The organism is Telluria antibiotica, assembly GCF_011682055.1.
GTDB lineage: Bacteria > Pseudomonadota > Gammaproteobacteria > Burkholderiales > Burkholderiaceae_D > Telluria > Telluria antibiotica.
In genome coordinates this window covers 1-57,101 of record NZ_JAAQOM010000029.1, presented here as the reverse complement: position 1 = coordinate 57,101, position 57,101 = coordinate 1, and the positions used below count along the sequence as shown (strand labels likewise).

Annotated in this window: 42 protein-coding genes; 20 read left to right on the top strand and 22 right to left on the bottom strand. The window is 66.0% G+C overall.

Annotated features, from left to right (window positions below; translation table 11 throughout):
- Positions 1 to 331 precede the first annotated feature (331 nt).
- Positions 332 to 2,587: an arginine/lysine/ornithine decarboxylase gene (locus tag HAV22_RS30025; RefSeq protein ID WP_166865269.1), complete on the top strand. Its 2,256-nt coding sequence runs from the start codon at positions 332 to 334 to the stop codon at positions 2,585 to 2,587.
- A 165-nt stretch (positions 2,588 to 2,752) separates the two neighbouring features.
- On the opposite strand, the gene dcd is transcribed toward HAV22_RS30025, so the two are convergent.
- The 3 genes from dcd to HAV22_RS30010 form a co-directional block, all read right to left on the bottom strand.
- A complete protein-coding gene (dcd, locus tag HAV22_RS30020; RefSeq protein ID WP_166865267.1) occupies positions 2,753 to 3,319 on the bottom strand; it encodes a dCTP deaminase in 567 nt (188 codons plus the stop codon).
- 45 nt (positions 3,320 to 3,364) lie between these two features.
- Complete coding sequence (locus HAV22_RS30015; protein ID WP_166865264.1) at positions 3,365 to 4,201, bottom strand: alpha/beta fold hydrolase; 837 nt, start codon at positions 4,199 to 4,201, stop codon at positions 3,365 to 3,367.
- A 103-nt stretch (positions 4,202 to 4,304) separates the two neighbouring features.
- Complete coding sequence (locus HAV22_RS30010) at positions 4,305 to 4,859, bottom strand: Spy/CpxP family protein refolding chaperone (RefSeq protein ID WP_166865261.1); 555 nt, start codon at positions 4,857 to 4,859, stop codon at positions 4,305 to 4,307.
- Positions 4,860 to 4,995: 136 nt separating this feature from the next.
- Here HAV22_RS30010 and HAV22_RS30005 point away from each other — a divergent pair, with 136 nt between their 5' ends.
- Together HAV22_RS30005 and HAV22_RS30000 are read left to right on the top strand one after the other, a co-directional pair.
- Positions 4,996 to 5,682 carry a response regulator transcription factor gene (locus tag HAV22_RS30005; protein ID WP_166865258.1) on the top strand — a complete coding sequence of 229 codons (687 nt, stop codon included), beginning with the start codon at positions 4,996 to 4,998 and terminating at the stop codon, positions 5,680 to 5,682.
- Positions 5,683 to 5,684: 2 nt separating this feature from the next.
- Positions 5,685 to 7,115 carry a sensor histidine kinase gene (locus HAV22_RS30000; RefSeq protein ID WP_166865257.1) on the top strand — a complete coding sequence of 477 codons (1,431 nt, stop codon included), beginning with the start codon at positions 5,685 to 5,687 and terminating at the stop codon, positions 7,113 to 7,115.
- Positions 7,116 to 7,121: 6 nt separating this feature from the next.
- On the opposite strand, the gene HAV22_RS29995 is transcribed toward HAV22_RS30000, so the two are convergent.
- The 8 genes from HAV22_RS29995 to HAV22_RS29960 form a co-directional block, all read right to left on the bottom strand.
- The gene (locus HAV22_RS29995) at positions 7,122 to 9,500 is read right to left on the bottom strand and encodes a DNA internalization-related competence protein ComEC/Rec2 (RefSeq protein WP_166865278.1); all 2,379 of its coding nucleotides are present in this window, start codon (positions 9,498 to 9,500) and stop codon (positions 7,122 to 7,124) included.
- A gap of 67 nt (positions 9,501 to 9,567) precedes the next feature.
- Complete coding sequence (locus HAV22_RS29990; protein ID WP_166865254.1) at positions 9,568 to 10,227, bottom strand: T6SS immunity protein Tli4 family protein; 660 nt, start codon at positions 10,225 to 10,227, stop codon at positions 9,568 to 9,570.
- A 234-nt stretch (positions 10,228 to 10,461) separates the two neighbouring features.
- Positions 10,462 to 12,063, bottom strand: coding sequence for a T6SS immunity protein Tli4 family protein (locus HAV22_RS29985; protein WP_166865252.1), 1,602 nt, complete (start codon positions 12,061 to 12,063; stop codon positions 10,462 to 10,464).
- A 119-nt stretch (positions 12,064 to 12,182) separates the two neighbouring features.
- Complete coding sequence (locus HAV22_RS29980) at positions 12,183 to 13,850, bottom strand: esterase/lipase family protein (protein ID WP_166865250.1); 1,668 nt, start codon at positions 13,848 to 13,850, stop codon at positions 12,183 to 12,185.
- A gap of 28 nt (positions 13,851 to 13,878) precedes the next feature.
- On the bottom strand, positions 13,879 to 16,680 hold the full coding sequence (locus HAV22_RS29975) for a type VI secretion system Vgr family protein (protein WP_166865248.1): 2,802 nt from the start codon (positions 16,678 to 16,680) through the stop codon (positions 13,879 to 13,881).
- Between the two features lie 259 nt (positions 16,681 to 16,939).
- Complete coding sequence (locus HAV22_RS29970; protein ID WP_166865246.1) at positions 16,940 to 17,740, bottom strand: TatD family hydrolase; 801 nt, start codon at positions 17,738 to 17,740, stop codon at positions 16,940 to 16,942.
- Positions 17,741 to 17,751: 11 nt separating this feature from the next.
- Positions 17,752 to 18,453 carry a lipoprotein-releasing ABC transporter ATP-binding protein LolD gene (gene lolD / locus HAV22_RS29965; protein ID WP_166865244.1) on the bottom strand — a complete coding sequence of 234 codons (702 nt, stop codon included), beginning with the start codon at positions 18,451 to 18,453 and terminating at the stop codon, positions 17,752 to 17,754.
- Positions 18,446 to 19,711 (bottom strand): lipoprotein-releasing ABC transporter permease subunit, encoded by a 1,266-nt coding sequence (locus HAV22_RS29960; RefSeq protein WP_166865242.1) that lies wholly within the window; start codon positions 19,709 to 19,711, stop codon positions 18,446 to 18,448. Before HAV22_RS29960 ends, lolD begins: the two co-directional genes overlap by 8 nt.
- A gap of 165 nt (positions 19,712 to 19,876) precedes the next feature.
- Between HAV22_RS29960 and HAV22_RS29955 the strand changes: the two genes are divergently transcribed.
- On the top strand, positions 19,877 to 20,941 hold the full coding sequence (locus tag HAV22_RS29955; RefSeq protein ID WP_166865240.1) for a hypothetical protein: 1,065 nt from the start codon (positions 19,877 to 19,879) through the stop codon (positions 20,939 to 20,941).
- 44 nt (positions 20,942 to 20,985) lie between these two features.
- A complete protein-coding gene (recJ, locus tag HAV22_RS29950; RefSeq protein ID WP_166865275.1) occupies positions 20,986 to 22,635 on the top strand; it encodes a single-stranded-DNA-specific exonuclease RecJ in 1,650 nt (549 codons plus the stop codon).
- Positions 22,636 to 22,739: 104 nt separating this feature from the next.
- Here recJ and HAV22_RS29945 read toward each other — a convergent pair whose 3' ends face one another.
- Positions 22,740 to 23,180, bottom strand: a complete 441-nt coding sequence (locus tag HAV22_RS29945; protein WP_229421504.1) for a YybH family protein — start codon at positions 23,178 to 23,180, stop codon at positions 22,740 to 22,742.
- Positions 23,181 to 23,341: 161 nt separating this feature from the next.
- On the opposite strand from HAV22_RS29945, the gene HAV22_RS29940 reads away from it, so the two are divergent.
- The 4 genes from HAV22_RS29940 (at position 23,342) to HAV22_RS29925 (ending at position 25,688) form a co-directional block, all read left to right on the top strand.
- Complete coding sequence (locus tag HAV22_RS29940; RefSeq protein WP_166865237.1) at positions 23,342 to 23,779, top strand: MbcA/ParS/Xre antitoxin family protein; 438 nt, start codon at positions 23,342 to 23,344, stop codon at positions 23,777 to 23,779.
- On the top strand, positions 23,780 to 24,466 hold the full coding sequence (locus HAV22_RS29935) for an RES family NAD+ phosphorylase (RefSeq protein WP_166865234.1): 687 nt from the start codon (positions 23,780 to 23,782) through the stop codon (positions 24,464 to 24,466).
- A 10-nt stretch (positions 24,467 to 24,476) separates the two neighbouring features.
- Entirely contained in the window at positions 24,477 to 24,797 is a 321-nt protein-coding gene (locus HAV22_RS29930; RefSeq protein WP_166865232.1) for a DUF2288 domain-containing protein, read from the top strand.
- Between the two features lie 147 nt (positions 24,798 to 24,944).
- Positions 24,945 to 25,688: a GAF domain-containing protein gene (locus HAV22_RS29925; protein WP_166865229.1), complete on the top strand. Its 744-nt coding sequence runs from the start codon at positions 24,945 to 24,947 to the stop codon at positions 25,686 to 25,688.
- Between the two features lie 6 nt (positions 25,689 to 25,694).
- Here the strand turns inward: HAV22_RS29925 and HAV22_RS29920 are convergent, their stop codons facing one another.
- Positions 25,695 to 27,707: a bifunctional 2',3'-cyclic-nucleotide 2'-phosphodiesterase/3'-nucleotidase gene (locus HAV22_RS29920; protein WP_371869780.1), complete on the bottom strand. Its 2,013-nt coding sequence runs from the start codon at positions 27,705 to 27,707 to the stop codon at positions 25,695 to 25,697.
- Positions 27,708 to 27,859: 152 nt separating this feature from the next.
- Between HAV22_RS29920 and prfB the strand changes: the two genes are divergently transcribed.
- The 3 genes from prfB (at position 27,860) to lysS (ending at position 31,219) form a co-directional block, all read left to right on the top strand.
- A protein-coding gene (gene prfB, locus HAV22_RS29915) for a peptide chain release factor 2 (RefSeq protein WP_166865226.1) occupies positions 27,860 to 28,964 on the top strand; the annotation gives its coding sequence in 2 pieces (ribosomal slippage) (positions 27,860 to 27,940 and positions 27,942 to 28,964; 1,104 coding nt in all).
- A 3-nt stretch (positions 28,965 to 28,967) separates the two neighbouring features.
- The gene (locus tag HAV22_RS29910) at positions 28,968 to 29,645 is read left to right on the top strand and encodes an HAD family hydrolase (protein ID WP_166865224.1); all 678 of its coding nucleotides are present in this window, start codon (positions 28,968 to 28,970) and stop codon (positions 29,643 to 29,645) included.
- 23 nt (positions 29,646 to 29,668) lie between these two features.
- On the top strand, positions 29,669 to 31,219 hold the full coding sequence (gene lysS, locus HAV22_RS29905) for a lysine--tRNA ligase (protein ID WP_166865221.1): 1,551 nt from the start codon (positions 29,669 to 29,671) through the stop codon (positions 31,217 to 31,219).
- A gap of 220 nt (positions 31,220 to 31,439) precedes the next feature.
- On the opposite strand, the gene ppnN is transcribed toward lysS, so the two are convergent.
- Positions 31,440 to 32,810 carry a nucleotide 5'-monophosphate nucleosidase PpnN gene (gene ppnN / locus HAV22_RS29900; protein ID WP_166865219.1) on the bottom strand — a complete coding sequence of 457 codons (1,371 nt, stop codon included), beginning with the start codon at positions 32,808 to 32,810 and terminating at the stop codon, positions 31,440 to 31,442.
- Positions 32,811 to 33,046: 236 nt separating this feature from the next.
- On the opposite strand from ppnN, the gene HAV22_RS29895 reads away from it, so the two are divergent.
- Complete coding sequence (locus tag HAV22_RS29895) at positions 33,047 to 34,549, top strand: peptide MFS transporter (RefSeq protein ID WP_166865216.1); 1,503 nt, start codon at positions 33,047 to 33,049, stop codon at positions 34,547 to 34,549.
- 78 nt (positions 34,550 to 34,627) lie between these two features.
- Here the strand turns inward: HAV22_RS29895 and HAV22_RS29890 are convergent, their stop codons facing one another.
- Positions 34,628 to 35,557, bottom strand: a complete 930-nt coding sequence (locus HAV22_RS29890; RefSeq protein WP_166865213.1) for an NAD-dependent epimerase/dehydratase family protein — start codon at positions 35,555 to 35,557, stop codon at positions 34,628 to 34,630.
- 169 nt (positions 35,558 to 35,726) lie between these two features.
- Between HAV22_RS29890 and HAV22_RS29885 the strand changes: the two genes are divergently transcribed.
- Complete coding sequence (locus HAV22_RS29885; protein ID WP_166865210.1) at positions 35,727 to 36,623, top strand: LysR substrate-binding domain-containing protein; 897 nt, start codon at positions 35,727 to 35,729, stop codon at positions 36,621 to 36,623.
- 70 nt (positions 36,624 to 36,693) lie between these two features.
- Here HAV22_RS29885 and HAV22_RS29880 read toward each other — a convergent pair whose 3' ends face one another.
- On the bottom strand, positions 36,694 to 38,961 hold the full coding sequence (locus HAV22_RS29880; RefSeq protein ID WP_166865207.1) for an OPT family oligopeptide transporter: 2,268 nt from the start codon (positions 38,959 to 38,961) through the stop codon (positions 36,694 to 36,696).
- 180 nt (positions 38,962 to 39,141) lie between these two features.
- Here HAV22_RS29880 and HAV22_RS29875 point away from each other — a divergent pair, with 180 nt between their 5' ends.
- The 4 genes from HAV22_RS29875 (at position 39,142) to serB (ending at position 46,446) form a co-directional block, all read left to right on the top strand.
- Entirely contained in the window at positions 39,142 to 41,538 is a 2,397-nt protein-coding gene (locus tag HAV22_RS29875) for a penicillin-binding protein 1A (protein ID WP_166865205.1), read from the top strand.
- A 182-nt stretch (positions 41,539 to 41,720) separates the two neighbouring features.
- Positions 41,721 to 42,023 carry a hypothetical protein gene (locus HAV22_RS29870; RefSeq protein WP_166865202.1) on the top strand — a complete coding sequence of 101 codons (303 nt, stop codon included), beginning with the start codon at positions 41,721 to 41,723 and terminating at the stop codon, positions 42,021 to 42,023.
- A gap of 112 nt (positions 42,024 to 42,135) precedes the next feature.
- On the top strand, positions 42,136 to 45,585 hold the full coding sequence (gene mfd / locus HAV22_RS29865) for a transcription-repair coupling factor (RefSeq protein WP_166865200.1): 3,450 nt from the start codon (positions 42,136 to 42,138) through the stop codon (positions 45,583 to 45,585).
- Between the two features lie 12 nt (positions 45,586 to 45,597).
- The gene (gene serB / locus HAV22_RS29860; RefSeq protein WP_166865197.1) at positions 45,598 to 46,446 is read left to right on the top strand and encodes a phosphoserine phosphatase SerB; all 849 of its coding nucleotides are present in this window, start codon (positions 45,598 to 45,600) and stop codon (positions 46,444 to 46,446) included.
- A 63-nt stretch (positions 46,447 to 46,509) separates the two neighbouring features.
- Here serB and HAV22_RS31585 read toward each other — a convergent pair whose 3' ends face one another.
- Entirely contained in the window at positions 46,510 to 46,644 is a 135-nt protein-coding gene (locus tag HAV22_RS31585; protein WP_267874865.1) for a hypothetical protein, read from the bottom strand.
- Here HAV22_RS31585 and HAV22_RS29855 point away from each other — a divergent pair.
- Both HAV22_RS29855 and HAV22_RS29850 read left to right on the top strand, forming a co-directional pair.
- Positions 46,637 to 46,924, top strand: coding sequence for a hypothetical protein (locus tag HAV22_RS29855; RefSeq protein ID WP_166865194.1), 288 nt, complete (start codon positions 46,637 to 46,639; stop codon positions 46,922 to 46,924). The two genes, HAV22_RS31585 and HAV22_RS29855, sit on opposite strands and share 8 nt — an antisense overlap.
- Before the next feature lie 154 nt (positions 46,925 to 47,078).
- Positions 47,079 to 47,582, top strand: coding sequence for a hypothetical protein (locus HAV22_RS29850; RefSeq protein ID WP_166865191.1), 504 nt, complete (start codon positions 47,079 to 47,081; stop codon positions 47,580 to 47,582).
- A 55-nt stretch (positions 47,583 to 47,637) separates the two neighbouring features.
- Here the strand turns inward: HAV22_RS29850 and HAV22_RS29845 are convergent, their stop codons facing one another.
- The 5 genes from HAV22_RS29845 to HAV22_RS29825 form a co-directional block, all read right to left on the bottom strand.
- Positions 47,638 to 48,156, bottom strand: a complete 519-nt coding sequence (locus HAV22_RS29845) for a hypothetical protein (protein ID WP_166865188.1) — start codon at positions 48,154 to 48,156, stop codon at positions 47,638 to 47,640.
- Positions 48,157 to 48,905: 749 nt separating this feature from the next.
- Positions 48,906 to 49,544, bottom strand: a complete 639-nt coding sequence (locus HAV22_RS29840; RefSeq protein ID WP_166865185.1) for an energy transducer TonB — start codon at positions 49,542 to 49,544, stop codon at positions 48,906 to 48,908.
- A gap of 302 nt (positions 49,545 to 49,846) precedes the next feature.
- Positions 49,847 to 50,881, bottom strand: coding sequence for an IS630 family transposase (locus HAV22_RS29835; protein WP_166865182.1), 1,035 nt, complete (start codon positions 50,879 to 50,881; stop codon positions 49,847 to 49,849).
- A 7-nt stretch (positions 50,882 to 50,888) separates the two neighbouring features.
- The gene (locus tag HAV22_RS29830) at positions 50,889 to 55,772 is read right to left on the bottom strand and encodes an EAL domain-containing protein (RefSeq protein WP_166865179.1); all 4,884 of its coding nucleotides are present in this window, start codon (positions 55,770 to 55,772) and stop codon (positions 50,889 to 50,891) included.
- Between the two features lie 181 nt (positions 55,773 to 55,953).
- Positions 55,954 to 56,988: a site-specific integrase gene (locus HAV22_RS29825; protein WP_166865176.1), complete on the bottom strand. Its 1,035-nt coding sequence runs from the start codon at positions 56,986 to 56,988 to the stop codon at positions 55,954 to 55,956.
- Positions 56,989 to 57,101 lie beyond the last annotated feature (113 nt).

The following is a 57,101-nucleotide window of genomic DNA, read 5'->3' as shown; positions in this document are numbered from 1 at the left end:
GGATCAAGGCTCTCAAGAAATTCGGTCTGATCGACCAACCTGCCTGAGTCGCGAGCTGCACAATTTTTGATGGCCTACCCCGGCCAGGCATCCGCACGTCTTTTGGATACGTTCTTTCACGTTACGGTCTACCGCCCAGCGCGCTATGTCGTCATCGAGTTTAAACAAGAGTGCGCCACAATCTTCCCCGTATAGCTAACCTATTAAAAATTTTTGCACGGGACCACGCGATTTCTGCGAAAATCCGCTTCTTCATTTTTCCGGTGCCGTGCCCGGCCGCCCTCCACTTCCCGGAAGGCGGCGCGCACGGCGCTTCGTTTTGGAGCTGTCCATGAAATTTCGTTTCCCAATCGTCATCATTGACGAGGATTTCCGTTCCGAGAACACGTCCGGCCTCGGCATTCGCGCGCTCGCGGCCGCGATGGAAAAAGAAGGCATGGAAGTGCTGGGCCTGACGAGCTACGGCGACCTGTCGCAGTTCGCCCAGCAGCAGTCGCGCGCCTCGGCCTTCGTGCTGTCGATCGACGACGAGGAATTCGGCGGCGGCACCCTCGAGGAAACGAACTTCGCGCTGGCCGGCCTGCGCGCGTTCGTGCAGGAGATCCGCCACAAGAACTCGGACATCCCGATCTACATCTACGGCGAGACCCGGACAAGCCGCCACATCCCGAACGACATCCTGAAGGAGCTGCACGGCTTCATCCACATGTTCGAGGACACGCCGGAATTCGTCGCCCGCCACATCATCCGCGAAGCGAAAGCATACCTGGACAGCCTGGCGCCGCCGTTCTTCCGCGCCCTCGTCAACTACGCGAACGACGGCTCCTATTCCTGGCACTGCCCTGGCCACTCGGGCGGCGTGGCGTTCCTGAAGTCGCCGATCGGCCAGATGTTCCACCAGTTCTTTGGCGAGAACATGCTGCGCGCCGACGTCTGCAACGCCGTCGAGGAACTGGGCCAGCTGCTGGACCACACGGGCCCCGTCGCGAAATCGGAGCGCAACGCCGCCCGGATCTATAACGCGGACCACTGCTACTTCGTCACGAACGGCACGTCGACGTCGAACAAGATGGTGTGGCATTCGACCGTGGCGCCGGGCGACATCGTCGTCGTCGACCGCAACTGCCACAAGTCGATCTTGCACTCGATCATCATGTGCGGCGCGATCCCCGTGTTCCTGATGCCGACCCGGAACAACCTCGGCATCATCGGCCCGATCCCGCTCGAGGAGTTCTCGCCGGAGTCGATCCGCAGGAAGATCGAGGCGAACCCGTTCGCGCGCGAAGCGAAGAACAAGAAGCCCCGCATCCTGACGATCACGCAGTCGACGTACGACGGCGTCGTGTACAACGTCGAGACCCTGCGCGAGCTGCTGGACGGCGAGATCGACACCCTGCACTTCGACGAAGCGTGGCTGCCGCATGCGACGTTCCACGACTTCTACCGCAACATGCACGCGATCGGCCGCGACCGCCCGCGCGCGAAGCAGTCGATGATCTTCTCCACGCAATCGACGCACAAGCTGCTGGCGGGCCTGTCGCAGGCGTCGCAGGTGCTCGTGCGCGAATCGGAGACCGTCGCGCTGGACCAGGATGCGTTCAACGAAGCGTACCTGATGCACACGTCCACGTCGCCGCAATACTCGATCATCGCGTCGTGCGACGTCGCCGCCGCGATGATGGAAGCGCCGGGCGGCACCGCGCTCGTCGAGGAATCGATCTTCGAAGCGCTGGACTTCCGCCGCGCGATGCAGAAGGTCGACGAGGAATGGGGCCAGGACTGGTGGTTCAAGGTGTGGGGCCCGCAAGTCACGAGCGAGGAAGGCATCGGCACGCAGGCCGACTGGATGATCCACGCGGAAGACGACTGGCACGGGTTCGGCAAGCTGGCCGAAGGCTTCAACATGCTCGACCCGATCAAGGCGACCATCGTGACGCCGGGCCTGTCGCTGGACGGCTCGTTCGGCGATTCGGGCATCCCGGCGTCGATCGTGACGAAGTACCTGGCGGAGCACGGCGTCATCATCGAGAAGTGCGGCCTGTACTCGTTCTTCATCATGTTCACGATCGGCATCACGAAAGGCCGCTGGAACACGCTCGTCACCGCCCTGCAGCAGTTCAAGGACGACTACGACCGCAACCAGCCGATGTGGCGCGTCATGCCGGAATTCACGGCCGCCAACCCGCGCTACGAATCGTGGGGCCTGCGCGACCTGTGCCAGCAGATCCACGACTTCTACAAGTCGCGCGACGTGGCGCGCCTGACGACGGAGATGTATTTGTCGGACATGATCCCCGCGATGAAGCCGTCGGACGCATTCGCGAAGATGGCGCACCGCGAGATCGAGCGCGTGGCGATCGAGGACCTCGAAGGCCGCATCACGGCGATCCTGCTGACGCCATACCCGCCGGGCATCCCGCTGCTGATCCCGGGCGAGCGCTTCAACAAGACCATCGTCGACTACCTGCGCTTCGCGCGCGATTTCAACGAGCGGTTCCCGGGCTTCGAGACGGACGTGCACGGGCTCGTGAAGCGCGAGATCGACGGCAAGCTCGGTTACTTCGTCGACTGCGTCACGCAGGACTGATGCGGGCAACGTTCGGTGGGCTCGGAGAGCCCACCCTACGATTTCGGTACGCGAACGTCATGGGACCCGGCCGTAGGGTGGGCACCCCGTGCCCACCACACCGCCCGCACACCGCGAACACACAAAAAAAGGAGGCCGCAGCCTCCTTTTTTTACGTCCTGACCATCAGGTCTTGGGCAACGTCACCCCATGCTGCCCCTGGTACTTGCCGCCACGGTCCTTGTACGAGGTCTCGCAGACCTCGTCGCTCTCGAAGAACAGCACCTGCGCACAGCCCTCGCCCGCATAGATCTTCGCCGGCAGCGGGGTCGTGTTCGAGAACTCGAGCGTGACGTAGCCTTCCCATTCCGGCTCGAACGGCGTCACGTTGACGATGATGCCGCAGCGCGCATACGTCGACTTGCCCAGGCAGACCGTGAGCACGTTGCGCGGGATGCGGAAGTATTCGATCGTGCGGGCCAGCGCGAACGAGTTCGGCGGGATGATGCACACGTCGCTCTTCACGTCGACGAACGAATTCGAATCGAAGTTCTTCGGGTCGACGATCGTGCTGTTGATGTTCGTGAACACCTTGAATTCGTCGGCGCAGCGGATGTCGTAGCCGTACGACGAGGTGCCCCACGAAATGATCTTGCGGCCGTCCGTCTCGCGCACCTGTTTCGGCGAGAACGGCTCGATCATGCGCTGTTCTTCCGCCATCCGGCGTATCCATTTGTCGCTCTTGATACTCATCGCTGGGCTTCTTTTCCAAAAAAGGGGGATAACAATCCCGCAATTTTACGCGAAAAGCGCCGCGGGGCGGCCCGCCTTTTTTTCGTCGGCCTGTCCGAGCAGCCGGGCGATCATCTCGCGCGTCAGCTGGGCCGTCAGGGCCGGCTGTTCCATCGGATACAGGTGCGTGCCCTCGATCGTGACGAAATTGTCGCCGACGAGCCGGCGCGTGCCGACCAGGCCCGCCTGGCGCAGCTCGAGGGAATCGGTGCCGGCGATGAAGCCGACGGGCACCGGGTACGGCGCGCGCAGCACGCGATCCATATCGTGCGGCAGCGTGCTGTAGATCGCCGCCTCGACGTCGCGGTCGAAGCGCAGTTGCACGCCGTCCGGGTGCGGTTTCAGGCCGTGGTCGAGATAATCGTCGAGCGCGCCCGGCGCCCACGCCTGGAAGATCGGCTTCGCCATGAAGTGTTCGTGCGCGGCCGCGCGCGACGGCCACACGTTGCGGCGTCGCGCCGCCAGCGCGCCGGGCGACAGCCGCTCGCGCAGCCCGAGCAGCTTCACGAACCGCCACACCTGCGCGCGCCACCCCGCGACGACGGGCGAATCCAGCATCACGACGCAGCGTGCCAGGTCGGGACGGCGGTGCGCCGCCAGCATGCCGACCGCGCCCCCGAGCGAATGGCCGACGAGGATGACGGGCTGCCCATACGCTTCCAGCTGCGCGATCAATTCGTCGATCAGCGTGTGCCAGTTGTCGCGCACGGGATAGCGCGGGTCGTGGCCCAGCATGTCCGTCGTGCGCACGTCGAAGTCGCCGCGCAGGTCGTCGAGCAGGCGGCCGTACGATCCAGACGGGTAACTGTTCCCGTGGGTGAAATGGAGGAGTGGCTTGGACATCGGAAAGGAGTGACACGGCGTGTAGTCGGAACGAAAGCCATTGTAATGTCATTACTTCCCGTGGTTTAGAGGGAAACGCCTATACCGGCGCGGCCGCACCTGTTCAGCGGCGCTCCGGCGGACCTTCCGGACGTTCGCCGCGATCGTGGCCGCGCATGTGATGCTGGCGCAGTTGCTCGCGTTGCGCCGGCGTCAGCACGGCGAGGAGCTGCGCTTCCGTGCGCGCATGCAGCAGCGCTTCGGCGCCGACGGCCTGGCCGAGGTCACGGGCGAGCGCGGCCGCTTTCGCCTCGTCGAACCGGTCGGCGCGGGCGAGGTCGCGCATCGCTTCGTGCGCTTTGCGGATCACTTTTTCGTGCTCATGGTGCTCCGGCGCCGCGGCGTGCCTGATGGCGAACACCTTGTCCTGTTGCGCCTCGCTGAGGTTCAGGCGGTGCAGCGCCAGGTGACCGAACGGCATGTCCGGACCCGGCGCGCCGGGTCCGTGGGGGCCGAAACCGTGGTGGCCCGGGCCCTGCTCGTGGTCGCCATCGGGCGCCGGCTGGCCGGCCGCGGACGGCGTGTCGGTCGCGGCGACGGCAAAGGCGGGGACGGCGCAGGTGGCGGCCAGGCATGCCGCGAGCAGCGCGGCCGAGGCGAAGAAACGGGAAGTGTTCATGTTCGTCATCCTTGTTGTTGTTCGGAGATCGCATTGTCGGATTCCTCCGTGTTAAACGGTGTTGTCGCCATGTAAAACCGCGTAAAGGAAGCCAGCCGGCGTGGAAGGCGGGCCGACGCTGCGCTAAGATGCGAGCATGAACCAAGTCCTACTCATCGACGACGACACGGAGCTCGTCGCCATGTTTTCCGAATACCTGGAGCAGGAAGGATTCCGCGTCGCCTGCGCCCACGATGGCGAGGCGGGTGCACGCGAGGCGCTGAGCGGCCAGTACGCGATCGCCATCCTCGACGTGATGATGCCCCGCATGAACGGCATCGACACGCTGCGCCGCATTCGGGCCGCCAGCCGCATGCCGATCCTGATGCTGACGGGCCGCGGCGACGACGCCGACCGCATCCTCGGCCTGGAACTGGGTGCCGACGACTACGTGACGAAGCCTTGCACACCGCGCGAGCTGACGGCACGCGTGCGCGCCATCCTGCGCCGCACGCAAGGCTCGCCGCAGGACGGCCCGGGTATCACGCTCACGGTGGGCAAGCTGACGATGCTGCCGGAGCAGCGCCGCGCCACGTGGGACGGCCAGCCGCTGGAACTGACCAGCACCGAATTCAACCTGCTCGAAGTCCTCGCCCGCAACGCGGGCCGCCCTGTCAGCAAGAACGACCTGTCCGAGCAGGGACTGGGCCGCCCGCTGGCCCGCTTCGACCGCAACATCGACGTGCACCTGTCCAGCCTGCGCCATAAACTCGGCACCTTGTCCGACGGCCGTTCCTGCCTGCAGACCGTCTACCGTCTCGGCTACCAGCTGATCCGCGAGTAGCGATGGGCCGGCTGTTCTGGAAGTTCTTCCTGTCCATCCTGCTGGCCCAGGTGGCCGCCACGATCGGCATCGGCGGCACGCTGTGGCTGCGCGACCAGGCGCGCCACCGCCACGGCGAACCCACGCTCGACACGAGCCCGCCCGCCACGATCATGCTGGACGCGGCGGCGGCCACGCTCAAGCATGGCGGCATCGACGCGCTGCGCGACCTCGCCGCCACCAGCCGCCGCATGCAGTTGTACGTGCTGGACGAAGAAGGCCACGAACTGCTCGACCGGCCCGTTCCCGCCAGGCTGCGCGAAGAAGTCGAGCGCGACCTGAACACCGACGGCCGCGGGCACGCCGTCGCCCACCTGACGGGTGCCGACGGCCGCCATTACGTCGCATTCGCGTCGCGCGCGTGGCACATGCCGGCAATGGAGGGGCCCGGGCCGCGCGACGGTCGACCGGGCGACGGGCCCGGCGGCCCTCCCAGGGACGGCGGCCGGGGCCCCGGCGGTCCGGGCGGCGGCTGGTTCGGCCTGCCGCCTGAATTCGGCCGCCACGTGGGTCCATGGCTGCCGCTCGCCGCCGCCGTGCTGGCCAGCCTGCTGTTCGCCGCCCTCCTCGCCTGGTATTTTTCGCGCCCCATCCGGGCCCTGCAGCGCGCGTTCGACGCGGCCGCCGCCGGCGACCTCGCGCCGAAGTTCGCGCACACGGCGCCGCGGCTGATCGGCGACGAGCTGGCCGAACTCGGTCACGATTTCGACCGCATGAGCGCCCGCCTGCGCGCGCTGATGGACGGCCAGCGCCGGCTGCTGCACGACGTCTCGCACGAACTGCGCTCGCCGCTGGCCCGGCTGCAGGCCGCCATCGGACTCGCGCACCAGCAACCGGAACGCCTGCGGGCGTCGCTCGAACGCATCGAGCGCGAGAGCGTGCGCATGGATCGCCTCGTCGGCGAGTTGTTGACCCTGTCGCGCCTGGAAGCGGCGACAGCGCTGCCCGCGACGGAGCACGTGGACCTCGTCGAAATGGTCGACCAGATCGCCGACGACGCCCGCTTCGAGGCCGGCGCGGAAGTCGCCGTCGAGGCGCCGGAACCGGTGACCGTGTGCGCCGCGCCGGACCTGCTGTGGAGCGCCGTCGAGAACATCGTGCGCAACGCCGTCAAGCACGGCGCCGGAGGACGCGTGGACGTGGGCGTGCATCCGGACGGCACCCTCGTGCACATCGAGGTACTCGACCAGGGGCCCGGCATCGCGCCCGACCATCTGGGCGACGTGTTCGAACCGTTCTTCCGCTCGAACCCGGCGCACAACAACGTCGACGGCCACGGGCTGGGCCTCGCGATCGCCAAGCGCGTCGTCGAGACGCATGGCGGACGCATCTCGGCCGCGAATCGTGCGGAAGGCGGTTTGCGGGTGACGATCACGCTGCCGCGGGCGGTGTAGCGCGGCCTAGCGACCGAACCAGTAGCGCGCGTGCTCCACGCGGTACGTACGGGTATCGACAGAGGCGTCGAACGTCAGCGCGATCGCGCCCGTGTCGTCGGTCCGCAAGCGCTGCACGCCGAGCGCGCCGTAGCGAGCATAGACGGCCGGCTTCGGGTGGCGGTAGCGATTACGGAACCCCACTTGAAAGATCGCCACGTCCGGCCTCACCGCGTCGAGAAAATCCGGCGTCGACGACGTACCGCTGCCGTGGTGCGGCGCCAGCAGCACGTCCGCGCGCAGGCGGTCGCGCGCGCGGGCCAGCAGGGCCGCTTCCTGCGGCGCTTCGATGTCGCCCGCCAGCAGCAACGTGCGGTGGCCATTGCCGATACGGAGCGTACAACTGCGCGCATTCGTCTTCAGCTGCGGCTCGTCGTAGCTGGCTTGTGTCGGGTGCAGCATGTCGAACGTGATGCCGTCCCACTCCCAATGCTGGCCGGCCGCGCAACGCACGTGGTGCCGCGCCGCGCGCACGATCGCGTGGTCAAGCGGCAACGACGACGCCAGCCAGGCCGCATCGACGCCTTCCAGCACGGCCAACGCGCCGCCAGTGTGGTCCGTGTCGCCGTGGCTGACGACGATCCCGTCCAGCGCCGCGATGCCGCGCATGCGCAGGTAGGGCAGGATCACGCGGCTGCCGCCGTCCGCGCCGGGCGCATACGCCGGCCCCGTGTCGTACAGCAGGCGGTGGCTTTCGGTCTCGATGAGCAGCGCCATCCCCTGCCCTACGTCGAAGGCCGTCACGCGGAATGTGCCGGCCAGCGGACGGTCCGGGACCTGCAGCAGCATGGGCAGCAGCGCGACCGCGCCGGCCCAGCGATGGGGCCAGCCGCGCGGCATCAGCATCCACAAGGTGCCTCCGAGCCCGAGCACGAACACCCACGCTTGCGGTGCCGGCGCGCGCCACACGGCGCCTGGCCAGCCCGCCATGTGGCGCAGCAGCCAGGCGAGCATCTCGACCACCCGGTGCGCGAGCAGCAGGAGCCAGTCGCCGGGCGGGCCGGGCGTCATGCTGCCGGCCAGCGCAAGCGGGGTCACGACGAAGCTGACGAGCGGGATCGCCACCGCGTTCGCGAGCGGGCTCACGACGGATACCTGGCCAAACAGCAGCAACGTGAGCGGCACGAGACCCGCCGTGACCGCCCATTGCGTGCGTCCGGCCACCAGCAGCGCCGCGCGCGCACCGGCCGGCGGGGCGCCGATGCGCCCATGGCCCGCGAACACGATGACGGACACGGCACCGAACGACAGCCAGAACCCCGGCCACAAGCCGGCCCACGGATCGAGCAGCACGACGACACCGAGCGCCGCGCACAGCACGTGCGAGACGGCCGTCAGCCTGCCCAACCACAGCGCGAGCGTGACGACGGACAACATGTACAAGGTGCGCTGCGCGGGCACGCCGAAGCCGGCCAGCAGCACGTACAGCAGCGCGACACCAGCAGCGACGAGCGCCGCGACTTTTTGCGCGGGCAGCCGCAACGGGAGCTGGGCACCCGTGAAGAACGAGCGCCGCCACAAGGCCGACGTCGACCACGCGGCAAGGCCAGCGATCATCGTGATGTGCAGACCGGAGATCGAGATGAGGTGGCCGATGCCGGTGCGGTTGAACACCTGCCAGTCGGCCTGGTCGATGCCGCGCTGGTCGCCGATCACGAGCGCCACGATGACGCCCGCGTACGTGCGTCCGGCGAGCGCGTGCTGAATGCGCGTCCGCAGCGCCGCGCGCACGCGTTCGACGACGACACCAGGACTCGCCACGAACGCATCGAGCATCCGGTCACCGTCGCCGGCACGGACGTAGCCCGTGGCACGCACGCCCTGCTCCAGCAGCCACGCCTCGTAATCGAACCCGCCCGGATTCGCATTGCCATGCGGGCGCTGCAACCGCACCGTCAACTGCCAGCGCTGGCCCGGCTGCACGTCACCGAAGACCTGGTGTGCGCCATGCATGCCCGCATACCACGACAGCACGACGTGCGGCGGCACGCGCACGCCGGCATCGAGGCTGCGCTCGACATGGAAGTCGAAGCGGACGCCCTCGTCGAAGCGGTACGGCAGCGTCGCCACGATCCCGACGACGTGCACGTCGCGGCCCTCGTCGCGCGCATCGAGCGATGGGGCCAGCGCGGCCTGCGCAACGAAGGCGGCCCAGGCGCAGCCGGTCAAGAGGCCGGCGGTGACGAGCATGGCGATGCGCGCAGCCATCGGGCGGATCGCGTTGGCGGCCGCTATCAGCAAGAGCGCCGCCGCGATGCAGGCCGCCATCAACCGGTTCTGCGGCAGCGTCGCAGCGGTCTGCAACGCGGTGGCACCGGCGACGAAGCCCAGGATGAAGCTGCGCATGGTGGGCGGTGTCAGGTGGCACGCGACTGCATCGCCGGTCGGCGGCTGCGTCGCGCCCGTTGTCCGGTCATGGCCGAAGCGCGCGCGGGCGACGGACGATCGCCCCCACGGCATGCCTCATTCCGGGGCCCGGCGGTTGCGCCGTAGCGTCTCCAGCCGGCGCCGAATCGGACGTGTGCAGGCGGATGCTGGAGGATATACGGTCCCACAGGGCCAGCACGGCGTCCTGATGCAAGCTGGAGTCGACCGGCTTGCCGCCGGGGCGAGGATTGGCGCCCGTCTCCATCTGCAGCAACGGATGCGGACGCAGTACAGCGTCGGCGCTGCCCTCCGCGTCGCCACGCGCGACACGCTCCAGCAATCCCTCGTCCATTTGGGCGCCGGCAACGCTGCTGAGTGCCAGCCCCATGTCGGGATGGCCTGGCAGGCCGAGATGAAATACGATGTGTTCGTTTGCATGCTCAGGCAGCGGCTCCGCGAATACGCCGCGCCCGATACAGAACCCAGGAAACGGCGGGATATCGTCGTCGCCACGTCGACGCAAGTGCGTCAGTAATGCCTCGGCCACTTTCGCATTGCTGTCACTGGCAAATTCGTCCGGCAGCGTAAAGCCGGCCCCTGGCAAATGTGCATGAACCTCTACCGATACCGATTCCACATTGGTACGGCGTCCTCCAGCAAACCCATAGGTACGATCTCTGCCATGTACGAGAGTGCGCCCGATCATTCCCGCGATACGTAAATCATGGGCTTCTATTAGCCCTCCAGCATGGCCTGCGGTCGCGCCATTTCCTCGTGCAGCGATACCAGACTCCCGTGCCGCGATCCGTTCTCGGAAGGCGGCCCAGGTTCCCGCACAGGCGAGCGCAACAAGCAGTAAAACGAGACCTCGCCATCCACGCTTTCTTATCCAACTCATGGCAATCATCCATTCGAGAAACGGTCTTGGCACGCTACGTTTTCACGCGAGCGTCGACGGACCGGGTGGCGGCGTGGCTGGTGCGCCGTCGGCAGGCAGCGCCACGCTTTCGGCCTCCGCATGGCGCATCAACTGCCAGGTGCTGCGCCGCTGGATGACTTCCGGCCCGGCGGAACGGCCGAACACCCCGACCGGTACCTGGAAGGTTGCAGCCGGGAGAGCACTGCCGCGCGGGAACCAGCGCGTTCCGTCCAGGGCATTCGTCTCGCCACAGCGCCACCAGCCGCTGGCGGGACAAGGCTCGCCGGTCCGGGCGCTCGTACCGAGCACGACGGTTTGCGCAACGTCCAGTTGCGTGTCCACGGCGCCGACCGGTCCCGGCGGCGCCAGCGACACCAGCGCCGGGGTGCGCGGCCGCAGTCGCTTGTCGACGAGCCGCCACGTGGTCGGCTGCGTCGGCTCGATGCTGGGCTGGAGGCCCCGCAGCTTTTGCCACAGCGTCTGCCGGGGCAACAGGAGCGCCTGCGGCATGTGGTCGCCCTTGCGTATCCACTGGACCGTGCCGCCCTGCACGTCGACGCCGGGGCCGCCCTCGCGACATTTCCACCAGCCCGATTGCGGACACGTTTCGCCCGCAGTGGCCAGCGCGCCCAATTTCTGGCCCGGCGGCGGCGCCGGTGAATCGCCGGACGGCGGCGCATCCGATTTGCGCAGCCGGATGCTGGACGAAATACTGTCCCACAGGGCCATCACGGCATCTTCGTGGAGGCTGGAGTCGACCGGCTTGCCGCCGGGGCGCGGGTTGGTGCCCGTTTCCATGTTCAGCAGCAAGCTAGGTTGCAGCAGATCGTCGGGGACGCCAGCGGCTTCCCACATGAAGCCATAGCCGGTGGTGAAGTTCAGTTCGCGCACGCGTTCCAGCACCTCTTCGCCGTCGATGCCATGAATGCTGCGTTTCCCTGTCCTTAGTTTCGTGACGCGCAGCAGTTCGTCGGGACTGGATTCTGCGTCGGTAGCCGCGACCCGTGCCAGCAACCCTTCGTCGGAATCTCCGCCGGCAATACTACTCAAAGCCAAACCCATGTCGGGGTGCCCGGGTAAACCAAGGTGAAAAACAATGTGCTCGTTCGTGTGCTCGGGCAGCGGCTCGACGAACACGCCCCGCCAGACACAGAAGCCCGGCATCGGCGGGACTTCATCCTCGCCGCGCACACGCAACCGTGCCAATAGCACCTCCGCCTCCCGCGCGCTCGCTTCCTCGGTGCCCTTCGCGGCAAGGGTGAACGTCACCCCACCGATGTGCGCATGGGCTTCGACCGACACCGATTCCATATCGATGCGCCGGTCACCCGCCATCAGGTACCCGCGGCTGCGCCCATAGATGAACGAACGGCCCACCGCGCCAGGAACGTTCAGGTCGTGCGCCGCTACGAGACCACCGTCGCCGTCACCCTTGCCGTCCGCGCCACGTGCACCGATCTCGGCCTCGCGCGCTGCCATCCGTGCGTGGAACGCGGACTCACTCTCCTCGACGGTATCGATCGTGAAACCTGCGATCATTTCGCCAGACAGGCTCACCTCTGCATGCTCCGGCACATCGACCAGGTAGCGTCCGACACAAATCGTTCTCATCTTTTCCGTCATTTTTGCCACCTCGGTTCTGTCCCGTATGCTGCGGACCTGGCCGGCGGCCCAGGTTGCCGCACAGGCGAGCGCTGCGAGAAGTACGACGAGCCCTCGCCATCCGCGCTTCCTCGTTCGCGTCATGGCAGCTTCTGTACCAGTTTTGCGATCAGGTGATGGGTCAACAACAGGACCGCGTCTGAATTGAATGCGCCTTGATGATCGAACCCGCGTATATCGAACAACTGGCCGACTTTCCCAAGCGGCCCTGCGCCTGACTGGTATGGGACCGTGCCATCGCCGGCCACGTCCTGGCGCGCCGGGACGAATTGCAGCTCCGCGCGGCCCTCGACACGCACACGTCTGCCACCCATCGGGCCATACCCGCTTCCGGCCGCGCCGCGTATGTTGGATTCCGTGAATACGGTACCATTGCCCGGATCGCGGGCGACCCAGCGCACCGCGCCGAATGACATGTGAGCAGGATCGGCGCCGTAGAACGCGTAGGTGTTCGGATGGTAGTACGTGCCCAAAACCTCGCGATGAAAACGCTCCGCGCTGCCGACCGCCTGCCGGAACGCATCCATGAGCGCGCGTTCGCCCTTGTATTTCCCGGCCGGATCGGCGAGTCTCGGGTCGATGAGGCGGTACCAGGATTGCACGTCGCGGTACAGGTCATAGGGGTTCCCGGCGGGCAGGTGGACGACGTCCCGCGGTTCTTCCTTATTGTTGACCCGGCTGACCACGCAGACATGTAACCACGGCTGCGGGTAGAGGTGGTTCGGTAATAACTGCAGCGCACCGGGCGACGTCGCCATGACAGCCATCGTATCCCTGGGCTGCTCACCGAGGATCTCGGCCATGTGCTCGGCCTTGATGTTGTCGACCTCACCGTTACTCGGGCTCCATTTCTCGGTACCGCAGGCGATCCGGCGATAGCAAACAGGCGCCCCGAGCGCCGGCATCGCGCCGTGGATGACGCCCAGGATGCGCTCCGGAATCTCCTTGGCACAGGCGCGTGCAACGAGACCGCCCATGGAGTGGGTGACTAGGATCACTTGCCGGCATTCACGCTTGCGCTCCGTCCAGAAGGTGATGATGCGCTCGATGCGGTGACGCAGGGACTTTGCGGAGTCCTCACAAGACTCCAGCCAGTTGTAGCCGGAGGCATACACTGGGTAGTAATATCGCGCATGATTTTCCAGCTCGGCCTCGGTCAGCTTGTCGAGATTGCGAAAACCCCATCGGCCGGGATCGCACGCCATCACATCCTGCCAATGGCGGCAGATCACACGGACGTTATCCATGGCATCCATCTCGAACGTATGATTGAGTCCTATATGCAGCCCATGCAGCAGCCTGCCGTAGGAATCCCAATGGACTTCGCCCCACCAGCGCTGGCGCACCTCGGCCTCGGTCGTGCCGTAATTGCGGGCGTCCGGCGGCAGATGGATGTCCCCGCGGCTATCCACCTCCAGGGTCCGGGCGTCGAGGATCAACTGGCGTCTCTTCGGATCGAGCTTATTCCATTTCCGCGCCGTCTTCAGCCCCTCGAGCGTCCCATTCGGCGCCCGCCACGCCGGCGCCCCCGGGTCCAGCACCTCGTTCGCCTTCCTCGCCGGACTCGTCGCCGCCCGCAGATTGCTCCCCATGATCCCCGGCACGACGATCACGGGAACGACCTTCGACGACGGCAAGGTGAACAGCCCGCGTGTCGTGAACGAGGTCGGCGTCAGGACGGTCCGGCCGGTCCAGCTGCCGTCGGGCTGCGGGACGAGGTGGGGCAAGGGGCGGGTCGGGTCTGCCATGCGTGCTCCGTGGTGGGGTGGGCCCGGGTCAGCGGGCGGTGCCGTCGTCGGGGAGGAAGGCCAGGTGGACGTCGCCGATCATTTCGCCGATCAGCAGCGACGTGCGGCCCTGCTCGTCGGTGCGGCCGGTGACGGTACGGCCGTCTTCGAACGTCGCCTTGTAATGCTGGTTCGGCACCGGCTTGCCCGTCTGCTCGTGGCGCAGCACGACGTATTCGTCGGTGCGCAGGTGCGACGTCGGCATGCGGACACCGGTCGGGGCCGCGCCGGCCGGGCCCAGCTGGTCGAAGCCCGCGGCCTTGAACACCTGGCGCCCGGTCGTCTGCTGGGTCACGGTGCCGGAGGCCCAGTCGGTCTGCGCGCCCGGTGCGATGATCTTGACGTCCGGCGCTTCCAGCTCGATGCGTTCGGCCGCCACGAGGCTGATGCGGCCTGCCGACTTGATCTGGATGTTGCCGACATGGGTGTGGATGACGATGTCGCCGCGCCCGGCGACGAGCCGCACGCCCAGCTCGTGCGCGAACAGGCTCAGGCGGCGGGCCGCGCGCACGAACACGTTCCTGCCCGCCGCGACTTCGGCGTCGCCGGCGCTGACGACGTCCACCTTGCCGCTTGCGCCCAGTGCCAGGCTGTCGTTGCTGGCGACGATGATCCCGTTCGGCGCCGTCGCCGCGACGATGGCTTCGCCGCCGCCGGCCGCGCCGCCGGCCACGTTGCTGCCCGCGTGCCAGCGCTTGAGCTTGTCGACGAGCGCGGCGAGCCGCTTGCCCGTCGGTTCGTCGTCCGTGTGGACGGCCGCCAGCTTCCCGACCTCGTCGAGGATGCCCTGCATGACGTCGGCCAGGCCGGCCAGGCGGGCGCGCTCGAGCTGTGCGCCTTCCGCCTGCGGACTCGCCTCCGCGCTGATCAGCACGCCCTGCGCGCCACGCACGGCGACGGCGAGGTCGCTGCGCAGCTCGGCGCCCTCGCCGCGCGGCGTGCCGCTGCCGTCCGCGCGCGGGCGCGTCAGCCAGCCGAGGTTCAGTTCCGACGCGCCGTGGTCGCTGGCCAGCTGGGCGCTGATTTCGCCGCGCGTGTCGTCGAAGCGCAGCTGGTTGCCGCGCACGCCTTGCACCTCGTGCGTGCGCGTGCCCGACACGTAGCGGTTGCCCGGCAGCGCGCCCGTCCGGCTGAACGCGGGGGGCGCCGTGTGCTGGTTGTACAGCTGGGCGAGGATGATCGGGCGGTCCGGGTCGCCGCCGAGGAACGCCACCAGCACCTCGCTGCCCACGCGCGGCAGCGCCAGCGCACCGGCCTGCAGCTCGCTGCCATGGCCGTTGCCGGCCCAGTTCGACGCGACGCGCACCCAGGCCGAGTCGGCCGGCGAATCGGACGCGCCGGCGCCGTGCGCATGGCGATGGTCGGCGGCGCGCATGCCGGGGAAGCGGATCTTCACGCGCCCCAGCGCATCGCAATGGACGTCCTCGCCGGCCGGCCCGACGACGATCGCACTCTGCAGTTCGGGATGCGGCAGGTCCGTGCGCGGGTCGTAGGCAGGCACGATCGGCACGCCGCGCCGTACGGCGGAGAACCTGACCCGTACCCGTGCCTGGCCATCGTCCGCGCGGGGCGGCAGCCACGCGGCCTGGGCCGCATCGGTGCCAGGCCACGCCGCCTGGCGGTCGACGTCGCGCGGCAGGTTGTTGTCGGCCACGACGGACAGCGCCGTGATCACGAAGTCGCGCGCCGCCGGCGGGTGGGTGTCGATCTCGGGATGGCCGTCAAGCGTGAAGTACTGGCCGGCGCAGAAGTCGCGCACGGTGCCCTCGCCTTCGAAGCACTTCGATTCGAATTCGTGCCGGCTCATGCGCACCTGGCCCAGGCGCCAATGGTCGAGGGCGTCGTTGCCGGCATGCGGCATCTCGATCAGGTAGTCGTCCAGCGACGCCGCGAGCGCGTTGCCGCTGGGGCCCTGGTCGGCGTTGCTGCGCGCGCGCGCCGTCATCGCGTCGGGATTGCCCGCGTTCTTGTAGTCCCAGCTGTGGCGCGTGGCGACGCCGGGCTGCAGCCGGCGCGCGGCGCACCAGCTTTGCACGGTGTCGCGGCCGTCGGCCACGCTGTCGCGGTGGTAGCGCACGGTGCCCGCCGCGTTCTGCGGCAGGCCGTGCGGATCGTTGAACAGCACGAGCGTGTGCGCGGGCGTGCGGTCGTGCGCGGGATCGACGGGGCTGCCGCGCCGGCGGCCGGGACGGAACACCCACGCGATGCCGCGCCGCTTGAGCAGGCGGCGCACGAACGCGGCGTCGGATTCGTTGTACTGCATCGTCTGTTCGCGCGGCGGGAATTGGCGCAGGTCGAACAGCGGGTCGAGTTCGAGCTCGAACGCATTGGCCAGCACCGTGTTCGACTGGCGCCATTCATCGCACAGCAGCTGCACGATCTCCAGCTCGTTCTGGTAGCGGAACACGCGGCTGTTGGTACGCTTTTCCATCACGGCGAACACGTCGCACAGGACCAGCTCGTAGCCGGCCAGGCCGCCGTCGGCATCGCCCGCGCGCGCTTCGGTGACGATGCCGCAGACGCTGCGCAGCGTGCCGCGGTCGGTCACGAACTGCAGTTCGGCCGGCAGCGCGATCAACTCTTTCAGCGGAATGGTCGGGCTCGCGGCCACGCAGGCGATGCGGTAGTCGATGCCGCCACAGATGGCTTCGCTGCCCACGACCCGTTGGGGCAGCAGCACGTCATCGGCGAGCTGGCCGCCGTGGGCCAGGCGCAGCCGCAACGGCCGCTGCGCGGTGCTCATGGCCTTCTCGTGCTGCAGGACCCGCAGATAGTCGCTCGCGCTTTCCACTGTCTCTCCCGTGACCACGCCGCGGATGCGGCACCAGGGGATTCTTCCATGCTTCAAACGGCGCGAGATTGCCGTGGGTCAGAGTGCGCTGGAGCGAACTTCGGCGCGTGCGGATGGTCCCATGCGGCGCGCCGCCGGGGGCCGCATGGCGCGCCGGCGCGACACGATGGAACCGGCGGACCGCGTGCGCGGTCGCGCCGTCATGAGGGCCGGGTACGACCCATGTGCATCATGCGCGCCGCATCGGCGCATCGGTGGTTCAGGCGAGCAGCGGCGCCAGCCGCGGAATCGCAGCCAGCGCGTTCGCGTGCGTGGCGGCGCGCACGGCATCGGGCGCGAGCGTGCGCAGTCCTGCCAGCGCGGCGCCGATGGCGGGCAATTGCTCGGGGCTGTTGCGGCCCGGGTGGACCCACGCGGGCGCGATGTCCGGCGCGTCCGTCTCGAGGACGATGGCGTCGAGCGGCAGGTCCGCCGCGAGCCTGCGGATCTGCAGGGCGCGCGTAAAGGTCATGGCACCGCCGAAGCCCAGGTGGAAGCCTGCGTCGATGAATGCCCCGGCCTGCTGGTGGCTGCCGTTGAACGCATGCGCGATGCCGCCCGCGGGCGGGATCTGGCGCACGTGTTTCAGCACCTGGTCCTGCGAGCGGCGCACGTGCGCGAGGACGGGCAGGCCGAAGTCGCGCGCAATGCGCAGCTGCTCGCGCAGGAAGCGCTCCTGCTTCTCGCGCATGGCCGGCTCGCACAGCATGGGGATGAAGAAGTCGAGGCCGATCTCGCCGATCGCGACGAAGCGCGGGTCGGCCAAAGATGCCTCGACCTGGCGCCGCAGCTCGGCGAGGTCGTCGTCGGTGGCCTGCGGCACGTAGATCGGGTGGATGCCCAGCGCGTAGCTGGCGTTCGGCACGCCCGCCGCGAGCCGGCGCACGACGTCGAAATTGGCGCGCGCGACGGCCGGGATCACGATCATCCCGACCCCTGCCTCCTCCGCGCGCCGCGCGACGGCGAGGGACTCGGTGCCGAATTCGTGGGCGTCGAGGTGGCAGTGGGTGTCGATCCACATGGCGGCGCGGCTTACACCTCGGCCGGCTGCAGGCCGTGCTCCGTCATGCGCAGCACGCGGTCGCAGCGGCCCGCCAGTTCCGGGTCGTGCGTGACGATCACGAACGCGGTGCCCAGGGTCGTCGACAACTCCAGCATCAGGTCGAAGATGCCTTGCGCCGTCGTGTGATCGAGGTTCCCCGTGGGTTCGTCCGCCAGCACGCACGCGGGTTCCGTGACGAGCGCGCGCGCGAGTGCGACGCGCTGGCGCTCGCCGCCCGACAACTCGCCAGGCCGGTGGATGGCGCGCTTCGTCAGGCCCACGCGCGCGAGCATGGCGCGGGCGCGTTCGATGGCCTCGCCGCGCGGCGTGCGCCGGATCAGCAGCGGCATCGCGACGTTGTCCAGCGCCGTGAATTCCGGCAGCAGGTGATGGAACTGGTAGACGAAGCCGAGCGAGCGGTTGCGCAGCTCGCCGCGACGCGTCTCGGACAGCGTGGCGAAGTCTTCGCCGTGCAGGGTGACGATGCCTGTGCTGGGCGTATCCAGGCCGCCGAGGACGTGCAGCAGGGTCGACTTGCCGGAGCCCGACGCGCCCACGATGGCCACGCGCTCGCCGCGGCCGATGGTGAAGTCGATATTGTCCAGCACCTGCACGGCGTAATCGCCCTGGCGGAAGGTCTTGCCGACGCCGCGGCAGGCGAGGATGGCCGTATTCAGATTCATATTACTCATAACGCAGGGCCTCCGCCGGCTTCACGCGCGAGGCCGACCAGCTCGGGTAGATGGTCGCGACGAACGCCAGCAGCACGGAAACGCCGCCGATCTTGAAGACGTCCGGCCAGCGCAGGTCGGACGGGATTTCGCTGATGAGGTAGATGTCCTTCGACAGGAACTGCACGCCCAGCAGGTGTTCGATGAACGGGACGATGTGGTCGATGTTCAGCGCCACCAGCACGCCCAGCAGCACGCCCGCCACCGTGCCCATGATGCCGACGAGGGCCCCCTGGATCATGAAGATCTTCGTGATCGACCGCGGCGAGGCGCCCAAGGTGCGCAGGATGGCGATGTCGGGCTGCTTCTCCGTCACCGTCATGACGAGTGTCGAGACGAGGTTGAACGCGGCCACGGCGATGATCAGGGTGAGGATGATGAACATCATGCGCTTTTCCGTCTGCACGGCCGCGAACCAGTTGGCGTTCAGCTGCGACCAGTCGCGCATGATCAGGTCGCCGGACATGCTGCGCTTGAGTTCCTGCGCGACGAACGGTGCCTGATTCATGTCGGCGATGCGCAGGCGCAGGCCGTTCGGCGCGTCCAGCCGGACCATGCGCTGCGCATCCTCGATGTTGATGAAGGCAAGCCCCGAATCGAATTCGTAATGGCCGGCCTCGAAGATGCCGCTCACGGTGAACACGCGCGAACGCGGCACCATGCCGGCCGGCGTCGTCTGGCCTTGCGCCAGCAGCATGTTGACCTTGTCGCCGATGCCGACGCCGAGCGAGCGGGCCAGCGCATAGCCGAGCACGATGTTGTAGTCGCCCGGGCGCAGGCTGTCGAGGCTGCCCTGGCGGATCTGCTTCGCGACGTCCGACACCTTGTGCTCTTCCGACGGCAGGATGCCGCGGATGACGGCCGGCTTCATCGTGTCCTCGCGCACGAGCAGGCCCTGCGTCTCGACGAACGGCGCGGCGCCGCGCACGGCCGGGTTGCGGAACGCTTCCTTCTCGGCGGCGCGCCAGTTCGGCATCGAGCCGCTGGCGTCGAAGACTTCGATGTGCGCCAGCACGGACAGCATGCGGTCGGTGACTTCCTTCTGGAACCCGTTCATCACCGACAGCACCACGATCAGCGCGCCGACGCCGAGCGCGATGCCGGACACGGAGATCAGCGAAATGAAGGAAATGAAGCTGTTGCGGCTGCTGCGCTTGCCGGCGCGCGTGTAGCGCAGGCCGACCAGCCATTCGTACGGCAGTTTGTGGATGATGCTCATGGGCTCCGGGCTAAATGCAGTGGTCCCGCAGTTTGCCACACAACGCTCATCCTTGTGGGGCGTTGTCACAATTGGAAGTAATTTTTCCGGCATACACACATTGGGGCACGGACGGCGCCCCCGGCGCGGGTGTCTGAGCGGGCCGATTTCGCCTACAATGACGGGATGGCCCACATTACGCTCGTCCTGCCGTTCGCCCTTCCCGCTCCAGAATTCGCGCCCGACCTGACCCGCGCCCTGCAGGCGCCGGCGCTGGCCGCGCTGTTGTCGAAAACGTCAGGCCGGCAGTACCGCCCGCTGGACGCGGAAGCGCGCGTGCTGCCGCACGAGTTGTGGATCGCCCGGGCGCTGGGCCTCGCGCGCGGGCTCGTGCCGGGCGTGGCGACCAGCGCCATGCGCGGCGTCGGCCTCGATCCGGGCGACGGCATGTGGTTCGTCGTGAACCCGACGCACATCCAGATCGCGCGCACGCACCTGCAGATGGGCGACACCCGTGGGCTCGACCTGCGCGAGACGGAGGCGCGCGCCCTGTTCGACAGCGCTCGTCCCTGCTTCGAGGAAGGCGGCTACGCGCTCGCGTGGGGCACGCGCGACACGTGGTTCATGCGCGCCGACGGCTGGACGGAGATCGTGACGGCCAGCCCGGACGCGGCCGTGAACATGAACCTGACGGACTGGATGCCGTCCGGCCCGCAGGCGCGCGCGTTCCGCAAGCTGCAGAACGACGTGCAGGTGACGTGGTTCACGGACCCGGCCAACGCGGCGCGCGAGGCGCGCGGCCAGTTGCCGATCAATTCCTTCTGGCCGTGGGGGAATGCCAGCATCGCCACGGAACACGCGCAGCAACTGGTCGCGAAGGCGGCCGGCAAGGCTGTCGCGCGCCCGCGCGTGGCCGCATTCGAGGCGCCCGGCTGGCTGGCGGCGCTGGCGGAGCGGCGCCTGGACAGCCTCGCCGGTCTGGACACGCTGCTGGACGACGACGCCGACTGGCTGCTCGCCTGCGGCAACGTCGCCGCCCCCGGCATCGCGGCCGACTGGAGCGGCTGGCTGCAGCAGATGCAACGCCTGGAGGCCGAGCTGTTCGCCCCGCTGCTGGCACTGCTGGCCAAAGGCCGCATCAAGACGGTGCGCCTCGTGCTGAGCCACCGCGACGGCCTCCTCGAGACCACCACGACACCGCTGGCGCAACGTAAATTCTGGCGCCGCCCGACACTGGAACCACTGCTGTGAAGACCCGCATCACCATCCGCCCCTGCCCCGCAAGACTATCCGAAATGCTGCGCCAGGGCGGGATCCACCCCGTACTCGCCCGTGTCTACGCCGCGCGCGGCCTGACCGACCCGCGCGAGCTGGCGGTCGAGCTGCAGGCGCTCGTGCCGCCCGGCGCCCTGCGCCAGATCGACGCGGCCGCGACCTACCTCGCCGACGCCATCGCAGCCCGCAAGAAGATGACCATCGTCGCCGACTATGACTGCGACGGCGCCACCGCCTGCGCGACCGCGCTGCGCGGTCTGTGGGCGATGGGCGCGCACGTCGACTACATCGTGCCGAACCGCTTCGAGTACGGCTACGGCCTGACGCCGGAAATCGTCGAGCTGACGGCGCGCGAGAAGGCGCCCGACATCATCATCACCGTCGACAACGGCATCGCCAGCATCGACGGCGTGGCGGCGGCGAAGGCGCGCGGCATCGACGTCGTCGTCACGGACCACCACCTGCCGGGCGACGCCCTGCCGGATGCGCGCGTGATCGTGAACCCGAACCAGCCCGAATGCGGCTTCCCCAGCAAGCACCTGGCCGGCGTCGGCGTCGTGTTCTACGTGCTGCTGGCGCTGCGCGCGGAACTGCGCCGCCGTGGCGTGTTCGACGCACAGACGCAGCCCAAGCTCGACAACCTGCTCGACCTTGTCGCGCTGGGCACGGTCGCCGACGTGGTCAAGCTCGACACGAACAACCGCATCCTCGTCGCGCAAGGCCTGAAGCGGATGCGCGCGGGCCGCATGCACGCCGGCGTCGCCGCGCTGTTCCGCGTGGCGGGCCGCGAGGCGCGCTGCGCGTCGCCGTTCGACCTCGGCTTCGCCCTCGGCCCCAGGCTGAACGCGGCGGGCCGCCTGGAAGACATGTCGCTCGGGATCGAGTGCCTGATCACGGACGACGAAGGCCGCGCGTGGGCCATCGCGCAGCAGCTCAACGACATCAACCTGAAGCGGCGCGAGATCGAGGCCGACATGCAGGACACGGCCCTGCTGCACCTGGACGACTTCAAGCCGGCCGACGCGAGCACGATCGCCGTGTTCGACGACGGCTGGCACCAGGGCGTCATCGGCATCGTGGCGTCGCGCCTGAAGGAAAAATTCTACCGCCCGACGATCACGTTCGCGCCCGCGGGCGACGGCTGGATCAAGGGCTCCGGGCGCTCGATCCCGGGCTTCCACCTGCGCGATGCGCTCGACCTCGTGTCGAAGAAGGTGCCGGGCCTGATCGACAAGTTCGGTGGCCACGCGATGGCGGCCGGCCTGACGCTCCGCGGCGACCATTTCGCGACGTTCGCCGAGGCGTTCGAGGCCGTCGGCCGCAGCTGGCTGACCGAAGCGCAGCTGGAACGTGTCGTCGAGACGGACGGGCCGCTGGAAGACGATTTCTACAGCACGCAATTCATCGAGCTGCTGGACGGCCAGGTGTGGGGCCAGGGCTTCGCGCCGCCCGTGTTCTGCGACGAGTTCCGCGTCGTCAGCCAGCGCATCCTGAAGGACCGGCACCTGAAGCTCCTGTTGGAGCGCAACGGGCGCCGCTACGACGCCATCTGGTTCGGGCACACGGATGCGCTGGGCGACCGGGCGCGCGTCGCGTTCCGGCTCGATGCCAATGAATACAACGGCGTCACGAAGGTTCAGTTGCTCGTCGAGCACGCCGAGCCGGCGTAACCGGCACGTTATGGTGGGCACGGGGTGCCCACCCTACGGCTACGCAACGCCAACCCGGCAAAGGGCTACCGGCGGTAGGGTGGGCGGCCCCCGCCCACCATGCGTCACCGCGAATCAGGCTTGCAATCACACGGCGGCGCCTCGCCGCGATCGAACACGATCTTCCAGCGCCCCGGCGCCTCCAGCCGCCAGATCGAGTTGTAACGGCCGACCACCTTCCCGCTCGCGTCGTAGACGGGTCCGCCGCTATAGGCCAGCGTACCGGAATCGACCACCTCGACTTGCTCGGGCTCCCACGAGAACGGCGCATGGTCGGCCTCGTAGTACTTGCGCCACGCGTTGGCGACGCTCTCGCGCCCGCGCAGCGGTGTCGCTCCGGACAGGAAGATGGCCTCGTCGGCCAGGAAGGACGTGAACGCGGCGTGGTCGCGCGCCTTCATCGTGGCGGCGAATGCCCGTTCCGTGGCGGCGACCTGCTTCTTCAACTCGTCGTTCGACGGCCGCGCGGCGCTCGCCATCGCCAGCATCAGCATGCTGATGCACATGACCCCAATCGACAGCAGACGCATGGCGCCCCCTTTCTCGTCGTTTGCAAGGATGATGGTTTGACAAGCGTTGAATTCTGGCACGGCAATACCGTTTATACAAGACACTTGCAATACATCCGGAAGCGGAGTATATATAATCCGAAATCGGAGAACACGTCATGAACTTCGCCTATGCCTACCCCAAGAGCCGCTTCGAGCCGGCGACCCTCATCGACTTGTCCGCCCGCGCCGAGCGCGAACGGCTGTCGGAATCCGCCTTGAAGGGGTTTTTCCGCCTCGCGGGCGCTTGGCAGGTGCGCGACGAGGATGCGCGCGAGCTGCTGGGCGGCCTGTCGTCCTCCTCGTTCTACGAATGGAAGAAAAATCCGGCTCGGGTGCTGGAAGTCGACCGCATCACCCGCATCTCCTATCTGCTCGGCATCTACAAGGCGCTGCACATCCTCTACGGCGACAAGCTCGCCGACGAATGGGTCCACCTACCGAACACGAATCCGATCTTCAACGGCCGCACGCCCATCGCGTACATGCTGGGCGGCGGCCTGCTGGCGATGCAGACCGTGCGCCGCCTGCTCGATGCCCGCCGTGGAGGGCTGTGAGTGAAACTCATCCCCCGCCTGACGGCGCTGCGGCAATTCGACACGTGCCGCCTGATCCCGTCGCGCTTCGCCGACCTCGAAGATTCCGTGCTGGCGCCGCTCGCCGACGGCGACACCATGCTGCGCGACCTGTTCGACCTCGACAACGCCACCAATGACCGCCTGCGCGGGGAATCCGGCCTGCTGCCGGGCATCGGCGTGGACGAGCTCGTGTTTGGCGTGCCGAACTTCCGCATCATCAATGCGGCCTACACCTATGCGCGCCCGGAAGGCAGCCGCTTCAACGACGGCGATCGCGGCGCATGGTATTGCGCGTTCGATGCCGACACGGCGCTGGCCGAGGTGGCATTCCACAAGGCCGTCGAATATCATGAAATCGACCGCTTCGACGACAGCATCACGTACCAGGCGCTGCTGGCCGACTTCAGCGCCACCTTCCACGACCTGCGCGGCGCCGACGCCTGGCAGGCCTGCCTCGACCCGGGCAGCTACGTCGCGTCGCAGGCGCTCGCGGCGGAGTTGCTGGACGCCGGCTCGATGGGCGTCATCTACCCCAGCGTGCGCCGGCCCGACGGCACGAATCTCGCGTGCTTCCGGCCCGCACTCGTGGGCAATGTCCGCAAGGGCCATGCATATCGGTTAACATGGGCGGGTTCGCCGCTTCCCGCGGTCGAATCCCTCGATTGATGTAAAGAACATGAAAACCGATCCGCTGAAAGACAAAGAGCTGCACGACAAGATCAATAGCGAGACCGCCCGCGTGCACTGGTCCGAACTCGAGCGCCATTTCGCCCATGGCGCCGTCGTCTATGTGAGCGAAGCACTGGACCTCGTCGAAGTCGCCCTGCGCGTGGCCCACGACGACAAGGACACCATCACGCGCTGGATGAACGAAGGCAAGATTGCAAAAGTGTCGGACGCGCAGGCGCAGACGTGGCAGGCCGCCGACACATTGCTGTGGGCGTCCGTCGTCAGCCCATTCGTGCTCGTGCAGCCGGAAAAGCGCGCCGTCCACTGAGCGGCGGTCCCGCCTCGTTCATCCGGACGTACGTGAAATGTAAAATCGTGTAAGAATGTTGTTTGGGGATTACGTTCTCCGGGACAACTAGATTTTAGGAAATGTGTACCGTCCGAATCCGCTATACTGACGGTAATGAGGATGTATATGCAAAGTAACGTACAGGAAGACGATCCGATTCTGACGACGAGCGAAGTCGCGCGGCTGCTCGGCGTGGCGACGAGCACCGTCCAGATCTGGATGGAAAGCGGTGCGATCGAGTCGTGGAAGACCCCGGGCGGCCACCGCCGCACGCGCATGAGCCTCGTACAGAGCCTGATGCATGGCGACGACGGCGCGCGCTCGACCCCGAATCCCGGCACGGACAAGGAATACCAGCCGGCGCTGCAGCCGGGCTATCCGCTCGGCGCCAACGAGCGTTCGCGCCTGGCCGCACTCGCGTCGACGGGTCTCGTCGACAGCGACCCCGAACCGCGCTTCGACCGCCTCGTGCGCCTCGCCTCGATCGTGACGGGCTCGCCGATCGCCCTGATCTCCCTGCTGACGTCGACCCGCCAATGGTTCAAGGCGCGCGTCGGACTGGCCGCGCAGGAGACGACCCGCGACTGGGCGTTCTGCTCGCACGCAATCCTCAAGAACGAGCTGTTCGTCGTCGAAGATGCCCTGGCGGACGACCGCTTCCGCAACAATCCGCTCGTCCTGCAGGAGCCCCGCATCCGTTTCTATGCCGGCGTGCCCCTGCGCGACAAGTCCGGCCAGCCGCTCGGCACCTTGTGCGTGATCGACCGCGAACCGCGCCGCCTGCGCGCGGCCGAAGTGCAAAGCCTCGTCGACCTGGCGGAGATCGCAGCCGGCGAAATCCAGGCCACGGGCCGCAACCAGCGCGGCTGACCTGCCCTAGTCGCCCGACAGGTCGACGGCGTACAACGCCAATCCGTTTCCCAGGCCGTCGTCCGCGCGCACCTGCGTGACGTTGACGAGACCCGCCTCGCGCGCGAGCGCCTGCAGGCCCGGCGGCGCGTGGAACACGACCGGACCCGTCGTATGCACGGGTGCGAAACGCCAGCTGCGTGCGGCACCATTGCCTGCCCGGGTCAGCCGCGGGTGCGCGCGGATCCAGGCGACCAGCACGTCGCGGTTCGTGTCCGGCGCGGCGATCACCGTGCGGCTGCCGTCCAGGCCGGGGAAGTTACCGCCACCGCTCGCCCGATAATTGTTCGTCGCGACGAGGAATTCCTGGTCCGCGGCGACAGGCTTGCCCTGCCACGTCAGATGGCGGATGCGCTTGCCCGGCGACTGCGTCACGTCGATCTCGTAGCGCAGGTCCGGGTCCGTCACGGTGTCGAAGTTATAGCTGGGGAAGCCCGTGTTGACGAGTTCCTGCGGCGCGGCCTGCGCCGGTTCGATCGTGTTGAAGCGGCCCGCCGCCTTTTCCAGCCAGGCCGCCAACCCAGCGCCGTCGACCTTCACGGCGTACAGCGCGTTCGGGTACAGGTACAGGTCGGCCGCGTTGTTCAGCGCCAGGCTGCCCGGCGGCACGTCCGTGTAGTCGGCCGGGCCCGCGGCGCCCGCCTTGAATGCCGCCGACACGGACAGCACGGGCACGTCGGCATACCGCGGCAGGTTCGCCTTCACGTACTGACGGACGTAATCGGCCTGCGCCTCGTTGACGACCTGGATCGCCGACGGGTCGCCCACGTCGGCGAAATACGTCGCCATGCGGAAGGCCGTGCTGCCGACCGGTGTCTGCACGTAACGGATCGTCGCCTCGTGCTCATGGCGCACGAGGTCGGGCACGGCCGCATCGGGCGCGACATACGATTTGCCGGGCTGCTGCGTGGCGCGCGTCTCGACGACGGTGCGGTCGCGCTCGATGCGCCACCCCTTGCCGTCGTGGCGCAGCTCGAAGCGGATCACCCCCAAGTTCTTGCCCCACAAGTTCGCCATGACGGTCGGCACGCCGAACACGGTGCCGCGGACTTTATCGACGTGCGGGAGGTCGAATTGCGCGACCGTACTGGCGGGGTTCGGGAACAACTGGTGCGCATGGCCCAGCAGCAGCGCATCGATGCCGGGCACCTGCGCCAGCCAGTAGTTCCCGTTTTCCATCGTCGGCGCATACGGGCTCGCGTCGAGGCCCCCGTGCGACAGCGCGACGACGACGTCCGCCCCTTTCCGGCGCATCTCCGGGACGTAGCGCCGGGCCGTCTCGACGAGGCCCGCCGTGTAGACGCGGCCTTCCAGCGCCCGCTTGTCCCACGCCATGATCGTCGGCGTCGTAAAACCGATGATGCCGATTTTCACGGTCGCCACCACGGGCCGGCCGGCCGCGTCCTCCGCGCGCACGCGCTTCTCGATGATGCGGTACGGCGCGAACAGCGGGGCGTGCGTCCTGACGCTGTAGACGTTGGCCAGCACGAGCGGGAAGCCGGGGCCCGCGCACGCCTTCGCCGGGCGCAGGCTGCCGGGCACGTCGAAGCGGCTGCCCGTCACCTGCGCGAGGTAGGCGAGGCCGTAGTTGAAATCGTGGTTGCCGACGGTGCCGCCGTCGTAGCCCAGCCGTTTCATGGCCTTGTAGATGCCCGGCAGTTCGCCGCATTTCAGGGGCGCGACGACGGCCTGGTAGTCGCCCAGCGCATTGCCCTGGATCGTGTCGCCATCGTCGAGCAGCACGGTGTTCGGGAACTCGCGGCGCGCCTCTTCGATCAAGGTCGCCGTCCGGTCGAAGCCCAGCGACGGGTCGGCCGCCAGCTTGTAGTAATCGTAGCCGACAGCGTTCGCATGGAGGTCCGTCGTCTCCAGGATGGCGAGCGTCGCGTGCGTGCCCGCGGGCACGGGCGCGGCGCACGCGATGGACACGGCCGCGGCGAGCGGGGCCGCGCGGAACAGCTGGGAAAGGCGGGGCATCATGGGCTGGACGGATCGTGGACGGGCAGTCAATGGCGACGAAGCGCGGCCCATCATAAGCCACTGCGGCGGCGCACGGCAAGGCGCTCGCGAACACGCCCCGCACTAGGGTATAATCGAGGGTTCGATTCAACCACACAAAATTGCCACAGACCATGGAAGCTGAACGCATCAATGCCCTTTCCTCCCTGCTGAACGACCTGACCAGCCGTGAAGCCGAACTTCGGAGGTATCTTTGACTTCGACCGCAAAGCGGAGAAGTTAGAGCAGGTCAACCAGGAACTGGAAGACCCGGCCATCTGGAACGACCAGAAGCGCGCCCAGGACATGGGCCGCGAGAAGAAGGCGCTGGAAGGCGTCGTCCTCACGCTGGAAAAGGCGCGCGCCGATTTGACGGACGCGTCCGACCTGTTCGAGATGGCCCGCGAAGAAGGCGATGACGCCACCATCGAAGCGGTGGAAGGCGACGCCGAGGAGATCAAGAAGGTCATCGAGGCGATGGAATTCCGTCGCATGTTCAGCAACCCGATGGACCACGCCAGCTGCTTCATCGACATCCAGGCCGGCGCCGGCGGCACCGAAGCCCAGGACTGGGCGTCGATGCTGATGCGCCAGTACCTGCGCTATTGCGAGCGCAAGGGCTTCAAGGCCGAGGTGATGGAACTGTCCGAGGGCGAGGTCGCCGGCATCAAGACGGCCACGATCAAGGTCGAGGGCGAATACGCGTACGGCCACCTGCGCACGGAAACGGGCGTGCACCGCCTCGTGCGCAAGTCGCCGTTCGACTCCGCCAACGGCCGCCACACGTCGTTCTCGTCGATCTTCGTGTACCCGGAAGTGGACGAGTCGATCGAAATCGAGATCAACCCGGCCGACGTGCGCATCGACACGTACCGCGCGTCCGGCGCCGGCGGCCAGCACATCAACAAGACCGACTCCGCGGTGCGGCTGACGCACGCGCCGTCGGGCATCGTCGTGCAGTGCCAGAACGACCGCTCGCAGCACCGCAACAAGGCCGAGGCGTTCGACATGCTGCGCGCCAAGCTGTTCGAGCTCGAGCTGCGCAAGCGCATGGCCGAGCAGCAGAAGCTGGAAGACTCGAAGACCGACGTGGGCTGGGGCCACCAGATCCGCTCGTACGTGCTCGACCAGTCGCGCATCAAGGACCTGCGCACCGGCTTCGAGACCGGCAACACGAAGAACGTGCTGGACGGCGACCTCGACGACTTCATCTCCGCGTCGTTGAAACAGGGCGTGTAACGCATGACGATGCCCGCTTTCGTCTTCGACATGGACGGCACCATCGTCGACAACATGGCGTTCCACACGGAGTCCTGGCTCGCGTTCTTCGCCCGCCGCGGCAAGACGTACGATCCGGACGCGTTCTTCCGCGAGACGGCCGGCGCGCAGGTCCGCGAGATCCTGCGCGAGCGCCTCGACGCCGACATTCCGGACGACGAGATCGCCGTGCTGGCGCAGGAAAAAGAAGCGCTGTACCGCGAGATGTACGCCCCGCACCGGCGCGCGATCCAGGGCTTCGAGGACTTCGTGGCGCGCGCCCGAGAAGAAGGCGTGAAGCTCGCGGTGGCGACGTCCGCCCCGCCCGCGAACATCGTCTTCACGCTCGATGAACTGGACCTGCGCCGCCACTTCGACGCCGTCGTCGGCGCGGCCGACGTCGCGCGCGGCAAGCCGCATCCGGACGTATTCCTGAAAGCGGCCGAGAAGCTGGGCGTGGCACCGCATGACTGCATCGTGTTCGAAGACGCGCCGATGGGCGTGGAAGCGGCGCGACGCGCAGGCATGAAGACCGTCGTCATCACCACGACCCTGCCCGCCGAGGCCTTCCGCGAATTCGACAACGTCGTGCGCATCGTCGCCCATTACGATGAGCTGGACGTCCGCGACATGCGCGTAGGCGACCGGCTCGGCACCCCGTGATTCCAAACTAGACAGATACTGACATGAGCACCGAACACCAAGAACAGCAACCGGGCAACGAGCCGACCAGCCTCGCGGCCGAGGACAACAAGATCATCGCCGAACGCCGCGTGAAGCTGGCCGCGATCCGCGAAAAAGGCATCGCCTTCCCGAACGACTTCGTCCCGCAGCACAAGGCGGCCGACCTCGCCGAGCAGTTCGGCGGCTGGACGCGCGAACAACTGGAAGCGGAGCCGCAAGCCGTCGTGCTGGCGGGCCGCATGATGCTCAAGCGTGAAGCGGGCAAGAAGGCCGCTTTCGCGACGTTGCAAGACGCGTCGGGCCCGCGCGCCGATGGCCGCATCCAGATCTACGCCACCCTCGACAACACGGGCGAGGAAGCGATGGAAGCGCTGCGCCACTACGACCTGGGCGACATCCTGGGCGTCGAAGGCACGCTGTTCAAGACGAAGACGGACGAGCTGACGGTGAAGGTCACCGTGCTCCGCCTGATCACGAAGGCGCTGCGTCCGCTGCCGGACAAGTTCCACGGCCTCGCCGACCAGGAAACGAAGTACCGCCAGCGCTACGTCGACCTGATCATGAACGAAGAGACGCGCCGCACGTTCAAGGCGCGCACGGCCGCCATCTCGTCGATCCGCCGCTTCATGCAGGACCACGGCTTCATGGAAGTCGAGACGCCGATGCTGCACCCGATCCCGGGCGGCGCCGCCGCGAAACCGTTCATCACGCACCACAACGCGCTGGACATGCAGATGTTCCTGCGCATCGCGCCCGAGCTGTACCTGAAGCGCCTCGTCGTGGGCGGCTTCGACCGCGTGTTCGAGATCAACCGTAACTTCCGCAACGAGGGCGTGTCGATCCGTCACAATCCGGAATTCACGATGATGGAGTTCTACGCCGCCTGGACCGACTACAAATGGCTGATGGACTTCACGGAAGCCGTCATCCGCCAGGCCGCCATCGACGCGCACGGCACCGCCGAACTGACGTACGGCGGCCGCGCACTGGATCTGTCGAAGCCCTTCCACCGCCTGACGATCGTCCAGGCCATCAACAAGTTCGCGCCGCACTACACGGACGCGCAGTTGCACGACATGGACTTCCTGAAGGCGGAGCTGGCGAAGTTCGGCGTCAAGCCGCACGCCATCTCGGGCATGGGCGCGTTGCAACTCTCGCTGTTCGAAGAGACGGCGGAAGCGCAGCTGTGGGAGCCGACGTTCATCATCGACTATCCGGTCGAAGTGTCGCCGCTCGCGCGCGCGTCGGACACGCGCGCAGGCATCACGGAACGCTTCGAGCTGTTCATGGTGGGCCGCGAGATCGCCAACGGCTTCTCCGAGTTGAACGATCCGGAAGACCAGTCGGCGCGCTTCCTGGCGCAGGTCGAAGCGAAGCAGGCGGGCGATGAAGAGGCGATGTACTACGACGCCGACTACATCCGCGCGCTGGAATACGGCATGCCTCCGACGGGTGGCTGCGGCATCGGCATCGACCGCCTGATGATGATCATCACCGATTCGCCGAACATCCGCGACGTGCTGCTGTTCCCGCACCTCCGCAAGGAAGATTAAACGTCACGCATCACGAAAAAGGCGCGGACGATTCGTCGTCCGCGCCTTTTCTTATGGCCGGCACGGTGGGCACGGGGTGCCCACCCTACGTTTGACGATGGCATCGAACATCGACATGCCGTAGTCCGCGTGGGCACGGGGTGCCCACCCTACCGTGAATGGTTTCAGCGAATATCGATACGCCGTAGGGTGGGCTCCCCGAGCCCGCCAGGCGCCAAATTTACCGTACGACGCGGTAGCAGGGCACATACTCCTTGCCCGGCAACTTCATGCGGCTCTGTTCCACGAACGACTGCAGCAGCGCATCCATCGGCGCCATGATCTCGTTCTCGCCGTGGATCTCGAACTTGCCGAACTGCTCGATCGCGCGTATGCCCTCTTCCTTCACGTTGCCCGCGACGACGCCCGAGAACGCGCGGCGCAAGTTCGCCGCCAGCAAATGCGTCTCCTGGTTCTTGGAAAGCAGCAGGTTGCGCATGTTCTCGTGCGTGGGACGGAACGGCTTCTGGAATTCCGGATCGATGCGCAAGCCCCAGTTGAAGTAGTACGCATCGCTGCGCGACTTGCGGAATTCGCGCACCTGGCGGATCCCCGTCTGCATCTCGCGCGCGACGGCGTCCGGGTCGTCGATGATGATCTTGTAGCGGCTTTGCGCCTTCGCGCCCAGCGTGAGGCCGATGAACTGGTCGATCTGCTCGAAGTATTCGCGCGCCGTCGCCGGCCCCGTGAACACGAGCGGGAACGGCACTTCCGCGTTGTCCGGGTGGAGCAGGATGCCGAGGATGTACAGGATCTCTTCCGCCGTGCCGGCGCCGCCCGGGAACACGACGATGCCGTGGCCCGTGCGCACGAACGCTTCCAGGCGCTTCTCGATGTCCGGCATGATCACGAGGTCGTTGACGATCGGGTTCGGCGACTCGGCGGCGATGATGCCCGGCTCCGAGATGCCGAGGTACCGGCCGCCCTGCAGCCGCTGCTTCGCGTGGCCGATGGTGGCACCCTTCATCGGGCCCTTCATCGCGCCCGGGCCGCAACCCGTGCAGATATCGAGTTCGCGCAGGCCCAGTTGGTAGCCGACGTGCTTCGAATAGTTGTACTCGACGCGATTGATCGAGTGGCCGCCCCAGCACACGACGAGGTTCGGATTGCGCTGCGGCTGGAGCACGTTGGCGTTGCGCAGGATGTGGAATACGGCGTCCGTGATGCCTTCCGGGCGCGTGAGGTCGAAGCGCGGATTGTCCGTCACTTCGAAGTTCACGTAGACGATGTCGCGCAGGACCGAGAACAGGTGCTCGTGGATACCCTTGATCATCTTGCCTTCGACGAACGCGTGGGCGGGCGCGCCGCGGATATCGAGCTTGATGCCCCGTTCGCGCTGGATGATCTTGATGTCGAATTCCCTGTACCGCTCGAGCAGTTCCTTGCCGTCGTCGATCGAGCTGCCGGAGTTCAGTACCGCCAGCGCACACTTGCGGAAGATCTGGTACAGGCCACCCTGGCTCGTATCGAGGAGCTTGGCCACTTCGGCCTTCGACAGGACTTCCAGACGTCCTTCCGGTGAAATCAGCGTATCGACAACGTCGTAATTCATGGTGTATTCCTTTTCTCTGCTGTGAATCGGTGTGACTGTTGCTCCAATATACGACAACTCACCCGACTTTGTGACCTCCATTTCGTTTATGCCGATTCCGCATATGGCAGAGTTGTAAAAAGCTGGCCCCATATGCACGATTTCCACTAAAATGCGACGCTGGGCGGCCACCCTTACCCAGGCTGGCCATGCCCCGCATACGCAAACATTCTTATAAAGATCAGGGGAGGAACCGCATGAGCGGTGCAGCTACTACTACCGCGGAACCGAAAGCGGTACCGGAATTCAAGCAGATCATGGGCCACCCGGCGCCGCTATGGATGCTGTTCATGACGGAATTCTGGGAACGCTTCGCTTTCTATGGCATCCGTTGGGCCCTCGTGCTCTACATCGTCGCCCAGTTCTACGGCGGCAGCGGCGTGGGCCAGGCCGACGCCAACCTGACCTACGGCTCCTACCTCGCCCTCGTCTACGCGGGCGCCGTGTTCGGCGGCTACATCGCCGACCGCGTCATCGGCTACCAGCGTTCCATCCTCGTCGGCGCCTCGTTCATGGTGCTCGGCCTGTTCGCCATCACGATCCCGAATCCCGACATCTTCAAGATGGGCCTCGCGACGATCATCGTCGGCAACGGCATGTTCAAGCCGAACATCTCGGCGATGGTGGGCCAGCTGTACGCCATCAACGACCAGCGCCGCGACTCCGGCTTCACCATCTTCTACATGGGCATCAACGGCGGCGGCTTCCTCGCCCCGATCCTCACGGGCGCGCTCGCGCAGAGCATGTCGAGCCAGACCGGCGTCCCAGCTTACAAGGTCGTGTTCTTCGCGGCCGGCGTGGGCATGATCCTGTCGCTGATCTGGTTCCAGATCGGCCGCCGCATGCTGAAGGGCATCGGCGCCGCCACCGGGCCACTCGGCAATCCGGTGCGCGTGATCGGCGTCGTCATCGGCTCGTTCATCGTGATCCCCGTCGTGTACTTCCTGCTGAAGCTGGGCGCGGAAAAGCTGCAGGGCGTGCTGTCCGTCCTCTTCATCATCCTCGCCGTCATGCTGATGGTGGAAGGCATCCGCGGCGGCGCCGTCGTGCGCGACAAGACGATCGCGATGCTCGTCATCTTCTTCTTCAACGTGATGTTCTGGTGCTTCTTCGAACAGGCCGGCAGCTCGTTCACGTTCCTGGCCGAGTACATCGTGCGCCGCGACTTTGGCGGCTGGACCTTCCCGACCGGCTGGTTCCAGTCCGTCAATACGCTCGCGATCATCGTGATCGCGCCGATCGTCGCCGCCGTGTGGACGGCGATGGGCCGCAAGAACCCGTCGATTCCGCGCAAGTTCGGCCTGGGCCTGATCTTCAACGGCCTCGCGTTCCTGCTGCTGATGTTCGCGCTGCAGCACCTCGTCGGCCCGGACAGCAAGATCCCGTTCTGGACGCTGTTCATGGTGTACGTGATCCAGTCCGTCGGTGAACTGTGCCTGTCGCCGATCGGCCTGTCGATGGTGACCAAGCTCGCGCCCACCCGCCTCGTCGGCCTGGGCATGGGCGGCTGGTTCCTGTCGACCGGCATCGGCAACAACCTGTCCGGCATCTTCGCCTCGATCGTCTCCGGCGAAAAAGGCATGACCGTGGAATCGGCGCTGTCCGGCTACACGTTCGGCTTCTGGGCCCTGATCGGCGCCGGCGTGCTGCTGTTCCTGATCGCGCCGCTGATCCAGAAACTGATGCACGGCGTGAAGTAAAACGAGCGCCTCCGGCCATCGTTTTACGTAGGGTGGGCACCCCGTGCCCACGCGTGACGCGTGCATCACGCTTGCGTCTTACACAAACGCCAGGTCGTGCAACTGGATTGTGTCGTCGATCCAGTCGTCGCTATGTCCGAACCGGTAGCCGAGCGCCTGCGCGCGCGACGTGTCCAGCACGATCGCCCCCGGCACGTCGAACGGCGACAGCCGGCCCATTGGCTCCGGCGGCACCTTCTGGCGCATCGTCACGGGCGTATCGAGCACGGCGCCCACCCGCTCGTACAACTGCGCGGCCGACAGCGACCCGTCGCATGCCGCATTGACGGGGCCCGTGAAATCCTGCATGCCGACCCACACCAGAAAATCGGCCGCGCCCTGCAGCGGCAGGAACGACAGCGCCGCCTGCGCGTCCGAGTATTCCAGGACGCCGCCCATGCGCGCCAGCTCCACGTAGTGCGCAAGGCGTCCCGTGAAGTCTTCCGGTCCGCCCAACACGTGCGCGAGACGCGGCGTCACGAGCGGCAGCGAGCCGTCGCGCACGAGATAGGCCTCGGCCTGCACCTTGCCGGCGACGTAGCACTCGGTGGCGCGGCAGGGGTCGTGCCACGGGTACGCGGTGTCGATGCGCTGCGCCTCGACGGCGAGGTCGGCTTCGCGCAGCGGACGGTCGTGGCCATAGCCGAGGGCGCGGTAGGCATCGATGGTGGACGCCATCACGTAGCGCCCCACCCTCCCCGCGAACGTGCGCACGGAAATGGCGGCGTCGAGCGGGTTGTAGCACATCTGGTCGTACACGATGTCGAACGGGCCGAGACCGGAAAACGCGTTGCGCATCGCCGTCTCGTTGCGCCGGTCGACGCGCACACGCGCGATGCGGTCGCCGAACGGGTCGGGCGCGTAGCCGCGCGTCGCGATGGTCACGCGATGACCCGCACGCAGCAGCCGTTGCACGAGCAGCCGTCCGATGTAACGGGTACCGCCGATCACCAGAATGTTCTTGGACATGAAGTTTTCCTTACGCACGTGGAAAAACCGGATGGGTTTCGACGCGCCCCTTGGTCTGTGGGCATGGCACGGTCGTGGCCAATCCGCTATATTCTGTAACCAGATGCGCAATTGTTCAAACGAGAAAAATAAATCTTATGAATAAGAAAAACTTATGCTGGAGTGAGCGGTGAAACCGCTGCGCAGCCTCTCCGGCCTGATCGATTTCGATTGCGCCGCCCGCTGGGGCAGCTTCAAGCTGGCGGCCCGCGAGCTGCACAAGACGCCGGCCGCGGTCAGCCTGCAGGTCAAGCAACTGGAGGAAGCGATCGGATTCCCCCTGTTCGTCCGCCACCCGCGCCACATCGCGCTGACCGCGAAGGGGCAGGAACTCGCGATCGTCGTCGCGCGCATGCTGGCCGACCTGCGCGGCAAGGTGGCGGCGCTGCAGCGTGGTGACGAGGAAGCCGTGCTGCGCATCTCGACGACGCACTCGTTCGCCATCAAGTGGCTCGTGCCCCGGATGTCGCGCTTCACGAAGCTGCACCCGGAACTGGACCTGCGCATCGATTCGAACGACACTCCGGTCGACATCGAGGACGACGCCGTCGACGTGGCGATCCGCTACGGCCCCGTGAAGGATGGCGACCCGGCGCTGCTGTTCCGCGAGCGCCTCGTGCCCGTGTACAGCCCGGACCTGCTGGCCGATGGCCAGGACGCCCTTACGCTGGCCGACCTGAAACGCTTCCCGCTGCTGTGCGAACGCACGCCGGAAGGCTGGCTGCAGCTATTGAACGAGAACCGCGCGCTGAAGGGCGATTACGACTTTGCGCGGATGTACAGCCACTGGGGCGTGCTGGCGCAGGCAGCCGTCGCCGGCCAGGGGATCGGGCTGGTGCCGTACGGGATCGCGTTCGAGGACATTCGCGCCGGCACGCTGTTGCAGCTCGCGTGCAAGAGCGCGCCGTTCGGTTATGGGTATCGGCTGCTCGTCAATCCGCACAAGGAGGCGATGACGAAGGTGCAGCATTTCCGCGCGTGGATCGTGGCGGAGATGGAAGCAATGCGCGCGACGCTCTCCGCGTGACGTGCATTCGGTGCCCACCCTACGAATTGACGCTGCCGTAGGGTGGGCTCCCCGAGCCCACCATGCCGTATCATTTCGCAGGTTTCTCGCGACCGACGACGTACAGCAGCACGCAGATCGCCGCATACGGAAGGATGGACAGCAGGTCGGCGCTCGCGCCCGCGAAGAACGGATTCATCGCCTCGGCCCATTTGTTCATCGCATTATCGAAGTCCGTCATCACGCCGGCCGTGATGGCGATGATGATGCCCGCCAGCGCGCCGCCCGCGATATAGCCCGACGCGAGCAAGGTGCCGGAGCTGCGGTCGCCCGCGGCCTGCAGCTCGTCCGCGGATAGGCCGTTGTACTGCGGCAGCGTGTTGTTGCGGCGGTCGACGAGCCAGCGGATGATGCCGCCGATCGCGATGGGCAACGTGGACACGAGCGGCAGGTACACGCCCACCGTGAACGCGAGCGACGCGACGCCCGACATCTCCAGCACGACCGCGACCATCACGCCGAACAGCACCAGCGTCCACGGCAGCTGGTGGTCGAGGATGCCCTTGATGATGTACGACATCAGCACGGCCTTCGGCGCATCGTATTTCTTGACTTCGGAACCATCCGGGCGCGTGTGGAACTGGCCGTTGATGCCCGGGTCGACGAGGTAGGCGAGCGTACCGTCGGGACGCACGAGGTATTTGCCGGCCGGGCCGCCCACCGTATCGGTCTTTTGCCAGACCTTGTACGTGGCGTGGTCGGATGCCGCCTGCGGGCCTTGCAGCTGCATCGTGTCCGTCAGCTTGGTCGCATCGGTCGTCACGCGTGGCGCCACCTGCGCGGCCGGCACGTACACGGTGCCCGCCTCGTTCAGCTTCAACAGGATCGGGCCCAGGATCAGCGCGGAAGCCAACGCGCCGACCAGGATCGCGTACTGCTGCAGGCGCGGCGTGGAGCCGACGAGGAAGCCCGTCTTGAGGTCTTGCGACGTCGTGCCCGCGTTGCTCGCGGCGATGCAGACGATGGCGCCGACGGACAGCGCCGTCACGTAGTAGCGCCCGCCCGTCCAGCCCATCACGAGGAAGATCAGGCACGTGAACAGCAGCGTGGCGACGGCCATGCCGGAGATCGGGTTCGACGACGAGCCCACCTCCCCCGTCAGCCGCGACGACACGGTCGAGAACAGGAAGCCGAACACGAGGATCAGCAGCGCGCCCAGCACGTTCATGTGCAGCGGCGTGGAGAACGTGATGACGGCGATGATGCCCAGGCAGCCGATGACGACCCATTTCAGCGGGATGTCCTGCTCGGTGCGCAGCGACGAGTCGACGGCCGATGCTTTTCCCGCATTTTTCCCGATTCCTGCGAGTCCGCCCTTCAAGCCGTTCCAGATCGTGGGCAGGGAACGCACGAGCGAGATCAGGCCGCCCGCCGCGACGGCGCCCGCGCCGATGTACAGCACGTACGCGCTACGCACGTCGTCCGGGCTCATGTCGCGGATCAGCATCGTGCCCGGCGCCACCGGCACCGTCAGCGCGTCGCCGAAAAACTTGATCATCGGGATCAACAGGAGGTATGACAGCACGCCGCCGCCCGCCATGATCATCGCGATGCGCGGGCCGATGATGTAGCCCACGCCCAGCAGCTCCGGCGAGATCTCGGCCCCGGCCGAACCGGCCTTCAGCGGCGCGTCGAACACGAAGTTGACGGTGTCCTTCCACAGCTTCAGCGAGATGTTGAGAACCTTGTACAGCAAGCCGAGGCCGAAGCCGCCGAAGATGATGAAGGCACGCATGCGCGCCTCCTTCGCCTCGTCGGAATCGGCGTCGCGCACTTCGCCCGCGGCCTCGCGCGAGGTCTCGGTCGCCGCGGCCTTCAACACTTCGGCGCACGCCGTGCCTTCCGGGTATTTCAGTTCGCGGTGCTGGTCGACGATCATCGTGCGGCGCATCGGGATCATCATGAGGATGCCCAGCAGGCCGCCCAGCACGCCCACGAGCATGACGCGCGAGATCTCCAGGTCGAAGCCGAGGATCATGATGGCGGGCATCGTGACGCCGAGGCCGAACGCGATCGATTCGCCGGCCGAACCGGCCGTCTGCGTGATGCTGTTCTCGAGGATCGTCGATTCCCGCCCACCCACCTTCTTGGCGAGGCCGAACAAGGTGATCGCGATGACGGCGACGGGAATCGATGCGCTGACGGTGAGGCCCACTTTCAGCACGAGGTACAACGACGAGGCGCCGAAGACCATGCCCAGCACGGTGCCCATGATCAGGGCGCGCCAGGTCAACTCCGGCAAGTGCGCGGACGCCGGGATGTAGGGCTTGACGCTGGGCGGGCTGGGATCGTACGGCATGAGCGGGGTGTCCTTCAGGCGGGGTATTGTTGAACAGGACTGCCGGGATCGCCGCGCAGGCCCTGAAAGCGTGACTATCGCACATGCCGTAGTGGAAGAAAAGGGGATTATAATTTCGCCACACCGCCCGTACTTACGGCCTCCAACGGGTTTTCGGACCCGCATCAAGAGAGTTCAGTTTTGGCAACTACCCGCAAGCCGGCAAAGCCGCGCGCCCGCCGCCAGCGCGGCTTCCTGATCCCGGCACTGGCCGCCCTGGCCGCCGTCGTCATCCTGTTCATCGCCGGTATCGCCGGCTACATCGTGCTCCGCGTGCTGCCGAACGTGCCGGCGCTGGATGCCGTCACCGACTACCGGCCCAAGATTCCACTGCGCGTCTACACGGCAGACAACGTCCTCATCGGCGAGTTCGGCGAAGAACACCGCGATTTCGTGCCGATCAAGAAGATCCCCGACCTGATGAAGAAATCGCTGCTCGCCATCGAGGACGCGCGCTTCTACGAGCACGGCGCGATCGACTGGAAGCGCGCGATGGGCGCCGTCGGGTCGAACCTGCGTGGCGGCTTCGGCTCGGGCGGCGCGTCGACGATCACGATGCAGGTGGCGCGCAACTTCTTCCTGTCGCGCGAAAAACGCCTGACGCGCAAGATCAACGAGGTCGCGCTCGCGTACAAGATCGAGGCCGCGCTGTCGAAGGACGAGATCCTCGAGCTGTACATGAACCAGATCTACCTGGGGCAGCGCGCGTACGGCTTCTCGAGCGCCGCGCGCATCTATTTCAACAAGACGCTGGACCAGCTCTCCGTCGCCGAGATGGCGATGCTGGCGGGCCTGCCGCAGAACCCCGCGCGCCACAACCCGGTCGCGAATCCGAAGCGGGCGCGCGAGCGCCAGCACGCGGTGCTGGGCCGCATGCGCGCGCTGAACTACATCACGGAAGAGCAGTACCAGAAAGCGCTGGCAGAACCGCTGCGCGTCAACACGCGCGGCGCCCAGGAATTTGGCACGCACGCGGAATACGTGGCCGAACTGGCACGCCAGGCCGTGTACAACCAGTACAAGGAGGACGCGTACACCAAAGGCATCAAGGTCTACACGACCATCCTGAAGGCCGAGCAGGACGCCGCCTACGCGTCCGTGCGCCGCAACGTGCAGACCTACGACCAGCGCCACGGCTGGCGCGGGCCGGAAGACCGCATGGAGCTGCCGGCCGATCCGACCGAGCGCGAAGACGCGATCAACGAGGCGCTCGGCAAGCGCCCCGTCAGCGATGGCCTGATCCCCGCCGTCGTGCTGTCCGCAACGAGCAAGACGGTGCGCGTGGAAACGGTCGACGGCGACACGGTCGACCTCACGGGCGCCGGCCTGAAATTCGCGCAGGCGGGCCTGTCGTCCAGCGCCAAGGAGAAGATGCGCCTTACGCCGGGCGCCATCATCCGCGTGGCGAAGGACGCGAAAGGCGACTGGAGCGTGACGCAGGTGCCCGCGGTGGCGGCGGCGTTCGTCGCCATCGATGCCGACACGGGTGCCTATCACGCGCTGGTCGGCGGCTTCGACTACAACTTCCAGAAGTTCAACCACGTGACGCAGGCATGGCGCCAGCCCGGTTCCGGCATGAAGTCGTTCATCTATTCGGCCGCCATCGACAAGGGTTATTCGCCGGGCACGCGCATCCTCGACGCGCCGCTCGACATGCCGGGCGAAGACGCCGGCAAGACGTGGTCGCCGCAGAACGACGACGGCAAGTACGACGGTCCGATCACCTTGCGCCGCGCGCTGGCCGAATCGAAGAACGTGCCGTCTGTCCGGCTGCTGCGCGCGATCACGGTGCCGTATGCGCATGAATTCATCGGCAAGTTCGGCTTCGACCTCGCGCGCCAGCCGCAGAATTACACGCTGGCCCTCGGCACGGGCGCCGTGACGCCGCTGCAGATGGCGGGCGCCTACGCCGTGTTCGCGAACGGCGGCTATCGCGTGCAACCGTACCTGATCGCGCGCATCGAGGATGCCGACGGCAAGGTCATCGCGGAGACCAAGCCCACCGCCGAGCACACGGACGAGCAGCGCGTGCTCGATCCCCGCAACGCGTTCATCACGGACAGCATGCTGCGCGACGTCACGCGCTACGGCACGGGCGCGGCAGCGACGAAGGCCCTCGGCCGCACGGACATCGCCGGCAAGACCGGCACGACGAGCGATGCGATGGACGGCTGGTTCTCCGGCTACGGCGGCAACGTGGTCGCCGTGGCGTGGATGGGTTACGACGATCCGAAATCGCTGGGCGGCAAGGAGTTCGGCGCCACCGTCGCGCTGCCGATCTGGATCGACTACATGCGCGTGGCCCTGGCGAAGAAGCCGCCGCAGGAAGAGCGTCCGCAGCCGGAGGGTGTCGTGCGCGAGAACGACGATTGGGTCTACGCGGAATTCGCCGAGACGCCCACCTTGAACGCCATCGACCTCGACCAGGCGCCCGATCCGAATGCGCCGCCGGCCGAAGGCACGCCGCCGGGTACGCCGGGGCAGCCGCAGCCATCGCCACAACCCCAGCAACAGCAGCCGTCGAACACGCTGTTCTGACGGTTTGATTCTCTCCTTGACGGGCCGCCGCGTGCGGCCCGTTTTCATTGGCGAACCGCCAACCGCATTGCCACAAATTCAAGAGATCGTCCGTCCAGTCCTACATGTCTGTACGAATTGATCCTATTTCGGAAGGGCATCGCAGCCCCCATGATGGCGTCACTTTTTACAAAGGAGTCAACATGAAAAAGTACCAAGCCCTTATCATCGGCGGCCTGATGGCCTTCGGCCTGGCGGCATGCAGCTCGACCGGCACCAGCAGCAGCAATGCGACCGGCAGCTCGTCGTCGGAGACCACGTCCAGCAGCTCGGGTTCGAGCGCGACGGGCACGTCGGCGTCCGGCACGATGGGCACCTCGGGCAACGGCGCATCCGGTACGTCGAGCAATGCACCGACCGGGACCTCCGCCGTCGGCACCGGCAACTCGGATGCGACCGGCCAGGGCACCAACCCTGCACCGGCACAGACCACCGGCAATCACTGATCGCCGCCGTCCGGCCGACCGGGGCCGGACGGCCTGCCCGCCGCAGGGCAACCGTGACGTTGTTCGACTATAATGGACGCTCGTCCTGACGATCCCGAACCGCACAGCGTCAATGCCCTTCGATCTCTCCAAGCACTTACCCAAACCCGGAACCCGTTTCGCCCTGCCCCAGTTGCATGGCTCGTCCGATGCCTACGCGCTCGCCGTCGCCGCCCTCGCGCTGAAAGACAAGAAGCAGATGCTGACCGTGATCGTCGCGAATGCCAGCGACGGCCAGCGCCTGCTCGATGAAATTCCCTGGTTCGCGGACGGCAAGCTGTCGTGCCACCTGCTGCCCGATTGGGAAACGCTGCCGTACGACGCGTTCTCGCCGCACCAGGACCTCGTCTCGGAACGCCTCGCAACCTTGCACGAGATCCGCAACGGCCAGTGCGACGTCCTCGTCGTGCCCGCGACGACCGCGCTCGTGCGCCTCGCGCCGCCCGCCTTCCTCGCCGCGTACACGTTCTTCTTCCGCCAGGGCGAACACCTGGACGAGGCGAAGCTCAAGGCGCAGTTGACGCTCGCAGGCTATACCCACGTGACGCAGGTGATGTCGCCGGGCGAGTATTCCGTGCGCGGCGGCCTGATCGACCTGTTCCCGATGGGCTCCGCGCTGCCGTACCGCCTCGACCTGTTCGGCGACGAGATCGAGACGATCCGCACGTTCGACGCCGACACCCAGCGCTCGCTGTACCCCGTCAAGGAAGTGCGCCTGCTGCCGGGCCGCGAATTCCCGATGGACGAAGCATCGCGCACGGCATTCCGCGGCCGCTGGCGCGAGCGCTTCGAAGGCGACCCGTCGCGCCAGCCGATCTACCGCGACATCGGCAACGGCATCGCGTCGGCCGGCATCGAATACTACCTGCCGCTGTTCTTCGACGAGACGGCCACCTTGTTCGACTACCTCCCGGACGACGCATCGCTCGCCCTGGTCGGCGACATCGAAGCGTCCATCCAGCGCTTCTGGACCGACACGGAATCGCGCTACAAATTCCTCAAGACCGACCGCGACCGCCCGATCCTGGAACCGAAGGAGATCTTCCTCGGCACCGAGGATTTCTTCGTGCGGGCCAAGCCCCACGGCCGCTGGGCCATCGCGCGCGACGCGGGCGCGGGCGCGTCGGAGCTCTCCGCACCGATCCCCGACATCGCCGTCAACCGCCGCCTCGACGATCCGCTCGCGAACCTGCGCTCGTACCTGATGCAGGCGGCCGGCAAGCGCGTGATGATCTGCGCGGAGTCGGCCGGCCGGCGCGAGACGCTGCAGCAGTACTTCAACGAATACAAGCTGGATCTCGCGCCCGTCGAAGGCATCGACGGCCTGCGCGCGACGGATGCGAAGGTCGTGCTCGGCGTCGCGCCGCTGCAGGCCGGCTTCGAGCTGATCGAGACTGGCGCGGGCCACCTCGTATTCATCACCGAGACGGAGCTGTACGCCGGCTCCGGCCGCCGCGCCGGCAAGAAGAAACAGGAAGCGGGGTCGCAAGTCGAATCGATGGTGCGCGACCTGTCCGAGCTGAAGATCGGCGATCCGGTCGTGCACATCAACCACGGCATCGGCCGCTACCTGGGCCTCGTCAGCATGGACCTCGGCGAAGGCGAGACGGAATTCCTGCACCTCGAATACGCGAAAGAGTCGAAACTCTACGTGCCGGTATCGCAGCTGCACGTGATCTCGCGCTACTCGGGCGCTTCACCCGAGGACGCGCCTCTGCACACGCTCGGTTCCGGCCAGTGGGACAAGGCGAAACGCAAGGCCGCGGAGCAAGTGCGCGACACGGCGGCGGAACTCCTGAACCTGTACGCGCGCCGTGCCGCGCGCCAGGGCCACGCGTTCGAATATTCCGCCACCGACTACGAGAACTTCGCGCAGAGCTTCGGCTTCGACGAGACGCCGGACCAGCGCGCCGCCATCGCCGCCGTCATGCAGGACATGACGTCGGGCCGGCCGATGGACCGCCTCGTGTGCGGCGACGTCGGCTTCGGCAAGACGGAAGTCGCGCTGCGCGCCGCGTTCATCGCCGTCATGGGCGGCAAGCAGGTCGCGATCCTCGCGCCCACGACCCTGCTGGCGGAGCAGCACGCGCAGACGTTCTCCGACCGCTTCGCCGACTGGCCCGTGCGCATCGCGGAGCTGTCGCGCTTCCGCACCGGCAAAGAGATCAACAACGCGATCAAGGGCATGGCCGATGGCACCGTCGACATCGTGATCGGCACCCATAAGCTGCTGTCGCCGGACGTGAAGTTCACGCGGCTGGGTCTCGTCATCATCGACGAGGAACACCGCTTCGGCGTGCGCCAGAAGGAAGCCTTGAAGGCGTTGCGCGCCGAGGTCGACGTGCTGACCCTGACCGCCACGCCGATCCCCCGCACCCTGGGCATGGCGCTGGAAGGCCTGCGCGATTTTTCCGTCATCGCGACGGCGCCGCAGAAGCGCCTCGCCATCAAGACGTTCGTGCGCCGCGAGGACGGCTCCGTCATCCGCGAAGCCTGTTTGCGCGAATTGAAACGGGGCGGCCAGATCTACTTCCTGCACAACGAAGTCGAGACCATCGAGAACCGCCTCGCGATGCTGCGCGAGCTGCTGCCGGAAGCGCGCATCGCCGTCGCACACGGCCAGATGCACGAGCGCGACCTGGAAAAAGTCATGCGTGATTTCGTCGCGCAGCGCTACAACATCCTGCTGTGCACGACGATCATCGAGACGGGCATCGACGTGCCGACGGCGAACACGATCATCATGCACCGCGCCGACAAATTCGGCCTCGCCCAGCTGCACCAGCTGCGCGGCCGCGTGGGCCGTTCGCACCACCAGGCGTATGCCTACCTGCTCGTGAACGACGTGCTCGGACTCTCGAAACAGGCGCAGCGCCGGCTCGATGCGATCCAGGCGATGGAAGAACTGGGCAGCGGCTTCTACCTGGCCATGCACGACCTGGAAATCCGCGGCGCCGGCGAAGTGCTGGGCGAGAACCAGTCGGGCGAGATGCTGGAAATCGGCTTCCAACTGTATTCCGACATGCTGAACGAAGCCGTGAAGGCGCTGAAGGCGGGCCGCGAGCCGGACATGAGCGCCCCGCTGTCGTCGACGACGGAAATCAACCTGCACGTACCGGCACTGCTCCCGGCGGACTTCTGCGGCGACGTGCACGAGCGCCTGTCGATCTATAAACGCCTCGCGAACTGCGAGGACCAGGGCCGCATCGACGACATGCAGGAAGAGCTGATCGACCGCTTCGGCAAGCTGCCCGATGCCGTCAAGGCGCTGATCGAGACGCACCGCCTGCGCATCGCCGCGAAAGCCGTGGGCATCGTCAAGATCGACGCGCACGCCGATGCCGCCAGCCTGCAGTTCATGGAAAAGCCGCCCATCGACCCGATCAAGATCATCACCCTGATCCAGAAGAACCGCCAGGTGAAGCTGGCCGGCCAGGACAAGCTGCGCATCACGGCCACCATGCCCGACCTGGCCGCGCGCGTGAACCAGGTCAAGCAGACCATCAAACAACTCCTCGCTTAAGTAGAACAAATCATGTCCAAGAAGCTCGTCCTCCAGGGTCCGCTGGCCACCCAGGCCGCACTCGCACAGATCGCCGCCCTCGCCCACCCGGCACGCACCGTCGAACTGCACGCGCACGCGCTGCGCTGCGACGGGTTCGACTTCACGCCGGAACTGAAGGCCCAAGTCGAGAACGCGGCGCACGCCGCCGGCATTGACGCGACGTTCGTCGATGCGGACCTCACGCTGGCCGACTTCAAGCTCGTCGCGATGGACATGGACTCCACCCTGATCACCATCGAGTGCATCGACGAGATCGCGGACATGCAGGGCCTGAAGGCCGAGGTGTCGGCGATCACGGAAGCGGCGATGCGCGGCGAGCTCGATTTTTCGGAAAGCCTTACGCGCCGCGTCGCGCTGCTGGAAGGCTTGCCGACGTCCGCGCTGGAACGCGTGTACGAAGAACGCCTGCGCATTTCGCCGGGCGGCGAAGCGATGCTGCAGGCCGTGCAGGCCGCGGGCCTGAAGACGCTGCTCGTGTCGGGCGGCTTCACCTTCTTCACGGAGCGCCTCAAGACGCGCCTTGGGCTCGACTACACGCACGCGAACGTGCTTGAGGCCGCGGGCGGCGTGCTGACCGGCAAAGTCGTCGGCGGTATCGTCGACGCGGAAGAAAAGAAGCGCACCGTGGAACGCGTCTGCGCCGACCTGGGCATCGCCACGCAGCAGGCCATCGTCATGGGCGACGGTGCGAACGACCTCAAGATGATGGGCGTGTCGGGACTGTCCGTCGCGTTCCGCGCCAAGCCCGTCGTGCGGGCGCAGGCGGACGTGGCGCTGAATTTCTCGGGGCTGGATGGGGTGTTGGCGGTACTTGGCTGAATGGCCTGCACCCGCTTGCGTGGCGCTCAAGAAGTAGGTGTAGAATTTAACTGAAGCAACACTTCAGGTGAATATCATGGCGATTTCTTCGATCGGGTCGACACCGGTCTCTACGACAGCCAACCCGCCCGCGACCACGGCAGGCAGCGCCACGCCAACGAGCCCCCAGGACCCGACGACGAGCGTCGCGATGTCCACGCTGTCCGAAGAAGCCGGCATCGTCGCGACGCTGGGGGGCGCACCGACCGGATTCCAGACGTATGACGCCACGGGCCTGCTGAACGCCGTCGCGCAGGCCGCGACGCCTGCTCCCCCGCAGGACACCGCCAACACGGCCGCGTCGCCGGCCACGCCGGTATCGGCGGCGGTGCCCGGCGACTGGGGCACGATCCTCAAATCGGACCCGGGTCTCACGAGCACCGCCCTCGCCGACGCGGTCGCGCAAGGCATCGTGAATACGATCGACGTCTACGCCTAGGCGGCGCAGGCCGTCACATGGACAGCGAGCAATCCATGTAAAGCCAGGTAAAACCGGCGCCCGTACCCAACAGCTTCACCCCGCCATGACGTTAAATGCATAGCGCCCGACGCATCGACGCCGTCGGCGCCATTCACTTTGACAGGAGAAGACCATGGCCGTTTCCGCAGTTGCCACCAGCCAGACTTACCAGCAAGCCTCGTCGACGACGACCGACGGCATGTCGCGCGGCCGCGCGATGAAAGCGCTCGTCGACGGGATCAACAGCGGCGACCTGACGAACGCCAAGACCGCGTTCGACGCCCTCGAGAAAGGCCGCCAGGGCGGCGCCGCGGCTGCGTCGTCCACGGCCGGCGCGACGACAGGCACGAGCCAGCGCGACCAGGATATCGCGGCGCTCGGCAAGGCCCTCGACAGCGGCGATGCCGACGCGGCGAAACAGGCGCTCGCCAAGCTGCGCGACGATGGCAAGAACGCAGCCGGCGCCAGCAAGGGCGCGCAAGGGGCGCACCCTCACCACCACGGCCACAAGAGTCAGGCTGCCGGCGCCCCGTCCAGCACCTCCGGCAGCACGCAGGACGCGGCGCTGACGTACGGCGCGTCCGCGTCGGCTACCCAGACTGCGGCGCCTGGCGCCACGATCGACGTTTCCGCCTGATGAACGCGCGGCCCGTCGGGCCGTCGTGTCGTCGGCATGCGAAGGAAGCGGCGACTCAGCGATCGCGCACGAATGCCGCTTCCTCGTAGCCGCTCATGGCCTGCCGGTCCATCGGAATATGGTTGGTCCTGAGGAGCTTGCCGTCGCGCGCATACACCAGGTACATCTCCCCGGCCCCGTTGCCCTTCGGCAGCTGCCAATACTGCGGACGGCAGCCGACCGGCACCCGGACCTCGTTCGGGTTGACGGTGAATTCGAGCGTCCGCTCCTTCGGGTAATGGCCCTTGATCTCCTCGAGCGAGTCGAACAGCGCGACGTAATGCAGCACGGCTTGCTTCCCGTGCGGCGTATCGACCGTTTCCTTCTCGACGTCGAACGTCTTCAGATAACCGATGAAGATCTGGTCGGCGTCGTCCTTCAACTTGAGTGTCGCGGCCTTGGCTTCGTCGACGATCTGGCGGCTGCGCTCCGCGGCCTTGTCGTTCGGGAGGACGGCGCAGGCTAAGGCCAGGCTGGGATGCATGCAGGCCAGCACGAGGAGCAACGACAAGAGTTTATGTATCGGGTCGCGCATCGTGTCTTCGCCGTCAATACGGATGAATCGAGTCAGCGCACTTTTTGCGCAGACGTTGGTCGTTCCCGAAGCGCCGGCCCGCAGGGGAAGCGCATCCTGTGACAGCCAGCGTCCGGCCATCGCGCATTGAGTCAACCGGCCTCACTGGCCCAGGCCATCCCGGGCCAAGAAAGTGCGTCGCCTCGTTGATACTCGACAGCGAAGCCTGGCTCATTCTCGTCAAGTTTGCTTGATCGCCCCGGCTCGTACAACTGTACGACACGAATTCGGTAATTGCCATTCGGCAGAGTAACGCGAAGGTGTTCCTGATGTTTTGGTGGCAGTACCCCGTCCTCGAACTGGGCAGCCATTGTCAGTGCGTCGTATGAAAGCAGATGTAATGCGCCATTCGTTACGCTAATAGCGCCATCCAGACTCCGATGTCCGCTTTCTGAACTGATTCCGGGGCGCACCCTGATTACGTAAGCGCCTCCTCCGTCTCCGCACTCCCACACGGCCAGCGACCGTTCTTCAGCACCTACGCGGAAGTGCCGAACGATGTCCTCAAACGTCCAATCTGGACTGACAAAGGGGCGGTAGGCGCTGCAATCCACAAGTGCCAGGAGGCCTGAGTCATCTGACAGAATATAATTACTGCTCCCAGCATTCATCTCAATAGCGTGTCATTTGACTTCGCTGCGGCTGCGAACATCCGGTTTTGGCATCGTTGCAGGCACTGCAGAAAACAAGGCACGACACTCTCTTGAAAATCACCGCATGAGCAAGCGGCCGAACATCGCGTCGGTCCGCGGCTTGGGCACGACCTTCGGATCGAACGCGAAGTGGCACGACTGTACATATGCCGCCAACTGGCCGGCCGTAGCGGCGTCCAGCGAACCTCCTTCGGACTTGATGCCATACGGTTGCCCGGCGACGTCAACCAGGAAGCGTACCTTTTGGCCGTGCTCGTCGCTTGGCTGGTCGTCGAAGAGCTTCAGGCCAGCAAAGATTGGCGACGCTTGGCAGCTGTCCGCCACCAGTGCCGGATGCGGGTCATGCCGGTCCAGGCTCCAAACATATTGCAGCGGATAAGTCTTACCCTGAAACGCGGCAATTTGCTCAGGCGGAAAGGCACAGCTTGACACGAACGTCATCGTCGCCTCGTCGAGCAAGCGCCAGCCACTGGACTTGACCACCGTCACGTCGATCATCCGCCCCTCGGGCGACATCGTGTAGCGCACGGTAGCCTTACCTTCGAGCTCGTAGCGCAGCGCTTCTTTCCGGTATTCGGGTTTTGCGCAGTACTGCGGGCCGACAGGAGGATACGTTTGCGCGAGTGCCCCGGCAGTCGGTAATGCAGCGCCAGCCAGGATAAGGATTGAGGCAACGTTAGCTGGAACGTTCTTCATGGCCTACCGAAATGTGACGATGGGCAAATGATATCAACTGAGCGCGCCAAAAATTTCTCCAATTCTCACGGCGTCATCCATTGATTGACGGCAGGCCTACTCTCATGGCTTGGGGCCTTGAGCCATGACGGCCAGTTGACCTGAACTACTCAGCAACGGCGGACGCCGCCCACAGTCCGGAACTCAATCGCTTAGTTAAGGAGCTTATAACATTGCTGATCCGTTCCGCGATAATCCGCGCGGACCACAACTTGAGTGATCGCAGCAACCTCGTACCAGTACTAACCTTTTAGACAGTAAAGTCATTCTGCTGCATATTGGCACTCCGGTTGGCGGAAGAACGACTTGACCAGTTCCGGGAGCTTTTGGATGCGGCGCAGCGCGCCGAGCGCGAGCTTCTTCATATCATCACTGTTTCGCACAAGGCGGCGGCTTACCTGGCGCTTGACGTGCGCCCAGACTTGTTCGTCGGGATTCAAATGCGGCGAGTAAGGCGGCAGGTAGAACAGCTTGAGTTGGCCGTCGAGCGAGGCCACGTAGCCGCGCACGAGCTTCGACTTATGGATCGGATGGCCATCGACGATGACGAAAACAGACTTGGTCGCGCCAACCATCAAGCGCGTGAGGAATTCCTTGAACGTGGTCGCCGTCACATTGCCTTCGTGGATCATGAACCGGAAATCGCCACGCGGACTGACGGCCGAAATCATGTTGAACGAGAAGCGCCGCCCCGTAACGCCGACGACCGGCGTTTGCCCGACAGGTGCCCAGGTCGTCCCGGTATGGTAATCGGAACGGATGCCGGCTTCGTCGGCGAAATAGATCATGGCGCCCTCCGCGCGCGCTTGCGCTTTGATCGCGGGGTAGGTCTCGGCCTCCCATTGCCGGACCAACGCCGCGTCTTGTTGCCAAGCCTGATACAAGGGCTTTTGCGCGGAGAACCCGAGCAGCTTCATCACGCGGCTCACCGAGGCCAGCGACAACGATTTGTTGAACTCGCGCTTGATCAGTTCGCCAATCAGGGAAAGCGTCCACAGGCCGAATTCGAACTTGAACTGCTGCGGGGAATTGTCGCGCACCGCCTGGGCGATCCAGCGCATTTCATCGGCACTGATTTTCGGTGGACGGCCAGAGATCGGCTTGGCCAACAACGCGTTTTGACCGCCTTCGGCAAACTTGGCGAGCCAACCGAACACCGTACGCACATTCACCCCGAACGTCGCCGCGATGCTCGCCACCGGTTGGCCTTCGCGGGCCGCTTTGACGGCCTGCTGACGCATGACCTGAAGGGTATGGTGGTCCAGTTTTCGACCATCGGAGGAGCGTTTGCATTTCATGCCGACATTATCGCATGAACGTGGCATTACTTTCTAAAGAGTTAGTACCATGCAGCACCCAGTGATAACGGAATGCTTCCGCGATACTGTTGCGCAAGACGTCGTCGTCCCAAGGCTTGACATGGAAGCGGAATACCGCCCCGCTGTTGGTTACCTGGATGAGCGAATTGACCGCCGTATAGCCCGACAACATGATCCGGATCGTCTTCGGATACATGACCTTCACCCTGGACAGGAATTCGGTGCCGCTCATTTCCGGCATGCGCTCGTCGGACAATACCACCTGGACGTCGTGCGCCGCCAGCAGCGCCAGTCCCTCGGCACCCGATTTTCCGCGCAGGATGCGATAACCGTCGCGCCGCAGGAGGCGGTACAGCGCCGCCGATACCTGTTCCTCGTCATCGATGATCAACAGGGTCGGCTGCCCGGCAACCGCGGATTCCGTCACATTCTCGCCCCTGTGCTCCGACAGCATGCATTCGAACTCCACGGCGGGAAGCGGCCGGCTGACATAAAAGCCCTGGATCTGGTCGCACCGGTGGCGGCGCAGGTAGGCGAGCTGCTCCTCCGTTTCCACGCCTTCGGCGATAACTTCCAGTTGCAGGCTTTGGCCAAGCGTGATGATCGAACGCACGATTACGGCATCGTCAGGATCGGTGGTTAGATTACGGATGAATGCCTTGTCGATCTTGAGCACGTCGATGGGGAAGCGCTTCAGGTACGCCAGGCTGGAATAGCCAGTGCCGAAATCGTCCAGCGACAGTTTCACGCCGAGCGCCTTCAGGCGCTGCATGGCGTCCAGCGCTTGCTCGACATCGTCCATCACCTGGCTTTCGGTCAGTTCGATGTCCAGGCACTTCGGGTCAAGGCCGCTTTCCCGCAGGATGTCCTCGACCATCGGCACCAAGTCGGCATGGTACAACTGGCCCGCCGCGAGATTCACGGCCACCCGCAGTGTGCCGCCGCCCAGTCCCTGCCACTTCGCGGCCTGGGCGCAGGCGGTGCGCATCACCCAGGCGCCGATCGGCACGATCAGCCCGGTCTCCTCGGCGATACGGATGAAACGGTCGGGCGTGACCAAGCCCAGCTCGGGATGCTGCCAGCGCAGCAGAGCTTCCATGCCGATGATCCGGCAAGTCCGTGCGTCGACCTGTGGCTGGAAGTGCAGCACCAGCTCGTTGCGCTCCAGCGCATTGCGCAGGTCCCCTTCGAGGCGGAGCCGGTCGGTGGCACGGTCGTTCATCGCGCTGGTGAAAAATTCCAGGTGGTTGCTGCGCACTTCCTTGGCGCGGAGCATCGCGACATGCGCGTTCTTCATCAGGGTCTCGGCATCGTCCCCGTCCGCCGGATAAGTGGCGATACCCACGCTCGAGCTCATGAAGAAGTCGTGGCCGTTGACCGGCAAGGGGGCGGCGACTGCGTCCATAATGCGCCGCACCTTGGTCGCGACCGTATGCTCGTCATTACCGTCAGCAAACGACAGCATGATCTCGTTCCCGCCCACCCGTGCCACCACCGTCTTGCTGCTGCCGAGGACACCCTGCACGCGCTGCGCCAGCAGCTGCAACACCATGTCGCCGCCGCGGTGCCCGAGGGTTTCATTGACAAGCTTGAATCGATCGAAGTCGAGGCACGCGATCCAGGTCTGGGTCGCATGCGCACGGGCGCGGGCGATCGCAGCACTCACGCGCTTGACCAGCAGCTTGCGGGTGGCCAGGCCGGTCACGGCGTCGTAATCGGCCTGGTATTCCAGCTCCTGCTGGTATTGCTTGGCCGCAGTGATGTCATACATGCCGTTCAGGAAGTGGGTGACGGCGCCGCCGTCATCCCTGACCGGTGAGCAATAACTGTCCAGCCAGATCAGGCTCCCGTCACGACGGTATGCACGTAGCGCGGCGTGGCCCTCGCGTTGCTGGGCCAGCGCATCCTCGAGCTCGACGAGCGCGTCCTGGGCAAGATCCTCGCCATACAGGAACAACAGGGATTTGCCGATGACCTCGCTGGCCTCGTAGCCGGTGATCCGTTCGAACGCCGGGTTCACGTAGTCGACGGGGAAGTCGGGGCCGGCCGCGCTGCGGATGACGATCGGATTGGCGCTCGCTTCGATCGCACGCTGCAGCAGGCGCACGCGCTCCTCGCTCTGGCGCGCCTTCAGTTCGGCCCGCCCGCGACCGATCGCGATGCTGATCGCGTGCGCGCATGCGCCCAGGATCTCGAATTCGGCCCGGGCCGGCTGGCGCTTCGATGCCGTGTACACGTCGATAGTGCCGAACACCTCCCCGCTGCCGGCAAGGATGGGATACGACCAGCAAAAACGGCTTGCGAGCGCCACCGGCTTGCCCAGCCGTTCCCAGCCTGGCTCGAGATCCATGTCGCCCGCGATCACCGGCCGGCGCTCGAACGCGGCCCGGCCGCACGGCAACGCGGTCGGGCCGACGTCGATGCTGTCCAGGGCCTGTTCGAGCTCGGCGGGGAGACCGGCGGCCACGGCACGTTCGAGCCGTTGACCTTCCTCGCCCATGAGCATCACGACGCAGCCGCCCAGCGGATCGAGCGCCGCGACGATGCGGGTCGCCGCCGCCAGCACGTCGTCCAGTGGCGCGCCGGACGCGATGTTTTCCAGGAGCGCGAGTTGTTCGTGCTTAAACAGGCGCAGCCGGCGCCGCTCGGTGATGTCGGCAAAGTAGACGGTGATCCCGTCGGCCGAAGGGAAGACGCGCGACTCGAACCAGCTATTCGACAGGGCGTGGAACATTTCGCACGACGCCGGGTTGCAGGTGCTTGCCGCCAGGCGGAATTCGCTCTCGACGATGCTGCCGGCGAGTTCCGGATACTCGTCCCATAAGACCTTGCCGAGCAGGTCGGCGCGCGACCGTCCGGTCAGGCGTTCCGTCTCCTTGTTGACGTAGGTAAAGCGCCATTCGGAATCGAGGGAATAATACGCATCGGCAATGCTCTCGAGGATGTTCGACAGGCTGCAGGCGAGGCGCCTGATCTCGTCGTTGGCCAGCTTGCTGTCGTGGATGTCGGTTGACGTGCCATACCACTTGACGATCGCGCCGCCGTCATCCCGGATCGGCAATGCCCGTACCTGATGCCAACGGTAGCTGCGGTCGGCGGCCCGGAACAGTCGGTATTCCACCTCGAACACCTCGCCCGCGTCCACGGCCCGCTGCCACACGGCCAGCGTACGTTCCACGTCGTCCGGGTGCAGGATCGAGGTCCAGCCGAGACCGGACGCGAACAGGGTCGAGGACCCCGAATACGCCGTGGCAACGTGGTTGGCATAGTCGACGACACCGTCCGGGCCTGCCGTCCAGACGATCTGCGGCATCGCATCGGCAAGCTGGCGGAAACGCAGGTCGCTGAGAGCCCGGCTTTCGGCTACCTGGGCCTCGCGCACGGCCTCTTCCATCGCCTTGCGCTCGGTAATGTCGGCCATGGTACCGATCATGCGCAGCGGTCTGTCCTGTTCATCGAAGCTGACGTTCCTGCCGCGGTTGGCAATCCAGCGCCAGCCGCCATCGCTGTCGCACATCCGGTACTCGACCGCGTACACCTGGCTAGCGCCCGCGCGGCACGCGTCGAGCGCCGCCAGCACATGCTCCCTGTCATCTGGGTGAATCCGGCTTTCCCATTCGCCCAGGGTGTCGATCTCGCGCTCGCCACAGCCAAGCATGCCCTTGCAACTGGCGGACAGAAAGCCGGTGCCGGTGCGGTAGTCGAGGTCCCAGACACCCTGCCCGGCCCCCTCGACCGCCTGCTTCCAGCGGAACTCGCTTTCTTCCAGCGCCTTGCGTGCCGTGACGCGGTCGCGTATTCCCATGAGCACGACGATGCAGACCCAGGCCAGCAGCACGGAAAAAATCCCACAGAACAAAATCGCCGCGTGCTTCACGTTCTCGTACGATTCCAGCACGTCCTCGATCGAGCGGCCGATCAGGACCGTCAATCCGTATTGTTCGACGGTATGCCAGCCGTACAGGCGTTTCACCCCGTCGACCGGCGACACCGCTTGGAACACGCCGGCGCGCGGCGCAGCCGGTTGGACAAACGGGAAACTGCTCAGGGAATACGTCGCACCGTCGGGGGGACTGGGCGAACGCGTCAGCACCTGTCCTCCGGGACGCGCAAGTATGACCACCGCTTTTTGTCCGAGTAAGATCTCATGAGAAAAACGGGCAAAATACTCGGGCGACACCGATAACAGGATAACGCCGGCAAAATTACCGGCCGCGTCGATCAAGGGGCGAGCGAACTGGATGACTTCCTGGCCGGTGAGCCGCCCCTTGACCGGCCCGTTGATGAACAACGCGTCTGCCTTGCGTTTTTTCAGCGCAATAAAGTAGTCGCGGTCGCTGTAATCGATGTTCTTTACGCCTGGGGCCATGCTGGAAAAGACCAGCTTTCCATCGACACCCACGACGGTGGCCCGGAAGCCCGGGATCTGGCTCAGCTGCGCGCGGCGCAGGCGCACCTTGTCGCCGAAGTTCTGAGGCTCTTCCTGCCAGCGTTCGCGCAGGTCGACCAGCATGCGGTCGATGGCGAACACCGATGATTGCGCTTCCTCGGCCAGCACCTTCGCCAGATTGCCGGCATCCCTGCCCGCCTCTTCCATGGCATGCTCTCGCACGTGCGCCAGGAACAGCACGGTGACGAGCCAAAGCGCCGGGAGCAGGCAGGCGAGGAGCAGGGCAGGCCGGCCACGGAGTGGGTGATGGAACCGCTTGCGGCGGCCGATACGCGGGCCGCCCTGGCCAGGCCGCTGGCCCGTCGGCGTGGCCGGTTCGTTCCCGGCGGCCTGGTCGGCGCGGGCCGCCGTGGCAGCCTGCGGATGGGAGGGAATGCTTGGGATACCGGCCGTATTCGCCGTGCCTGTGATGTCGGACATTACTGTCCACCTTCCAAAGAAAATTGGGCGTCGAGCGCGAAGCCTGGACACATGGGGGCCATTCCGCGACGCGGATAAAACATCGGGTTCGCGATTGAGCGCGAAGGAACGACACCGTAAAGATGTCACCTGCATCACAAACGGCCCATGCCGTTGCAGACGAACTTCTCAAACGCGCATGTTACCATAGATCAATTATTAGTGCATATGAGAAACTAATATCTGACGAAGTATTGCGCACTCGCATCATTGCACGGTCAGGCTTCTTAAGGCTGGCATACCACCTCAACATCCTGAGGTCATAGTGCCCGGTGATCTTCGCGATCAGCACATCCGACAACCACGTGCGCTGGTACAGCCTGCACGTCGCCTCATGCCGCAGGTCGTGGAAGTGGAGACCGACCACGCCCGCGCGTTCGAAGGCATCGCTGAACATGCGTAACACCGCCGCCGAGATGCGGTCGAGCTCGCGCACCGACGTGTCCCCATCCCAGAAGGGGAACAGCCGTCCGCCGCTTGTCTCCCCGCGGTGGGCGGCAATGTAGTCGACGAGAACCGCCCGCACGACACTCGACATGGGAACCTGGCGATTGTCCCCGTTCTTGGAACGCTCAAGGTGGATCGTCCGCTCCGCGGCATTCACCTGCAAGATATCCAGCGTGTAGCACTCGCGTATGCGCATGGCCGTCTCGAGTGCGAGAATGAAGAACACTCGCTTGTCGCCCTCGAGCACGTTGAGGATGGCGGTCTCCTCCTCGGGAGCCAGGCGGCGGTCGCGCTCGATGTCATACTTGGCCTCCCTGTCGGCACGGGCGAGGACCTTCCGATCCTCTTCCGTGTACGTCGAGAAGCCGCGCTTCAACAGTCGCAATGGATTCTGGGCCAGGACGTCGGGATGCTTGCGCAGCATCAAGTCGAAGCAGCGCGCGAGCTCGCCATGGCGGTGGCATATGGTCGATGGCGCGAGATGCGCCTCGCGCTTCATGGTCCTGATCCAGGCATCCGCCCAGTCGTAGTTCAGGTTGCCCGTGCTGAACAGCTCAAGGCCAGGTCGTATCGTGTCGAGCAGCTTGACGTCGGAAACCGGGACGGGATTGTTGCAGTTGAAAGGTGCCGGACCGGGTTTTCTTAATCGAAGGCATAGAAATCTCCTCAAGAGTTTCTTGCACCTCGTCTGCCCCAACGGCCAGTTGGCCGTTGCACGGCTTTGTTGCATAAATCAGCTGGGCACGTAATGCCCCCAATCCCGGACGGAATTACGGCATGGCGACCGTCGTGGGCGTGCCCAACCGTGTGAAGCGATTGAGGATAGCGGCACGTACCTGCAAC

Excerpts from the sequence above, each read along its gene's own strand:
- HAV22_RS29940 (WP_166865237.1), top strand. The coding sequence starts at position 23,342 with ATGAACTTCGCCTATGCCTACCCCAAGAGCCGCTTCGAGCCGGCGACC.
- HAV22_RS30015 (WP_166865264.1), bottom strand. The coding sequence starts at position 4,201 with ATGTCCAAGCCACTCCTCCATTTCACCCACGGGAACAGTTACCCGTCT.
- lolD (WP_166865244.1), bottom strand. The coding sequence starts at position 18,453 with ATGAGTAATATGAATCTGAATACGGCCATCCTCGCCTGCCGCGGCGTC.
- HAV22_RS30025 (WP_166865269.1), top strand. The coding sequence starts at position 332 with ATGAAATTTCGTTTCCCAATCGTCATCATTGACGAGGATTTCCGTTCC.
- HAV22_RS29925 (WP_166865229.1), top strand. The coding sequence starts at position 24,945 with ATGCAAAGTAACGTACAGGAAGACGATCCGATTCTGACGACGAGCGAA.
- HAV22_RS29930 (WP_166865232.1), top strand. The coding sequence starts at position 24,477 with ATGAAAACCGATCCGCTGAAAGACAAAGAGCTGCACGACAAGATCAAT.
- HAV22_RS29835 (WP_166865182.1), bottom strand. The coding sequence starts at position 50,881 with ATGAAATGCAAACGCTCCTCCGATGGTCGAAAACTGGACCACCATACC.
- HAV22_RS29850 (WP_166865191.1), top strand. The coding sequence starts at position 47,079 with ATGGCCGTTTCCGCAGTTGCCACCAGCCAGACTTACCAGCAAGCCTCG.
- HAV22_RS29855 (WP_166865194.1), top strand. The coding sequence starts at position 46,637 with ATGTCCACGCTGTCCGAAGAAGCCGGCATCGTCGCGACGCTGGGGGGC.
- HAV22_RS29830 (WP_166865179.1), bottom strand. The coding sequence starts at position 55,772 with ATGTCCGACATCACAGGCACGGCGAATACGGCCGGTATCCCAAGCATT.
- HAV22_RS29895 (WP_166865216.1), top strand. The coding sequence starts at position 33,047 with ATGAGCGGTGCAGCTACTACTACCGCGGAACCGAAAGCGGTACCGGAA.
- HAV22_RS29970 (WP_166865246.1), bottom strand. The coding sequence starts at position 17,740 with ATGTGGATCGACACCCACTGCCACCTCGACGCCCACGAATTCGGCACC.
- HAV22_RS29995 (WP_166865278.1), bottom strand. The coding sequence starts at position 9,500 with ATGCGCAGCTTCATCCTGGGCTTCGTCGCCGGTGCCACCGCGTTGCAG.
- HAV22_RS29960 (WP_166865242.1), bottom strand. The coding sequence starts at position 19,711 with ATGAGCATCATCCACAAACTGCCGTACGAATGGCTGGTCGGCCTGCGC.
- recJ (WP_166865275.1), top strand. The coding sequence starts at position 20,986 with ATGCTGCGCCAGGGCGGGATCCACCCCGTACTCGCCCGTGTCTACGCC.
- ppnN (WP_166865219.1), bottom strand. The coding sequence starts at position 32,810 with ATGAATTACGACGTTGTCGATACGCTGATTTCACCGGAAGGACGTCTG.
- HAV22_RS29880 (WP_166865207.1), bottom strand. The coding sequence starts at position 38,961 with ATGCCGTACGATCCCAGCCCGCCCAGCGTCAAGCCCTACATCCCGGCG.
- HAV22_RS29920 (WP_371869780.1), bottom strand. The coding sequence starts at position 27,707 with ATGATGCCCCGCCTTTCCCAGCTGTTCCGCGCGGCCCCGCTCGCCGCG.
- HAV22_RS29955 (WP_166865240.1), top strand. The coding sequence starts at position 19,877 with ATGGCCCACATTACGCTCGTCCTGCCGTTCGCCCTTCCCGCTCCAGAA.
- HAV22_RS30005 (WP_166865258.1), top strand. The coding sequence starts at position 4,996 with ATGAACCAAGTCCTACTCATCGACGACGACACGGAGCTCGTCGCCATG.
- lysS (WP_166865221.1), top strand. The coding sequence starts at position 29,669 with ATGAGCACCGAACACCAAGAACAGCAACCGGGCAACGAGCCGACCAGC.
- HAV22_RS29945 (WP_229421504.1), bottom strand. The coding sequence starts at position 23,180 with ATGTGCATCAGCATGCTGATGCTGGCGATGGCGAGCGCCGCGCGGCCG.
- dcd (WP_166865267.1), bottom strand. The coding sequence starts at position 3,319 with ATGAGTATCAAGAGCGACAAATGGATACGCCGGATGGCGGAAGAACAG.
- HAV22_RS29990 (WP_166865254.1), bottom strand. The coding sequence starts at position 10,227 with ATGATCGGGCGCACTCTCGTACATGGCAGAGATCGTACCTATGGGTTT.
- HAV22_RS29825 (WP_166865176.1), bottom strand. The coding sequence starts at position 56,988 with ATGCAACAAAGCCGTGCAACGGCCAACTGGCCGTTGGGGCAGACGAGG.
- HAV22_RS29840 (WP_166865185.1), bottom strand. The coding sequence starts at position 49,544 with ATGAAGAACGTTCCAGCTAACGTTGCCTCAATCCTTATCCTGGCTGGC.
- HAV22_RS30010 (WP_166865261.1), bottom strand. The coding sequence starts at position 4,859 with ATGAACACTTCCCGTTTCTTCGCCTCGGCCGCGCTGCTCGCGGCATGC.
- HAV22_RS29870 (WP_166865202.1), top strand. The coding sequence starts at position 41,721 with ATGAAAAAGTACCAAGCCCTTATCATCGGCGGCCTGATGGCCTTCGGC.
- HAV22_RS30000 (WP_166865257.1), top strand. The coding sequence starts at position 5,685 with ATGGGCCGGCTGTTCTGGAAGTTCTTCCTGTCCATCCTGCTGGCCCAG.
- serB (WP_166865197.1), top strand. The coding sequence starts at position 45,598 with ATGTCCAAGAAGCTCGTCCTCCAGGGTCCGCTGGCCACCCAGGCCGCA.
- HAV22_RS29985 (WP_166865252.1), bottom strand. The coding sequence starts at position 12,063 with ATGACGGAAAAGATGAGAACGATTTGTGTCGGACGCTACCTGGTCGAT.
- HAV22_RS29845 (WP_166865188.1), bottom strand. The coding sequence starts at position 48,156 with ATGCGCGACCCGATACATAAACTCTTGTCGTTGCTCCTCGTGCTGGCC.
- HAV22_RS29890 (WP_166865213.1), bottom strand. The coding sequence starts at position 35,557 with ATGTCCAAGAACATTCTGGTGATCGGCGGTACCCGTTACATCGGACGG.
- HAV22_RS29980 (WP_166865250.1), bottom strand. The coding sequence starts at position 13,850 with ATGGCAGACCCGACCCGCCCCTTGCCCCACCTCGTCCCGCAGCCCGAC.
- mfd (WP_166865200.1), top strand. The coding sequence starts at position 42,136 with ATGCCCTTCGATCTCTCCAAGCACTTACCCAAACCCGGAACCCGTTTC.
- HAV22_RS29910 (WP_166865224.1), top strand. The coding sequence starts at position 28,968 with ATGACGATGCCCGCTTTCGTCTTCGACATGGACGGCACCATCGTCGAC.